This window comes from Bacillus sp. AP8, from assembly GCF_000321185.1.
Lineage (GTDB): Bacteria > Bacillota > Bacilli > Bacillales > DSM-1321 > Bacillus_AD > Bacillus_AD massilioanorexius.
This window is the reverse complement of the sequence record NZ_CAPG01000091.1, coordinates 1-57,671: the sequence shown is the minus strand read 5'-3', so window position 1 is coordinate 57,671 and position 57,671 is coordinate 1. Positions and strand designations below refer to the sequence as shown.

Sequence of the window (57,671 nt, the reverse complement as noted above, 5' to 3'; positions counted from 1 at the left end):
AATTTCGTCCAAAGTGTCGGCGTCTTTCCAAAATAATGGACGTTTAGTTTACTAGTAGCAGCAAGAGTAGTTATAGTAGAAATGGCTTGATATCCAGCTAATATGGTATCACCTGTGCTCATATGCTTGTTCATAGCGTCAAAAGGAGCGGTCAGCATTTGACCAATAGACATTAATTTGCTCTCAGCTAATTCATCATTCAACTTAGAAAAATTCGGTTTTTCCTTAAGCTGATCGACACTATACTTCTCAATACTAAACTCTCCACTTCTAAACATCCCTTGTATTTCATTAACGTAATCCTTCATTAACTGGATGTCTTGTTCTACAGTGTTTAGTTCATTTGTTAACGTTCTGTCAAAAGTATTTAGATCCTCAATCGTTTGGTCCATTTCTTTATTTGCTCTATGAATGTCGCTATGGAATTGTTGATCGTTAAGTCTTGGAAGAAAAACAATATCACTCACACTGTCTATCGTGTTGTTTGTTTCGTCTACAAGCTCAGTTGTGACAGATTTCACTTTACTTAATCCATTCGTTAACTCTCCTTCAATAAAGCTTTGACGAATAAACCCGTCTGAATCTGATTCTAAATCCTTAGAAGCATCTTTAAGCTTTATTAAAAATCGATTATAGTTTTTTAACGTATTCATATAGAACGTTAAGATTGATTCATGCCAGTCTGAATAAAAGGACCGTATCGCTTTTCCTCCTAAACCGTTAAAAGAATGATCAAGATTCGAAAAATATTCTATAGTGTTCTCCAATTCATGAAGCTGATCAATTTGTAAACTGGTTTTCTTTAGTAAGTCATCGATGCCATTATGTAAAGATTGAGAATCAAGTATCTTCATGGAATTTCCTTTGCCTCCTATCGTGCCATGATCGAGGATGAAAGGCTTTGATCTGCTGTTTCAATATTATGTATGGACCTTATCACAGATTGATTGTTTTCTTTTAACACTTTCTTATAAGCTAGACCTACTTCTTCTAACATGGAGTTCAATTCATTTAATTTTTTTACAACATCTAACTCATTTCCGCTAGCTATATCTTTAATTAAAGTTGTCTCAAATGCATCTGAGGCATTCTCTATTTTGGAGACCGCCGTTTCGACATCTCCATAATGAATTTTCATCTCCTGGGTCATACTCTTTCCACCCTTTCTTTTCTCTCTATTTCAATCCATACTCTTTCCGCAGCAACACCGTTCAGCAAAGTGAATTTCAGCAGTTCAACTAATTTTGATTTTCATTAAGCACTCTGTTTGCCAGCTACTTCTGACAAATAACTTTTCCATTATATGAACTGTCCATTTTTCTCCTTAAGCTATGATTCTAAAAAAGGATGAATAGGACATTCATTACTACCTGTTTTTTATGTATATATCCATATGGCAAAATAAAAAAGTATGCCTATCTATATATGGTATCAAATGGAAATACGTTTACAAATGAGTCTATTAGCTTAAATTAACACTCAAGCATTTCAAGATATACTACTTCTCTACTACTTAACATACCGCGCCCTATACAGCTATGCTAACAGATGCAAACACTAGTGCTAAGTTTTAATAAAGACCAGCTATTGTCAAAAAAGCACAAAAAAAGACCCCCGAACCAATGGTTCGAGAGTCTTCGAAACGATAATATAAAAATTAACGTTTTGAGAACTGAGGAGCACGACGAGCACCTTTAAGACCGTATTTTTTACGCTCTTTCATACGTGCATCACGAGTTAATAATCCTGCAGATTTAAGTGCTGGACGGAATTCAGGATCAGCTTGAAGTAACGCACGAGCGATACCGTGACGTACTGCACCAGCTTGACCAGTGAAACCTCCACCAGATACGTTTACAAGAACATCGTAGCTTCCAGTAGTTTCAGTAGCTACTAATGGTTGTTTTACAACTAAAATAAGTGTGTCGAATGGGAAATACTCATTGATTTCACGTCCGTTAATAACGATACGTCCTTCACCCGGTACTAAACGTACGCGTGCTACAGAACTTTTACGACGACCTGTGCCATAGTATTGAACCTGTGCCAAGATAGTAACCTCCTTTAAAAATTATCCGCGTAATTCGTATACTTCTGGTTTTTGAGCTTGTTGATTGTGCTCAGCGCCAGCATATACGTGTAATTTTTTAAACATTTGACGTCCAAGAGAGTTCTTTGGAAGCATGCCTTTGATAGCAAGTTCTAACATTCTCTCTGGGTAGTTTGTTCTCATTTCAAGAGCAGTTCTTTCTTTCAATCCACCTGGGTGCATTGTGTGACGACGATAAATTTTGTCAGTCAACTTTTTACCTGTTAAGTGAATTTCTGAAGCGTTGATAATAATTACATGATCACCAGTATCAACATGCGGTGTGAATGTTGGTTTATTTTTACCACGTAAAATAGAAGCTACTTCGCTAGCAAGACGACCAAGAGTTTGGCCTTTAGCGTCAATAACGTACCATTTACGATCGATTTCATTTGCTTTCGCCATGAATGTCGTACGCATTATTTTACCTCCTAATAATATGAAAAGAATTTAATTATTTATTTACAATCACGAAAAACTCTTCCGGGGCTCATCGTGGGATTAAATAAAATACATACCATATTATATTATCTGTATTTAACCCTAATGTCAAGTACATGTTATACAGATTTATAAGTAGTTTCTTAAGGATCATCTACACCTAGACTTCAAACTAGTAATACACTTCCCATAAATACAACCCTTGTGGTGGTGCTGTTTTCCCAGCAGCTGCTCGATTGTGACTAGCTATAATTTCTTTCATATCTTCTGGTTCTCTTCTACCTGCTCCAATTTCGATAAGTGTACCCGTTAAAATTCTCACCATATTGTATAAGAAGCCATTTCCAGAAAAACAAAGTGTAAGTTCTGTTCCTTCTTGTTTACAATCGATGCGATAAATGGTCCGAACCTTATCGACAACATCTGTTCTTGCTGAACTAAAGCTTGTAAAATCATGAGTCCCTAATAAATATGGTATAGCTTCTTCAATGCGTTCCTTATCGATGGGATAAGGATAGTGAAATGTATAATTTCTTTTCAACGGATCACGTATAGGGCTGAGATCTATTACATAGCGATATTCTTTTCCTTTTGCACCATATCTCGCATGAAAGGAACTTGAAACATATTCAGCCGATACAATCGCAATATCATCTGGAAGCATGGTATTTAACGCTTTCACCCAGTTTTCTGGTGGCATGGTTAAAGACGTATCAAAGTGAATAACTTGTCCATATGCATGAACTCCAGCGTCTGTTCGTCCAGATGCTGTAACTTTTACATCACGCTTATGCATAGTTGCAAGTACTTTTTCAATTTCTCTTTGAACCGTACGTTTATCTACCTGTACTTGGTATCCAGAAAATAATGTTCCATCATAAGAAACAATACATTTAACTCTTTGCATGCATATAACTCCTATGTTCTAAAATAAAATAAAATGACAGTTAGTATTACTAAAGAAAGGATCAGCAATGTATCAGCCATTCCCCAATGTAGTAATCTATATTTAGTGCGACCTTCTCCACCACGATACCCTCGGGCTTCCATTGCAATCGCTAATTCCTCTGCTCGTTTGAACGAACTAACAAACAACGGAACCAATAAAGGAACGATAGCCCCAACACGATCCTTAATAGGACCTGATGAAAAATCGACACCTCTAGCAGTTTGAGCTTTCATAATCTTGCTGGTCTCTTCCATTAACGTCGGAATAAAACGAAGAGCAATAGACATCATTAAGGCTAATTCATGTACGGGTAATTTCACTTTCTTGAATGGGTTTAATAATTTCTCTAAACCATCTGTTAATGAAATTGGTGTGGTTGATAAAGTAAGTAGAGTTGTAATAAGAATTAAATACGTAAAACGCAATGAGATAAATATCCCCTGTTTTAGCCCTCCCTCATATACTTTAAGCCAACCTAAATCAAATAGAATATCTCCTTCTTTCGTGAAGAAAATATGCAACAAAAACGTAAAGACAATGATAAAGAGAATCGGTTTTAAACCGTTAATTAAAAAACGAAGTTGAATTTTAGATAACATGATTAAAATCAGCGTATATACACCTAAAATTCCATAAGTAACAACGTTATTAGCTAAAAAGACAATACATACAAAAAAGAAAACGAGCATTAATTTTGAGCGAGGATCCATTTTATGAATAATGGAATCAGACGGCACATAACGACCAATAATCATACTTTCCATCATGAGCTCGTCCCCCTTTTCATAACGTCTGCTATATCTTTTGCTAAAGATTCAATTGATAAACAAGGCTGATCAAATCGATATCCTGCTTCCTTTTGAAGTGTTAACTGAAAACGAACTGTTTCAGGAACATCCAACCCTAATTCAATTAATTGCTCTGGCTGTGAAAAAATATCGTATGGTGTACCCTTTTTATATATGGTTCCTTTATGCATAATCACAATTTCATCTGCATATTTTGCGGCATCCTCCATACTATGTGTAACCAAGATGGTAGATAGTCCTCGTTCTTTGTGTAATGCTGCAAACATATCCATTATTTCTTTACGACCACGGGGATCCAAACCTGCAGTAGGTTCATCTAATACAATAACATCCGGTTCCATTGCTAAAACTCCTGCAATGGCTACTCTTCTCATCTGTCCTCCTGATAAATCAAAGGGAGATTTTTGAAGAATCTCTTCGGGTAAACCTACTAATTTTAGTGACTCTCTCGCTAATTTCTTCGCTTCATCCTCAGAAATCCCAAAGTTCATTGGTCCAAAAGCAATATCCTTTTCGACCGTTTCATCAAATAATTGATGCTCAGGGAATTGAAACACAATCCCTACACGCTTCCGGATAGATTTCAAATTCTTTTCTTTTTTCCCAGCTGATATAACTCTATCACCAATTTGTATTTCACCTTTAGTTGGTCGCAATAAACCATTTAAATGCTGAAGCAATGTTGATTTACCTGAACCTGTATGTCCAATAACAGCCAAATAGCTTCCTGGAGAAATATCGAGATTTATATCATGAATAGCCATTCTTTCAAAAGGTGTATCTACTTGGTAGCGGTATTCTACATCTCTTAATTCAATGCGCATAGCTCTTTCACCAACTGTTCATATGATAAATATTGATCGGAAATGGCGACATTATTATTGGCTAAAGCCTTAGAGAGTTTTATGGAAAAAGGAATGTCTAATCCAATATCCGTTAATTCTTGATCTAATTGAAAAATTTCATTAGGCGTTCCTTCTCGATATACCTGTCCACCATTCATAACGATTATACGATCTGCTTTTGAAGCCTCTTCTAAATCATGTGTGATAGACACAACTGTAAATGCTTTGTTTTCTTTTAATTTTCTAACTGTTTCAATCACTTCTGCTCTTCCACGTGGATCTAGCATAGAGGTAGCTTCGTCTAGTATTACAATACTTGGTTGCAAAGCTAATACTGAAGCAATGGCCACTCTTTGTTTTTGTCCACCAGAAAGATGGTGCGGCTCTTGATCAAGAAATGCATCCATTTTTACACTTTCTAAAGCCCATTTTACGCGTTCTACCATAACATCACGCGGTATCCCATTATTTTCTAAACCAAAAGCCACATCATCTTGTACTGTTGTTCCAACAAACTGATTATCGGGATTTTGAAAGACCATCCCAATTTCCTTGCGAACGTCCCAAACGGTGTCTTCTGATAATACTTGATCCTTTACGACAATTTGTCCCTCTACTGGAAATTGGAGACCATTTAACAACTTAGCTAATGTAGATTTCCCAGAACCATTATGTCCAACAATGGCAAGCCATTCTCCTTCATTTATAGAAAGAGTAACGTTATTTAGCGCACGTTGTTCCTGGCCTTCATATTTAAAGGAGACATTTTCAACTTTTACTAATTTATTGCTCATGCTAGTTCCCCCTAATCTCTGCTTTTCTATTCTAGTCTCAGCTAATCTCTTATATCTAGCTATTAAAAGTTTATAATGCTTTTGCAAATGAGTCTAGATGTAAGTCAAATTGAAATGTGTAATCTTTAAAAAACATTTCACTATAATGTTAGATATTATGTACAGTAACATACTTTATACTTTCTGTTCTATTAAAAGGAGCTAGAAGAGATGGTTTCTATACTAAATTATTTTTCTCTATAAAAAAACGCTGCACCCCTCCTAAAGGAAACAATCGTTCCTCAGTCGAATAGCAGCGTTACTCATTGCTTTTTCATAAAGTCAAATGCCTATATTCCTAATCAGGAGCTAGGAGGGGTGCGAGAGCTAGACGTGAAACATATTATAATATGTAGCCATCGTTACACTCTATTTGCGTATTTCTGAATGTACTGACTTTTACCCTTATAAGATAAAGCAGTACTGGTATAAAAAAAGGGTAAGAACTAGTTAGTTCTCAACTGTCCCTACCCTTTTTATAGTTATTATTATACTAACTCGATTACTACGATTGGTGCTCCATCTCCACGACGAGGACCCATTTTCATAATACGAGTGTATCCACCTTGACGATCTTCATAACGAGGTGCGATATCACTGAATAGTTTTTGAAGTGCATCTTGACCAGTTTCTTCGTTAGCAACTTCTTTACGGATAAATGCAGCAGCTTGACGACGAGCGTGTAAATCACCGCGCTTACCAAGCGTGATCATTTTTTCCACTACAGAGCGTAATTCTTTCGCTTTAGCTTCAGTAGTTTCGATACGTTCGAAAACGATTAGGTCAGTTGCTAAATCACGTAATAATGCCTTACGTTGAGAACTAGTACGTCCTAACTTTCTGTAACCCATTGAGAGATTCCCTCCTTTGTTGAAATTATTATCTATCTATGCTGGTTCATTAAATTACAAGAGTAAATAATTTCTTCTCTAGTATTAGTCGTCTTTACGAAGACCTAAACCTAGCTCATCTAGTTTCGCTTTCACTTCTTCAAGTGATTTACGTCCTAGATTACGTACTTTCATCATATCTTCTTCCGTTTTATGAGCAAGCTCTTGAACGGTATTGATACCAGCACGCTTCAAGCAGTTGTAAGAACGAACAGAAAGATCTAATTCTTCGATCGTCATCTCAAGAACTTTTTCTTTTTGATCTTCTTCTTTTTCAACCATAATTTCAGCATTTTGTGCTTCATCAGTAAGTCCAACGAAGATATTTAAGTGCTCTGTTAAAATCTTTGATCCAAGGGCAATTGCTTCCTTTGGACCTGTGCTTCCATCAGTCCATACATCAAGTGTAAGCTTATCGTAGTTTGTCATTTGCCCTACACGAGTATTCTCAACTTGATAAGATACACGTGCAACAGGAGTGTAAATAGAATCGATTGGAATCACACCAATTGGTTGATCATCTCTTTTATTTTGATCTGCAGGAGTATAACCACGTCCACGACGTGCAGTTAATCTCATACGCAAGTGACCGCCTTTGCCTACAGTCGCAATGTGTAAATCTGGATTTAGAATTTCCACATCACTATCATGCGTAATATCTGCTGCAGTGATCGCTCCTTCACTCTGTACATCAATTTCCAACGTTTTTTCTTCATCTGAATAAATTTTAAGAGCAATTTTTTTCACATTAAGAATAATAGAAGTTACATCTTCTACAACGCCTTCAATTGTTGAGAACTCATGCATCACACCGTCAATTTGAATAGATGTGACAGCAGCACCTGGGAGTGAGGATAAAAGAATACGACGCAAGGAGTTACCCAAAGTTGTTCCATACCCACGCTCAAGTGGCTCGACGACAAATTTACCATACTTGCTGTCATCGCTGATTTCAACCGTTTCGATTTTTGGTTTTTCTATTTCAATCATTTAATAAACCCTCCTTCAAAACGTCAAAACTTCGGCTAGCCTGTAAAAACATGTTCTAACCGTAATTCCCCATGTAATTGTTCCCGACTGTGCGCAACAACTAAATTAATGATTCTGTAATATTTCATTGATTGTATCATATCCCATTATAGACAGAGATACAAATTCTATACAGAAAAATTATACACGGCGACGTTTTGGTGGACGGCATCCGTTATGTGGAACTGGAGTTACGTCTTTGATAGCCGTAACGTCTAAACCAGCTGATTGAAGTGCACGAATTGCAGCTTCACGGCCAGAACCAGGTCCTTTAACTGTTACTTCTAAAGATTTTAAACCGTGTTCCATAGAAGCTTTAGCTGCTGTTTCAGCTGCCATTTGAGCTGCGAATGGAGTAGATTTACGAGATCCTCTGAATCCTAGTGCACCTGCGCTTGACCAAGCGATTGCGTTTCCGTGTGCGTCAGTGATTGTAACGATTGTGTTATTGAATGTTGAACGGATATGTGCAATACCGTTTTCAATATTCTTTTTCACACGACGTTTACGAGTGTTTGTCTTACGTGCCATGAATAGTAACCTCCTTTACAAATTAATTATTTTTTCTTGTTAGCTACTGTACGACGAGGTCCTTTACGTGTACGAGCATTATTTTTAGTATTTTGACCACGAACAGGTAGTCCACGACGGTGACGAAGACCGCGGTAGCAACCAATTTCCATTAAACGTTTGATGTTTAATGAAATTTCACGACGAAGGTCACCTTCTACTTTTAACTTATCGATCGCTTCACGGATTTTGTTTAATTCATCTTCCGTTAAGTCACGAGCGCGAGTATCTTCAGAGATACCAGTTTCAGCTAAGATTTTTTGAGCTGTAGCTTTACCAATACCGTAGATATATGTTAATGAAATGACAATACGTTTGTCACGTGGAATATCAACACCAGCAATACGTGCCATATGGTGTGCACCTCCTCTTTAATTAGCCTTGTTTTTGTTTATGTTTAGGGTTTTCACAAATAACCATTACTTTACCTTTTCTGCGAATAACTTTACACTTTTCGCAAATAGGTTTAACTGATGGTCTCACTTTCATTAGTACCTAACCTCCTTATATAGATCGGAGTGTAACTTAGATTATTTGAATCTGTAAGTGATTCGTCCGCGAGTTAAGTCATACGGTGAAAGCTCGACAGTTACCTTGTCGCCAGGTAGAATACGAATAAAGTGCATGCGGATTTTACCTGAAACGTGAGCTAATATAGTATGACCGTTTTCTAATTCTACCTTGAACATTGCGTTTGGCAAAGTCTCAGTGACAGTGCCTTCAATTTCAATTACATCATCTTTAGCCATTTAAGTTTTCTCCCTTCTTTAAGACCTTTCGTCTTATTGATTATAACCATACAAAATGTTGTTTTCGTACGAATAGGACTAAATCTTTGTTAATATTTCATAACCAGATTCAGTTATTGCTATCGTATGTTCGAAATGAGCACACATTTTTCCATCTTGAGTGACGACAGTCCAGTCATCTTCTAAAGTCTTAACATATCTGCTACCTGCATTTACCATAGGTTCTACAGCTAACACCATACCAGGCTTTAAACGAGGACCTTTGTTGGGTGGACCATAGTGAGGAATTTGAGGGTCCTCATGTAAGTCTTGACCAACACCGTGACCAACATACTCTCTAACAATGGAGAAATTGTTTGCCTCAGCAAAAGTTTGAATGGCATGGGAGATATTTGAAAGACGCACGCCTGGCTTAGCTTCTTCCAAACCTCTATATAATGACTCTTCGGTAACATCTAAGAGTCTTTGTGTTTCTTCGTCAATTTCACCTACAGCATATGTCCAAGCAGAATCACCGTGATAACCTTGATATTTAGCGCCAATATCGACACTAATTATATCACCATTTTTCAAGATGCGCTTGCCTGGGATTCCGTGAACAAGTTCTTCGTTTACAGAAGCACATATACTGCCGCGAAAACCATTATACCCTTTAAATGAAGGGATTGCATCATGTTTACGAATAAAGTTTTCTGCAATTGTATCCAACTCTTTCGTTGTTATGCCAGGTACAATATGTTTTTTTAACTCTTGATGAGTTAAAGCAACAATCTTTCCAGCATGACGCATAATTTCAATTTCGCGTGGGGTTTTACAAATGATCATGCTTGTAAGCCCCCAAGAAGTTTTTCAACATCTTGGAACACTACATTAATATCTTGTTGACCATTAATGTTGCGCAAAGTTCCTTTATCTTCATAGAAAGATAAAAGAGGCTTTGTTTGCTTCAAGTTAACGTCTAAACGATTTTGTACTGTTTCAGCATTATCGTCAGCACGTTGGTAAAGCTCTCCGCCACAGCGATCACATACACCCTCTTTAGTAGGAGGATTAAATACAAGATGATACGTAGCTCCACACTCTTTACAAATACGTCTTCCAGTTAATCTTTCCATTAAAATGTCTTTATCTACATCAACGTTAATTACGTAGTCAATAGGACGTTTTAAATCAGAAAGGATGTTTTCTAATGCGTCAGCTTGAGCAACTGTACGTGGGAATCCATCTAAAAGGAAGCCTTTTTTGCAATCGTCTTTGCCTAATCTTTCACGAACTATACCGATAGTTACTTCATCAGGAACTAATTCGCCTTTGTCCATGAATGATTTAGCTTGTAAGCCAAGTTCCGTTCCATCTTTAATAGCTGCACGGAACATATCTCCAGTTGAGATATGAGGGATATTATATTTTTCTACAATTTTTTCAGCTTGAGTACCTTTGCCTGCACCCGGAAGCCCCATAAGAACGAGATTCATTAATCTTCCCCCTCAAACTCTATAATGGGTATTGGGAACGTAAGTTGTTCCCAAACCAATTATTTAATAAATCCTTTGTAATGACGTTTTACCAGTTGAGCTTCTAAGCCTTTCATCGTTTCAAGGGCAACCCCTACCACGATTAGTAGACTTGTTCCACCAATTTGCACCGACTGTGGTAAACCAGCAAACTTAATGAAGAATACCGGTAATACTGCAACCAATGCTAGGAACCAAGCACCAACAAATGTAAGACGAGACAATACACGTTTTAAATATTCTTCTGTATTCTTACCAGGTCGGATACCAGGTACATAGCCACCTTGTTTCTTTAAATTCTCTGCTACTTGTTCAGGGTTAACTTGAACGAAAGCATAGAAATAAGAGAAAGCAATAATTAAAGCAACATACAAGACCATTCCAATTGGATGAGTATAGTCGAATATTTTATCTATCCAACGTGTTACATCGTTTTGCTCAAAGAAGCTAGCAATTGTACGAGGTGTAACGATAAACGACACTGCGAAAATTACAGGAATAACACCTGCAGCATTTACTTTTAATGGTAAATGTGTGGATTGTCCTCCAACTGGAGCACGACCAGCAGTACGCTTAGCATATTGGATAGGAATTTTACGTAAAGCTTGTTGGATGAAAATTACACCCACGATTATTGCGATAACAGCAATTACTATTAAGGCAACTGTTACAATTCGTAGGAATAGCTGATCTCCGGCATCTTCAAATTGTTGAGCATATATCTGGTTTGCAATAGTTGGTAGACCCGATACGATACCAGCAAAGATGATAATAGAGATTCCATTACCTACACCTTTTGCTGTGATTTGTTCTCCAAGCCACATTAAGAAGGCTGTTCCAGCTGTTAATACTAGTGCTATTAACAAGTACGTTGTAATTCCAGGATTAGTAATCATCATCCCGCCTGCCATATTGTTAAAACCATATGACATACCGAGTGCTTGAATGAATCCTAGTACAATCGTTCCATAGCGGGTAAACTGAGCTAATTTACGACGACCAACTTCACCCTGCTTAGACCATTCTGTAAATTTAGGTACAACATCCATTTGCAATAATGAAATGATAATGGATGCTGTAATATATGGCATTATACCCATAGCGAAAATAGAGAAGTTTTGAAGAGCTCCTCCGCCAAATGTGTTCAGAACCCCGAACACACTAACTTCATCTTGAGCTTGCAAAAATTCAGTATTAACATGTGGTACAGGTATAAATGTACCAATACGGAATACGATCAACATAAGTAAAGTGAAGATGATCTTGTTTCGTATTTCAGCCACGCGCATAAAATTGGAGATTGTCTGAAACATTAAATCACCTCAGTTTGACCGCCAGCAGCTTCAATCGCTTCTTTAGCAGCAGATGAGAATTTGTGAGCTTTAACAGTAAGTTTTTTCTCTAATTTACCGTTAGCAAGAATTTTGATTCCTGCTTTCTCTTTCTTCACAACACCCGCTTCAACTAGAAGAGCTGGAGTTACTTCTGTTCCGTCTTCGAAGCAATTTAAAGTATCTAGGTTTACAACTGCGAACTCTTTACGATTAATATTCGTAAATCCACGTTTTGGTAAACGTCTGAATAATGGTGTTTGACCACCTTCGAATCCTAAACGTACACCGCCACCAGAACGAGCGTTTTGCCCTTTATGTCCTTTACCAGCTGTTTTACCATTACCTGATCCGATACCACGACCTTTACGTTTACGTTCTTGGCGTGATCCTTCGGATGGTTTTAATTCATGAAGTTTCATATTGGCACCTCCTTGTTAAGAAAAAAATAGAATTATTGTTCTTTGACAGTAACAAGATGAGAAACCTTATTAATCATACCGCGAATAGCAGCATTATCATCTAGAACAACTGTTTGATGCATTTTACGTAATCCCAGTGTATTTACTGTCACGCGTTGATCGTTTGGACGACCAATTAAGCTACGAGTGAGGGTAATTTCTAATTTTTTAGCCATTATTTTTCCCTCCTTATCCTAACAGTTCTTCTACTGATTTACCACGTAATTTCGCTACGTCCTCAGCACGTTTTAATTGCTTTAATCCATCCACAGTTGCACGAACCATGTTAATAGGAGTGTTAGAGCCTAGTGATTTAGAAAGAATATCACTGATACCAGCTAATTCAAGTACCGCACGAACTGGACCACCAGCGATAACCCCAGTACCTGCTCCAGCTGGTTTCAATAAGATATTACCTGCACCAAAAGTTCCGACAACTTGGTGAGGAATACTTGTATCAACCATAGGTACTGTAATTAAGTTTTTCTTAGCATCATCAATTGCTTTACGGATTGCATCTGGTACTTCTTGTGCTTTACCAGTTCCGAAACCAACATGACCATTTTTGTCACCAACAACAACTAATGCAGTGAAACGGAAACGACGTCCACCTTTCACAACTTTAGCTACGCGGTTAACTGTAACTACGCGTTCTTCAAGTTCTAATTTATTAGGATCAATACGACGCATGTTTGTTTGTCCCTCCTTATCCATTAAAATTCTAAGCCGTTTTCGCGAGCAGCATCTGCTAATGCTTTTACACGACCATGGAAAAGGTATCCTCCGCGGTCAAATACCACAGATGCATATCCTTTTTCTACTGCGCGCTTAGCAATGATTTCGCCAACTTTTTGTGCTGCTTCGATGTTGCTAGTACTTTCAAGACCTAGGTCTTTTTCAATTGTAGAAGCACTTGCAAGAGTTACACCGTTCACATCGTCAATTAGTTGTGCATAAATGTGTTTGTTTGAACGGAACACATTTAAACGAGGACGACTTTCAGTACCAGAAAGTTTTGCACGTACACGCGCATGTCTTTTTTGGCGAACTGAATTTTTGTCAAGCTTCGTGATCATTTACGTCACTCCTTTCGTCAACCTATGCGGCTTACTTACCTGTTTTACCTTCTTTACGACGTACATATTCGCCTTCGTAACGAATACCTTTACCTTTATAAGGCTCTGGTGGACGAACGTCACGGATATTAGCAGCTAATGCACCAACACGTTCTTTGTTCGTACCTTTTACGATGATCTTTGTATTAGAAGGAACTTCAATTTCAATTCCTGCTTCTGGTTCGATTTCTACTGGGTGAGAGTATCCAACATTAAGAACTAATTTAGTTCCTTGTTTTTGAGCACGGTAACCAACACCGATAAGCTCTAGACCTCTTTCAAATCCTTTAGAAACACCTTCAACCATGTTAGCAAGTACAGCACGAGTAGTACCGTGAATTGTACGATGTTCTTTAGAATCAGAAGGACGTGTTAATGTAAGCACGTTCTCTTCTTGAGTAATAGTGATATCTGGACTGAAAGAACGAGTTAATTCGCCTTTAGGTCCCTTTACAGTAACGTGATTGTTAGCATCAACAGTAACTGTAACTCCAGCTGGAACCTCAATTGGTTTTTTACCTATACGAGACATTTAGTGCACCTCCATTCGTGAAAAAAATTATTACCAAACGTAAGCTAGTACTTCTCCACCAATTTTCTTAGCGCGAGCTTCTTTATCAGTTACTACGCCTTGAGAAGTTGAAACGATAGCGATACCTAATCCGTTAAGTACACGAGGTACTTCTCCAGCCTTAGCATATACACGTAAACCAGGTTTGCTAATACGTTTTAAACCAGTAATTACACGTTCATTATTTGAACCGTATTTTAAGAAGATACGGATGATACCTTGCTTGTTGTCTTCAATAAGTTCTACATCACGGATGAAGCCCTCACGTTTTAAGATTTCAGCAACGTCTGTTTTAATCTTAGAAGCAGGTAGCTCAAGCTTCTCGTGACGCACCATGTTAGCGTTACGGATGCGAGTAAGCATATCTGCAATTGGATCTGTCATGACCATTTATATTTACCTCCTTCCCAAAATCGGGTTTTACCAGCTAGCTTTCTTCACGCCAGGAATTTGTCCTTTATATGCAAGTTCACGGAAACAAATACGGCAAAGCTTAAATTTACGGTATACAGAGTGTGGACGACCACAGCGTTCACAACGAGTATATTCTTGTACTTTAAACTTTTGAGTGCGCTTTTGTTTCACGACCATTGATTTTTTAGCCATGTTTACGCCTCCCTATTTTTTTTGATTACTTTTGGAATGGCATTCCTAATTGAGTAAGTAATTCACGTGATTCTTCATCAGTGTTTGCCGTAGTAACGATTACGATGTCCATTCCACGAACTTTACTTACTTTATCGTAGTCAATTTCAGGGAAGATTAATTGTTCTTTTACACCAAGTGTGTAGTTTCCACGACCATCAAATGATTTTTTGGAAACACCACGGAAATCACGTACACGTGGTAAAGAAACTGAAACTAGTTTGTCTAGGAATTCGTACATACGCTCTCCACGAAGAGTAACTTTAGCACCGATTGGCATACCTTCACGTAGACGGAAACCAGCTATTGATTTTTTCGCTCTAGTTACAACAGGTTTTTGACCTGTAACTAGGCTTAATTCTTCCACTGCGTTGTCAAGAGCTTTAGCATTCGCTACAGCATCACCTACACCCATGTTGATAACGATTTTATCAACTTTAGGAGCTTGCATTACAGATGTATAATTAAACTTGCTCATAAGAGCAGGAACGATTTCTTTTGTATACTTTTCCTTTAGGCGGTTCATATAGAGTACCTCCCTTCATTTATTACTTATTTATCTAAGGATTCACCCGATTTTACAGAAACACGGACTTTTTTACCGTCAACTGTTTTGTAGCCAACACGTGTTGGAGCTCCTGTTTTAGGATCAATTGGCATTACGTTTGAACAGTGAATAGCAGCTTCTTGAGAAATAATTCCACCTTGTGGATTTACTTGAGAAGGTTTTGAATGCTTTTTCACGATATTAACACCTTCAACCAATACACGGTTTTTCTTCGGATAAGCTTCTAGGATAACACCTTGTTTTCCTTTGTCCTTACCAGAGATGACTACTACTTTGTCACCTTTTTTAACATGCATGCGTTTCGCACCTCCTTGAAAGGCCTTTACGAGTTTTTACTTTATAATACTTCTGGAGCCAATGAAACGATCTTCATGAAGTTGTTGTCACGAAGTTCACGTGCAACTGGTCCGAAGATACGAGTTCCACGAGGACCTTTATCGTCTTTGATAATTACACATGCGTTTTCGTCAAACTTGATGTAAGAACCATCAGCACGACGCATGCCTGATTTAGTACGTACAACTACAGCTTTGACTACATCACCTTTTTTAACAACGCCACCTGGTGTTGCTTGTTTTACAGTACATACGATGACATCACCGATGTTAGCTGTTTTACGGCCAGAACCACCAAGAACTTTAATAGTAAGAACTTCACGAGCACCTGAATTGTCAGCGACTTTTAGACGTGATTCTTGTTGAATCATGTACGAGACCTCCTTTCGGAATTTACTTTATCCGAACAGAATTGAATTAAATGATAACAGCTTTTTCTACTACTTCTACAAGACGGAAACGTTTAGTTGCAGAAAGCGGACGAGTTTCCATGATTTTAACTACGTCGCCCATTTTAGCTTCGTTGTTTTCATCATGAGCTTTGAACTTTTTAGTATATTTCACGCGTTTACCGTATAGAGAATGTGTCTTGTAAGTTTCTACTTGAACAGTAATTGTTTTATCCATTTTATCGGAAACAACTTTACCTTGGTAGACTTTACGTTGATTGCGTTCACTCATTCAGCAAACCTCCTCTCGAATATTAATTGTTGGCACTGATCTCTCTTTGACGAACAACTGTTTTCATACGAGCGATCGATTTGCGCACTTCACGGATGCGTGCAGTATTTTCAAGTTGTCCAGTAGCTAACTGGAAACGAAGATTAAATAATTCTTCTTTTAGTGATTTTACTTTTTGTTCAATTTCAGCAGTGGTAAGGTCTTTAATTTCATTAGCTTTCATTTGATTCACCACCATTTTCTTCTCGTTTCACAAACTTACATTTTACAGGAAGTTTGTGCATAGCAAGACGTAATGCTTCACGAGCGATCTCTTCAGATACACCTGAGATTTCAAACATTACTTTTCCTGGTTTAACAACAGCTACCCATCCTTCTGGAGCCCCTTTACCAGAACCCATTCGGACTTCTAAAGGTTTAGCAGTGTATGGCTTGCTTGGGAAAATTTTAATCCAAACTTTACCGCCACGTTTCATGTAACGAGTCATTGCAATACGAGCAGCTTCGATTTGACGGTTAGTGATCCATGAAGCTTCTAAAGCTTGAAGACCATATTCACCGAAATGAACCTCTTGGCCACCTTTTGCACGGCCTCTCATTTTACCGCGGTGTTCGCGACGATATTTAACGCGTTTAGGCATTAACATGATTATTTTCCTCCTTCCTCGGATTTCTTCTTAGTAGGAAGGACTTCTCCACGATAGATCCATACTTTAACACCAAGCTTACCGTAAGTAGTATCAGCTTCAGCGTGAGCATAGTCTATATCCGCGCGAAGTGTGTGAAGTGGAACAGTTCCTTCGCTGTATTGTTCTGAACGTGCGATATCAGCACCGCCAAGACGACCAGAAACCATTGTTTTGATACCTTTAGCACCAGCGCGCATTGTGCGTTGGATTGATTGTTTTTGAGCACGACGGAATGATACACGGTTTTCTAGTTGACGAGCGATATTCTCAGCAACTAGTTTTGCATCAAGGTCAGCTTTCTTAATTTCGATAATGTTGATGTGTACGCGTTTACCAGTTAATTGGTTTAACGCTTTGCGAAGTGCTTCAACTTCTGTACCACCTTTACCGATCACCATTCCTGGCTTTGCAGTGTGAACAGAAATGTTGATACGATTAGCAGCACGTTCAATTTCTACTTTAGAAACTGAAGCGTCATTTAAACGTTTCGCGATATATTCACGTACTTTTAAGTCTTCATGTAAAAGAGTTGCATAGTCTTTATCGTTAGCGAACCATTTTGATTCCCAGTCACGAATAATTCCGACACGCAAACCATTTGGATTTACCTTTTGACCCACAGTTTATCCCTCCTTCTTTTCTGATAACACGATAGTAATGTGACTTGTGCGTTTGTTAATTGCGCTAGCACGGCCTTGTGCACGAGGACGGAAACGTTTTAAAGTTGGTCCTTCGTTTACATAAGCTTCTTTCACTACTAAATTGTTTACATCCATTTCGTAGTTATGTTCAGCATTTGCCATAGCAGATTTTAATAACTTTTCTACTACTGGTGATGCAGATTTTGGAGTATGACGAAGAATTGCTACTGCTTCGCCAACTTGCTTTCCTCGGATTAGATCGATCACTAGACGAACTTTACGAGGAGCGATACGAACTGTATTAGCAACAGCTTTAGCTTGCATGAGATGCCCTCCTCTCGTTAACGTCTTGTTTTCTTATCGTCACTTGCGTGACCTTTGTAAGCTCGCGTCGGTGCGAACTCACCTAATTTGTGACCTACCATATCTTCTGTTACATATACAGGAACGTGTTTACGTCCATCATAAACAGCGATTGTATGACCAATGAATTGTGGGAAAATTGTTGAACGACGAGACCAAGTTTTAATTACTTGTTTCTTATCTGATTCATTCATTTTCTCAACTTTAACCATTAAGTGCTCATCAACGAATGGTCCTTTTTTTAGGCTGCGACCCATGAGTGTACCTCCTCTCGCGATTGTTCTACGGTCCGGTTTTTGAACCGTAGTTCAATCCCGTTATTTTTTACGACGACGTACAATGAACTTGTCGGATTTATTTTTCTTCTTACGAGTTTTAGCACCAAGAGTTGGTTTACCCCAAGGAGACATAGGTGATTTACGTCCGATTGGTGAACGTCCTTCACCACCACCGTGTGGGTGATCAACTGGGTTCATTACAGAACCACGTACAGTTGGGCGTTTGCCTAACCAACGGTTACGTCCAGCTTTACCGATGTTGATAAGTTCGTGTTGTTCATTACCAACTTGACCGATTGTAGCGCGGCAAGTAGCTAATACTAAGCGAACTTCACCAGAATTTAGACGTACAAGAACATAACGTCCTTCTTTACCAAGTAATTGTGCAGATGTACCAGCAGAGCGAACTAACTGACCACCTTTACCAGGTTTTAATTCGATGTTGTGGATAACTGTACCCACCGGAATGTTTTGTAATGGAAGAGCGTTACCTACTTTAATGTCAGCCTCAGCACCTGACATAATTTCCATACCAACTTCTAAATTCTTAGGAGCTAGAATGTAACGTTTTTCTCCATCCACGTAGTTAATTAATGCAATGTTAGCGGAACGGTTCGGATCGTATTCGATAGTAGCAACGCGTCCAGGTATACCATCTTTATTACGTTTGAAGTCAATAATACGGTATTGACGCTTGTGTCCACCACCTTGATGACGAACTGTTAACTTACCTTGATTGTTACGGCCGCCTTTTTTCTTTAAAGGAGCAAGTAATGATTTTTCTGGTGTGCTTGTTGTGATTTCAGCAAAATCAGAAGCAGTCATATTACGTCGACCGTTAGAGGTAGGTTTATACTTAATAATCGCCATGTGTAGTTCCCTCCTTCTCTAAAAATGTAAGCTTACGCTTCAAAAATTTCGATTTCTTTGCTGTCAGCTGTTAATGTTACTACAGCTTTGCGGCGCTTGTTAGTATATCCAGCATGTTTACCCATGCGTTTGAATTTACCTTTATAGTTCATGATGTTCACTTTTTCAACTTTAACGCCGAAAATTTCTTGAACAGCATCTTTAACTTCAGTTTTATTAGCTTTAACGTCTACTTCGAAAGTATACTTTTTGTCAGCCATGATTTCTGAAGAACGTTCTGTGATAACGGGGCGCTTAATGATATCGCGTGCATCCATTATGCAAGCACCTCCTCTACTTTTTCAACAGCTGCTTTAGTAATAATAAGCTTGTTGTGTCCTACTAAATCAAGAACATTTAAACCAGCTGCATCTAATACAGTAACACCAGGGATGTTACGAGCAGATAATGCAACATTATCATTTACTACATCTGTTACGATAAGAGCTTTAGAGTCTACTGAAAGACCATTTAAGAAAGCTACGAATTCTTTAGTTTTTGGAGCTTCGAAAGATAAGCTGTCAAGAACTAAGATGTTTTCCTCTTGTACTTTAGAAGCTAAAGCAGATTTAAGAGCTAAACGACGAACTTTCTTAGGTAATTTGTAGCTATAAGATCTTGGTTGTGGTCCGAATACAGTACCACCGCCACGCCATTGTGGTGAACGGATAGATCCTTGACGAGCACGACCAGTTCCTTTTTGGCGCCATGGTTTGCGTCCGCCGCCTGCTACTTCAGAACGATTTTTTACTTTGTGAGTTCCTTGACGTAAAGAAGCGCGTTGCATAACGATAGCTTCGAATAATACGTGTTGGTTAGGTTCGATACCAAAAATAGAATCGTTAAGCTCAATTTCGCCAACGCTTGCTCCTTTTTGGTCTAATAATGTAACTTTAGGCATTTTCTAATGCTCCTCCTTTCCTGTTATACTTATTTTGCTTTAATAGCAGTTTTAACTTTAACTAAAGATTTTTTCGCACCAGGTACGTTACCTTTAATTAATAGTAGGTTGCGTTCAACATCAACTTTAACAATAGTTAAGTTTTGAACAGTAACTTGATCTCCACCCATGCGACCAGGTAATAATTTACCTTTGAATACGCGGTTAGGTGCTACAGGACCCATTGAACCAGGGCGACGGTGGTAACGAGAACCGTGAGACATTGGTCCACGAGATTGTCCGTGGCGCTTGATAGAGCCTTGGAATCCTTTACCTTTAGATACACCTGTTACATCAACTACATCGCCTTCAGCGAAAATATTAACTTGGACTTCTTGACCAACCTCGTATTCATCAAGGTTTACTCCGCGGAATTCGCGAATGAAGCGCTTAGGTGCAGTGTTTGCTTTGCTAACGTGACCTTGTTCAGGTTTGTTTGAAAGCTTTTCGCGTTTGTCAGAGAAACCAATTTGGATCGCTTCGTAGCCATCATTTTCAATTGTTTTCTTTTGAAGAACAACGTTAGAAGCTGCTTCAACAACAGTTACTGGAATAAGTTCACCGTTTTCAGCAAATACTTGCGTCATACCAATTTTTCTTCCTAAGATTCCTTTGGTCATTAGTCACACCTCCTGAAAATATATATTTAATAATTATAATTTGATTTCGATATCTACACCTGATGGTAAGTCTAAACGCATTAATGAATCAACTGTTTGTGGTGTTGGGTTCACGATGTCGATTAAACGTTTATGTGTACGCATCTCGAATTGTTCACGAGAATCTTTGTATTTATGAACCGCACGAAGGATTGTGTATACAGATCTTTCAGTTGGTAATGGAATTGGACCAGATACAGCCGCACCAGAACGTTTTGCAGTTTCTACAATTTTCTCAGCAGATTGATCAAGGATTCTGTGATCATATGCTTTTAAACGAATACGAATTTTTTGTTTTGCCATTACTTTCCCTCCTTTTCGCCTATTTTTCTAAATAGACATTTACTCCGTGAAAATTTCCCACACACTCGCCATGGCAAAGCGGCCGGGTGTGTCAGCAACCTCTCACATCACCGCGGTCAAAGACCAACATTGTCTATTATACATAACACTAATAGAAAATGCAACATTTTCTTTTACCGTTATTGCTGTTAAACACTTTTCCTATTATACATAGGTTAGATGATTTTTTCAAGCGATTGTTTCGATGATTAAACTTATCGAATTGTGTCATTATTTATATAGAAGAAACTCGACATAATTAATGTAAAGTTCATCTGAATTTCTAAAGAACTTCATAACTTACAATCAAGTACTATGAAAATATAACTGTTTTTTTGTAAAAAGTCTAATGTTAAATTATGCATCTCATTCCTTTTCATTTTTTGACAGATTATCAAAGTCTATTCACTAAGTATCTCGAACAAGTCGTTTTCAGATTTCTACTTTTACCTAGCCTTAAAATAACGAAATAAAAAAAGCAGATGGATATCCATCTGCTTTTTATAAAATCTTTATTAAAGATTACTCAGTGATTGAAGCTACTACTCCAGCACCTACAGTACGTCCACCTTCACGGATAGAGAACTTAGTACCTTCTTCAATAGCTACAGGAGCGATAAGCTCAACTGACATTTCGATGTTATCCCCAGGCATAACCATTTCTACGCCTTCAGGAAGGTTACAAATACCAGTTACGTCAGTTGTACGGAAGTAGAACTGAGGACGGTAGTTAGAGAAGAATGGAGTGTGACGTCCACCTTCTTCTTTTGAAAGAACATAAACTTCAGCTTTGAATTTTTTGTGTGGGTTGATTGAACCTGGTTTAGCTAATACTTGACCACGTTGGATTTCTTCACGAGAAACACCACGAAGTAGAGCACCGATGTTGTCACCAGCTTCTGCATAGTCAAGAAGTTTACGGAACATTTCAACACCTGTTACAGTTGTTGATTTAGCTTCTTCAGAGATACCAACGATTTCAACTACGTCACCAACTTTAACTTGTCCACGTTCAACACGTCCAGTAGCAACTGTTCCACGACCTGTGATTGAGAATACATCCTCTACAGGCATCATGAATGGTTTGTCAGTGTCACGAGTTGGTGTTGGGATGTACTCATCAACAGCAGCCATAAGCTCGTTGATTTTTTCTTCCCACTCAGCTTCTCCTTCAAGAGCTTTAAGAGCAGAACCTTTGATTACTGGGATATCATCACCAGGGAATTCATATTCAGAAAGTAGATCACGGATTTCCATTTCTACTAATTCTAATAATTCTTCGTCGTCTACCATGTCACATTTGTTCATGAATACAACAAGGTAAGGTACACCTACTTGACGAGAAAGAAGGATGTGCTCACGAGTTTGTGGCATTGGGCCGTCAGCAGCAGATACAACTAGGATACCGCCGTCCATTTGAGCAGCACCAGTGATCATGTTTTTAACATAGTCAGCGTGACCTGGGCAGTCAACGTGTGCATAGTGACGGTTAGCAGTTTCATACTCAACGTGTGCAGTAGAGATTGTGATACCACGTTCTCTTTCTTCTGGAGCACCGTCGATTTGATCGTAAGCGCGAGCTTCAGCTCCACCAACTTTTGCAAGTACAGAAGTGATAGCTGCTGTTAGAGTAGTTTTACCATGGTCAACGTGACCAATTGTTCCGATGTTAACATGTGGTTTTGAGCGATCGAATTTAGCTTTAGCCATTAGGAATTTCCTCCTCGAATTTAAATAATTAGATTTATTAAAAACTTAAGTATGCCACTATAAAGGGAGAATATCCCCCTTCATAGCTTACATAGTAGTTATACTTGATTAAAAGATGAAAATCAATTATTCACCTTTATTTTTTTTGATGATGTCTTCAGAGATGTTTTTAGGTACTTCTTCATAGTGATCGAAGTGCATTGAGAATGTTCCACGACCTTGTGTAGCAGAACGTAATGTCGTTGCATATCCGAACATTTCAGATAGTGGAACGAACGCTTTAACAACTTGTGCATTACCGCGTGCTTCCATACCTTCAACGCGTCCACGACGAGAAGTAATGTTACCCATGATATCTCCAAGATATTCTTCAGGCATTACAACTTCAACTTTCATGACTGGCTCAAGGATTACTGGTTTACATTTTGAAGCTGCATTTTTAAGAGCTAAAGAAGCAGCAACTTTAAACGCCATTTCAGATGAGTCAACATCATGGTAAGATCCGTCGAATAATTTAGCTTTAACGTCTACCATTGGGAAACCAGCTAATACACCGCGCTCAAGAGCATCTTCTAAACCAGCTTGTACTGCTGGGATGTATTCACGTGGTACAACCCCACCGACGATAGCATTTTCAAATTCAAAACCTTTTCCTTCTTCGTTTGGTGCGAATTCAATCCAAACGTGTCCGTATTGTCCACGTCCACCTGATTGACGAGCAAATTTACCCTCAACTTGTGCTGATTGACGGAAAGTTTCACGGTATGCTACTTGAGGAGCACCAACGTTAGCTTCCACTTTAAATTCACGACGCATACGATCTACAAGGATATCAAGGTGAAGCTCACCCATACCAGCAATAATTACTTCACCAGTTTCTTGGTCAGTATGCGCACGGAATGTTGGATCTTCTTCTTGTAATTTTTGTAGAGCTGTTGACATTTTATCTAAGTCAGCCTTAGTTTTAGGCTCGATAGATAATGAGATAACTGGCTCTGGGAATTCCATAGATTCAAGAATAACAAGATTCTTTTCATCACATAGAGTGTCACCAGTAGTAGTATCTTTAAGACCTACAGCTGCAGCGATATCTCCAGCATGTACTTCTGAAATCTCTTCACGAGAGTTAGCGTGCATTTGAAGGATACGACCTACACGTTCACGCTTACCTTTTGTAGAGTTTTGTACATAAGAACCAGAGCTTAATGTACCAGAGTATACACGGAAGAATGTTAATTTACCAACGTAAGGGTCAGTCATAACTTTAAACGCTAGCGCAGCAAATGGCTCGTCGTCGCTTGAAGGACGAGTAACTTCTTCATCTGATTGAGGAACAGTACCTTTGATAGCAGGTACATCCAATGGAGATGGAAGATAATCGATAACAGCGTCAAGCATTGGTTGAACACCTTTGTTTTTGAATGCTGAACCACAGATAACTGGGTAGAATTCTACATTAACAGTACCTTTACGGATAGCAGCTTTTAGCTCATCCACAGTGATTTCTTCACCGCCAAGGTATTTCTCCATTAATTCTTCATCAAGTTCAGCTACCGCTTCTATTAATTTTTCACGGTATTCTTCAGCTTGATCTTGGTATTCTGCAGGAATCTCAGTTTCAGTAATATCTGTTCCTAAGTCATTTCCATACATAATAGCTTTCATTTCAACTAAATCAATGATACCAGTGAATTGATCTTCAGCACCGATTGGAAGTTGAATTGGGTGTGCATTCGCTTGAAGACGGTCATGTAGAGTTCCTACAGAGTATAGGAAGTCTGCACCGATTTTATCCATCTTGTTTACGAATACAACACGTGGTACACCGTAAGTTGTAGCTTGGCGCCAAACTGTTTCAGTTTGAGGCTCAACGCCTGATTGTGCATCAAGTACGGCAACCGCACCATCAAGTACACGAAGTGAACGTTCAACTTCAACAGTGAAGTCTACGTGTCCTGGTGTATCGATAATGTTAACGCGGTGTTCTTTCCACTGTGCTGTTGTAGCAGCAGAAGTGATTGTAATACCACGTTCTTGTTCTTGTTCCATCCAGTCCATTTGTGAAGCACCTTCATGTGTTTCACCAATTTTGTGGATACGACCTGTATAGTAAAGAACACGTTCAGTAGTGGTAGTTTTACCAGCATCGATATGTGCCATGATACCAATATTACGAGTCTTTGCTAAGGAGAACTCTCTTGCCATTTGGTATTTCTCCTTCCTTATTGAAGAATAGTATTAGGAATAAGTTGTGAATCTTACCAACGATAATGAGCAAACGCTTTGTTAGCTTCTGCCATTTTGTGTGTATCTTCACGTTTCTTAACTGATGCACCAGTGTTGTTAGCTGCATCTAAAATTTCGTTAGCTAAACGCTCTTCCATCGTTTTTTCTCCACGAAGACGAGTGTAGTTAACTAACCAACGAAGACCTAAAGTAGTACGACGCTCAGGACGCACCTCAACTGGTACTTGGTAGTTAGAACCCCCAACACGGCGAGCTTTAACTTCTAATACAGGCATGATGTTTTTAAGAGCTTGATCGAATACTTCCATTGGCTCTTTCCCTGTACGATCTTTAATGATTTCAAAAGAGGAATATAAAATTTGTTGAGCTGTACCTCTTTTACCGTCAATCATTAATTTATTGATTAAACGAGTGATTAATTTTGAATTATACAAAGGATCTGGTAATACATCTCTCTTTGCAACAGGACCTTTACGAGGCATGTTTTGTCCTCCTTTCAATAGTACTTATTGTATTTTTTAAACGATTACTTTTTAGCTGGTTTAGGACGCTTAGTACCGTATTTAGAACGGCTTTGCATACGGTTGTTAACACCAGCAGTATCAAGTGCACCACGAACGATGTGATAACGTACCCCTGGTAAGTCTTTTACACGTCCGCCACGGATAAGAACAACACTGTGCTCTTGTAGGTTGTGACCGATACCAGGAATATAAGCAGTTACCTCGATTCCGTTAGTTAAACGTACACGAGCATATTTACGTAACGCAGAGTTTGGTTTTTTAGGTGTCATTGTACCAACACGAGTACAAACACCGCGTTTTTGTGGAGATGATACGTTAGTTTGAGCTTTTTTGAAACTGTTATAGCCTTTGTTAAGAGCTGGAGATTTTGATTTAGTCTCCTTAGACTCACGGCCTTTGCGAACTAATTGATTAATAGTAGGCATTGAAATTTCCTCCTTTCACTAGTTGATTCTAGTACCACACATCCAGGTGGTTCATAAATGAGCAAAAACAAAGTTCTTGCAGAAACCCTACAAAAACAGTTTTACTTAAAAAAATAACATACATTGCTTCTATTGCTCAGTTCGTTAAGAACCTAGCTGCTTACACAATTAGTCTTGTTTATAAAGTTAAAGTAACTCTAAAAGCTAAGGGTAATGATAGAAGCACCTTTGATATAGTATCATCTTTACATATCGGGTGTCAACCATACTGATAAAATATTTTTAAACACAGAACACAAGCATAAGCGCCTTGGTCAGCCCTACCCAGTATAAGACGAGCTATCTAAAAGGTTGCTTTTGACCTTCTCGACGAATTGTCTTATGACCTTTAGGGGCTAGGCGCGCTGAAGCTAGACTTCAACTTTCTTTAAATAAATGATCCCTAAACAATAATAGAGCGATCAGTCACACAAACAACTGACCGCTCCACTGTTTATTCTACAACTGTTGTTTCTTTGTTTTGTTCTTCAGTAAAAACTGGTACAGCTTTTCTGTATCGAGGCATTCCAGTTCCAGCAGGAACTAGCTTACCAATGATAACATTTTCTTTAAGCCCTAATAATTCGTCTCGTTTTCCTTTAATCGCTGCGTCTGTAAGAACTCTTGTTGTTTCTTGGAATGATGCAGCAGATAAGAATGAGTCTGTTTCAAGGGACGCTTTTGTAATACCAAGTAATACTGGACGACCAGTTGCTGGAGTTTTACCATTAAGTAACGCTGATGTATTAGCATCAGTAAACTGATGAATATCAAGCAATGTTCCTGGTAACACATCTGTTTCACCCGCGTCAACAACACGGATTTTACGAAGCATTTGTCTAACCATAACTTCGATATGTTTATCTCCAATTTCAACACCTTGCATACGGTATACTTTTTGAACTTCTTTTAGCAAGTATTCTTGTACTGCAAGTGTATCTTTAACTTTAATAAGTTCTTTCGGATCGATAGAACCTTCAGTTAGCTCTTGACCACGTTTTACTTCAGAATCCACAGCTACTTTTAAGCGTGCTGTATAAGGAACTGTGTAAGAACGAGTTTCAACTTGACCTTGAACAACAATTTCTTGTTGGCGGTCTTTTGCTTCGTTGATTGCCACAACAATACCATCAATTTCAGAAATATGAGCCAAACCTTTAGGATTACGTGCTTCAAAAATTTCTTGGATACGAGGTAAACCTTGAGTGATGTCATCTCCGGCAACCCCACCAGTATGGAATGTACGCATTGTTAACTGTGTACCTGGTTCACCGATTGATTGTGCAGCAATAATACCAACTGCTTCACCGACTTCAACTTCTTGGCCAGTAGCAAGGTTACGTCCATAACATTTTTTACATACACCATGACGAGTATTACAAGTAAATGCCGAACGAATCCAAGCTTCTTGAATGCCAACACTTTCAATATATATAGCAAGATCTTCCGTAATTAGACCATTTTCAGGAACAATCACTTCTCCTGTTTCAGGGTGTTTGATTGTTTTTCTTGCGTAACGACCAATTAAACGTTCTTCTAGGCTTTCGATAATTTCCGTACCTTCTTTTAATGGTCCAACAAGTAATCCACGGTCTGTTCCACAATCATCATCACGAACAATGACATCTTGGGCTACGTCTACAAGACGACGAGTCAGGTAACCTGAATCGGCTGTCTTAAGGGCTGTATCCGCAAGACCTTTACGAGCACCGTGAGTAGAGATAAAGTACTCTAATACTGTTAAACCTTCACGGAAACTTGATTTAATTGGTAACTCAATAATACGCCCAGCCGGGTTGGCCATTAGACCACGCATACCTGCAAGCTGCGTAAAGTTAGACGCGTTACCACGGGCACCAGAGTCACTCATGATAAAGATTGGGTTAGAACGATTTAAGGATTTCATCAGTTTACCTTGAATAACATCCTTCGCAGAACTCCAAATTGAAATAACACGATCATAACGCTCATCTTCTGTAATAAGCCCACGTCTGAATTGTTTCATAACGTTGTCTACCTTAGCTTGAGCATCATGAATGATTTGTGTCTTCTCCTCTAATACTACGATATCGGCAACCCCAACAGTGATACCAGCTTTTGTAGAATATTTAAATCCAAGATCCTTCATTTTATCAAGCATCTTAGATGTTTCAGTAATTTTAAAACGTTTAAATACTTCAGCAATGATATTTCCAAGAATGCCTTTCTTGAATGGCTCATTTAATGGTTGAGCTTTAATAGCTTCAATAACATTTTGTCCTTTTTCAATGAAGAATCGCTCTGGTGTTTTCACTTCTAAATTTTCTTTAGTTGGTTCATTGATATAAGGGAAAGTCTTCGGAAGAATTTCATTGAATATCAGTTTACCAACTGTTGTCATTAGAAGTTTTTCATTTTGTTCTTCAGTAAACGTTAAATTCTTTAACGATGATGCACGTACTGCAACACGTGTATGAAGATGTACATAACCATTTTGATATGCTACAAGTGCTTCATTTGTATCGTTAAAAATCATACCTTCACCAACTGCATTTTCTCTTTCTAAAGTTAAGTAATAGTTACCTAATACCATATCTTGAGAAGGAGTAACAACTGGCTTACCATCTTTAGGATTCAAGATATTTTGTGCAGCCAGCATTAATAATCGCGCTTCAGCTTGTGCTTCAGCAGATAGAGGTACGTGGACAGCCATTTGGTCACCGTCAAAGTCAGCGTTATACGCTGTACATACTAATGGGTGAAGACGAATCGCACGACCTTCAACTAGAGTAGGTTCAAATGCTTGGATTCCTAGTCTGTGTAGCGTAGGGGCACGGTTAAGCAACACTGGGTGCTCCTTAATTACCGATTCCAATACATCCCATACTTCAGGTTGTAATCTTTCGATTTTACGTTTAGCTGACTTAATATTATGAGCTAAACCTTTACCAACAAGTTCTTTCATCACAAACGGCTTGAATAATTCAATTGCCATTTCTTTAGGAAGACCACATTGGTACATTTTTAAGTTAGGACCTACAACGATAACGGAACGACCAGAATAGTCAACACGTTTACCAAGTAAGTTTTGACGGAAACGACCTTGTTTCCCTTTTAGCATGTGTGATAATGATTTTAATGGACGGTTACCTGGTCCAGTTACCGGTCTACCACGACGACCATTATCAATTAAAGCATCAACAGCTTCTTGAAGCATACGCTTTTCGTTTTGAACGATAATACTTGGTGCACCTAAATCTAATAGTCGTTTTAGACGATTATTACGGTTAATTACACGACGGTATAAATCGTTTAAATCTGAAGTAGCAAAGCGTCCACCATCAAGCTGAACCATTGGACGAAGTTCTGGCGGAATTACCGGTAGAACTTCCAAAATCATCCATGATGGTTCGTTACCTGAATTACGGAATGCTTCTAATACTTCAAGACGTTTAATAGCACGAGTACGACGTTGACCTTGAGCAGTTTTTAACTCTTCTTTTAATGCTTCTGTTTCTTTTTCAGTATCAATATCTGAAAGAAGTTTACGGATTGCCTCAGCACCCATAGAAGCTTGGAATTTGTTACCATACTTTTCTCGGTATGTTCTGTACTCTTTTTCAGAAAGAAGTTGTTTCTTTTCTAAAGAAGTTGCGCCACTGTCAGTTACTACATATGAAGCAAAATAAATAACTTCTTCTAGAGCGCGTGGGGACATGTCTAAAACAAGTCCCATACGGCTCGGAATTCCTTTAAAGTACCAAATATGTGATACTGGTGCAGCTAGTTCAATATGACCCATACGTTCACGACGTACTTTAGCTCTTGTAACTTCAACACCACAGCGATCACATACTACGCCTTTATAACGTACTCTTTTATATTTGCCACAATGACATTCCCAGTCCTTTGTTGGCCCAAAGATTCTTTCGCAAAACAAACCGTCTTTTTCAGGTTTTAATGTACGATAGTTAATCGTTTCTGGTTTTTTGACTTCACCAAATGACCAAGAACGAATCTTGTCAGGCGAAGCAAGACCTATTTTCATATACTCAAAATTATTTACATCCAGCAAGGGGCCGACCTCCCTTTTAGATTCCAGGTATTACCCTTATTGCTCAGGCCTGTGGAATAATAGGTTACTTGGTTGTATTTACTTCTGTTTCTTCAACAGTTTCTTCTTTTGTTTCTGACTCTAATGATAATGCATCACTTTGATGAACGTCTTCGTCATCTTCTGTATCACGCATTTCTATTTCTTGATCATCGCTAGACATGATCTTAACATCTAAACCTAAGCTTTGAAGCTCTTTAATTAATACTTTAAATGATTCCGGAACACCTGGTTCTGGTACATTTTCACCTTTAACAATCGCTTCGTATGTTTTTACACGACCAACAACATCATCTGATTTAACAGTAAGAATTTCTTGAAGAGTATATGCTGCACCATAAGCTTCAAGTGCCCATACCTCCATCTCACCGAAACGTTGTCCACCGAACTGAGCTTTACCACCAAGTGGTTGCTGTGTTACTAGTGAGTATGGTCCAGTAGAACGAGCATGTAGTTTATCATCAACCATGTGGGCTAGTTTAATCATATACATGATACCAACAGATACACGGTTATCAAACGGTTCACCTGTACGTCCATCATAAAGAACTGTTTTAGCATCACGTGCCATACCAGCTTCTTCAATTGTGCTCCATACATCATCCTCGGTTGCTCCATCGAATACTGGCGATGCAACATGAATACCTAAGTAGCGAGCTGCCATACCTAAGTGTAATTCTAACACCTGTCCGATATTCATACGTGATGGTACACCCTGAGGGTTAAGCATAATATCAATCGGAGTACCGTCTGGTAAGTAAGGCATATCTTCTTCTGGTAAGATTCTTGAGATAACCCCTTTATTACCATGACGTCCAGCCATTTTATCTCCCTCGGAGATTTTACGTTTTTGAACAATATAAGCACGAACAAGTTGATTTACTCCTGGAGGAAGTTCATCTCCATCTTCGCGGTTAAATACTTTAACATCTAGAACGATACCGCCACCACCATGTGGTACACGTAGTGATGTATCACGTACTTCACGCGCCTTCTCACCGAAGATCGCATGTAGAAGACGTTCTTCAGCAGTAAGTTCTGTAACACCTTTAGGAGTTACTTTACCTACTAGTAAATCACCATCTTTTACTTCAGCACCAATACGAATAATTCCTCTTTCATCTAGGTTTCTTAAAGCATCTTCACCTACGTTTGGAATATCACGAGTGATTTCTTCAGGTCCTAGCTTTGTATCACGAGATTCTGATTCGTATTCTTCGATATGAATAGATGTATATACATCGTCTTTTACAAGACGCTCACTCATAATGATTGCATCTTCGTAGTTGTATCCATCCCATGTCATAAATCCTACTAACACGTTACGTCCAAGAGCTAATTCACCCTTTTCCATTGATGGACCATCAGCTAAAATTTCACCTTTTGTTACACGGTTTCCAACAGCTACGATTGGGCGTTGGTTGTAACATGTTCCTTGGTTAGAACGGATGAATTTTAACATGCGGTACTTATCAAGGTTACCCTTGACCTCTTGGCCATCTACCACTGAAATACGGCGAACCCATACTTCGCGTGATTCAACATGTTCTACGATTCCATCATGCTTACAGATTACTGCAGCCCCTGAATCCTTCGCAGATACATATTCCATTCCTGTTCCAACAATTGGTGATTCTGGTTGCATTAATGGTACAGCTTGACGTTGCATGTTCGCACCCATTAGTGCACGGTTAGAGTCATCATTTTCTAAGAAAGGAATACAAGCAGTCGCTGCTGATACAACCTGTTTAGGTGATACATCCATATAATCAACACGATCATGTGGTACGACTGTATTTTCTCCTCGGAAACGAGCAACAACTTCATTATCAAGGAAAGCTCCATCATCTGAAAGAAGTACATTTGCTTGTGCTACCACATAATTGTCTTCTTCATCTGCTGTTAAATAATCGATATGATTAGTTACTTTTCCTGTTTCCGGGTCAACTTTTCTATATGGAGTTTCAATAAACCCAAAACGATTTACCTTTGCGAAACTAGATAATGAGTTAATTAATCCGATATTTGGACCCTCAGGTGTTTCAATCGGACACATACGACCATAGTGAGAATAGTGAACGTCACGAACTTCAAATCCAGCACGTTCACGAGTTAAACCACCAGGCCCTAATGCTGAAAGACGACGTTTGTGTGTTAATTCAGCCAGTGGATTCGTTTGATCCATGAATTGCGATAATTGAGAGCTTCCGAAGAATTCTTTAATAGACGCAATAACTGGTCGAATATTAATCAGTTGCTGCGGTGTAATTGTGTTCGTATCTTGAATTGACATTCTTTCACGAACTACACGTTCCATACGAGATAAACCAATACGGAATTGGTTTTGTAGTAACTCACCAACAGAACGTAAACGACGATTTCCTAGATGATCGATATCATCTGTATCTCCAACTTGGTGTAACAAGTTAAAGAAGTAACTAATAGATGCAATAATATCTGCAGGTGTGATATTTTTAATCTCTTCTACGATATTTGCATTACCAATTATGTTTATCTCTTTTTCACCTTCAGTTTCAGCTGGTGAATAAATTTTAATAGATTGCAGTAAAACATCATCTTCTACCACGCCACCGAATGGTTTGAACGTTTTAAAACCAGTTCCTGCCTCTAAATAAGGTAGAATACGATCCAAATTACGGCGATCTAATAGCGTTCCTTTTTCCACAATGATTTCTCCAGTTTCTGAATCAACCAATGTTTCTGCAATACGCTGATTAAATAAGCGGTTTTTAATATGAAGTTTTTTATTTATTTTGTAACGTCCAACATTCGCTAAATCATAGCGTTTAGGATCAAAGAATCGAGAAACCAATAGGCTTTTCGCATTCTCCACTGTAGGTGGTTCACCTGGTCTTAGACGTTCATAAATTTCAATTAATGCTTTCTCAGTGCTTTCTGTGTTATCTTTTTCAAGAGTATTACGTAAGTATTCATTATCTCCTAATAAGTCGATAATCTCTTGATCAGAACCAAAACCAAGCGCACGTAAAAGTACAGTTACTGGAAGTTTTCGTGTACGATCAATTCTTACATAAACAACATCTTTAGCATCTGTTTCATATTCTAACCATGCTCCACGGTTAGGTATTACTGTTGCTGTGAAGCCATTTTTACCATTTTTGTCTACTTTATTACTAAAGTACACACTTGGAGAACGTACAAGCTGTGATACAATAACACGCTCTGCTCCATTTACAACAAATGTTCCTGTTTCCGTCATTAAAGGAAAGTCACCCATGAAAACATCTTGGTCTTTTACTTCCCCTGTTTCTTTATTAACTAGACGGACTTTCACACGTAGAGGAGCTGAGTACGTTACATCGCGCTCTTTTGATTCCTCTACAGAATACTTAGGATCGCCTAAGCTGTAATCAATAAATTCCAACGATAGGTTTCCAGTGAAATCCTCGATAGGAGAAATATCCTTGAACATCTCTCTTAAGCCTTCATCCAAGAAATTTTGGTATGATGCTGTTTGGATTTCAATAAGGTTTGGTAATTCCAGCACCTCGCTAATGCGCGCATAGCTTCTGCGTTGGCGGTGTCGTCCATACTGAACAAGTTGACCTGTCAACAGATTCACCCCTCAAATCAAGCGTTATAAGGATTTATTATCCAAAAGAACTATTATAAGTTCTCTTAGACAAAAAGAAAATGGTTTTATTTAAAAACCACAATACTCATAAAACGAACTATTATTTTATATATTTTTCCCACTAATTCTTAATTTATACGATTATTTAACATTTAAAATGAGCGGAAATAATATATATGCATTTTATAATACTATCATAGCCCTATTTTAGAGTCAAACTTTTTTAGAAACAAGTATATAATAACCCTTCTTTTTTACAAATACTTCAACATTGCCAAATAATTCTTCCATTTTAGCCATCGCTGATGGAGCACCTTGTTTCTTCTGGATTACAACCCATAGCTCTCCATTCGCAGATAAATGATTAAAACTATTTGTAAATATATCATGAACCACTTGCTTACCTGCCCTAATCGGCGGGTTAGTTAAAATAGCGGCGAAGGATTTATTTTTCACTTCCGAGAAAACATCACTCTCATAAATCGTTACATTGGTTACACCATTTAGTTCAGCGTTATCTATCGCTAATTGAACCGCACGAGCATTCACGTCAATCATTTCAACATGTACTTCTGGGTAATCATTCGCAACACTTAAACCAATTGGCCCATACCCGCAGCCTACATCCAAGATTCCTCCTTCTCCTCCATCAGGATAAGAGAAACTATCAATTAATAAACGCGAACCAAAATCCACTTCTTTTTTCGAGAAAACTCCGTTATCCGTTTTAAAACGAAATGTTTTTCCTCTCAACGTGAACTCCCAATACTTAGGATTACTTTCCACACCTGGATTTTTTGTATAATAATGATTTGTCAAAGGACATCCTCCTTTAGAAAGGATATTTTAGAAGTCTAGCTTTATTGAAGATAGTACAACGGAGAACCTAGTTTCTTATCTAGCCAAAAAAAGCTCGCTGTATTCAGCGAGCTCTTTTTTTAAGCAACATTACTTAACTTCAACGTTTGCTCCAACTTCTTCAAGTTTAGCTTTGATTTCTTCAGCTTCATCTTTAGAAACGCCTTCTTTAAGCGCTTTTGGAGTGTTGTCAACAAGTTCTTTTGCTTCTTTAAGTCCAAGACCTGTAACTTCACGTACCACTTTGATAACTTTGATTTTTTGATCTCCAGCACCAGCTAGTACTACGTCAAATTCAGTTTTTTCAGCAGCTGCATCTCCACCAGCAGCTCCGCCAACCATTGCTACAGGAGCAGCAGCAGTTACGCCAAATTCTTCTTCGATTGCTTTTACAAGGTCATTTAGTTCTAAAACAGTCATAGATTTAACTGCTTCAATGATTTGTTCTTTAGTCATTATATATTTCCTCCTTAATACTTTTCGATTAATATTTTAAGATTAGTTTTTACGAATATACGAGGCAACAATTATGCGCCTTGTTCTTCTTTTTGATCTGCAACTGCTTTAGTAGCAAGAGCAAGGTTGCGGATTGGAGCTTGAAGTACGCTAAGTAACATAGAAAGAAGACCTTCACGAGATGGAAGTTCAGCAAGAGCTTTAACTTCTTCTACTGTTGCAACGTTACCTTCAATTACACCAGCTTTAATTTCTAATGCTTCGTGTTTTTTTGCGAAATCGTTAAGGATTTTCGCAGGTGCAACTACATCTTCGTTAGAAAAAGCAATTGCGTTCGGACCAGTAAGAACTGAGTTTAACTCAGCAACTTCAGCTGATTCCGCAGCAAGACGAGTAAGCGTATTTTTGTACACTTTAAATTCGATACCCGCTTCACGTAGTTGCTTACGTAATTCTGTTACCTCAGCAACGTTCAATCCACGGTAATCAACAACGATTGTTGATTTGCTAGCTTTCATTTTGTCGGCAATTTCTTGCACGATTTGTTTTTTAGCCTCAATAGCGCTGCTCATCAATTACACCTCCTATTAGATTTGCTTAAAACACATTTATACCGTTCAAAAAGAAAACCCTCAGATCAACAATAATAGACTTGAGGGCAGTAAATTCCAGAAAATAGTCAATGACTAAATATATCGAAATTACCTCGGCAGGATATTAAGTTCCTAAAGTAGAACCCCTGCTGTCTACGGTACAAATGGTATTCATTTTTACAACAAGAAAAATTATATAACACTCATATGTCGAATGTCAATTATTTTTTTGTATTAGTTTTTTAAAGCGAAAGTAGAAGGATCTACTTTAATTCCAGGTCCCATTGTAGAAGTTACAGTTAAGTTCTTAATGTAAGTTCCTTTAGCAGCTGCTGGTTTAACTTTGATCATTTGATCATAGATAGCAGTGAAGTTTTCAGCTAATTTGTTATCTTCAAAAGAAACTTTTCCGATTGGTACATGGATGTTACCAGATTTATCTACACGGTATTCTACTTTACCAGCTTTGATTTCATTGATTGCTTTTGTTACGTCAAAAGTAACTGTACCTGTTTTAGGGTTTGGCATTAAACCTTTAGGTCCTAATACACGACCAAGTTTACCAACTTCACCCATCATATCAGGAGTAGCAACGATTACATCAAACTCAAACCAACCTTGTTGGATTTTGTTGATGTAGTCAGCATCGCCTACGAAGTCAGCTCCAGCAGCTTCTGCTTCTTTAGCTTTTTCACCTTTAGCGAATACTAATACACGTTGAGTTTTACCAGTTCCATTTGGAAGAACTAGAGCTCCACGGATTTGTTGGTCAGCTTTCTTAGGATCTACTCCAAGACGGAAAGCAACCTCTACTGTTGCATCAAACTTAGTGAAGTTTGTTTTTTTAACAAGCTCGATAGCTTCTGTTACTGAGTATGCTTTTGAAGCTTCTACAAGTTTAGCAGCTTCTACATATTTTTTACTTTTTTTAGCCATTTTTAAATCCTCCTAATAATGTGGTTTTAACGGTATAAGCCTCCCACGAAAAAGGTTGCGAAATTATATTATGAACTTCGCAACCCCGTAGAAACGTCTAACTTATTTGCAAGGATTAGTCTTCGATGACAATACCCATGCTACGTGCAGTACCTTCAACCATACGCATTGCAGACTCAACGTTTGCAGCGTTTAGATCAGGCATTTTAGTTTCAGCAATCTCACGCACTTTGTCGCGTTTAACTGTTGCCACTTTCTTACGATTTGGTTCACCAGAACCTGACTCGATACCAGCCGCTTTTTTAAGTAATACAGCAGCAGGTGGAGTTTTCGTAATGAATGTAAATGAACGGTCTTCGAAAACCGTAATTTCTACAGGAATGATAAGACCAGCTTGTTCTGCAGTACGAGCGTTAAACTCTTTACAGAAACCCATGATGTTAACACCCGCTTGACCAAGTGCTGGACCAACTGGTGGAGCTGGATTAGCTTTAGCTGCAGGAATCTGAAGTTTTACAATTTTAATTACTTTTTTAGCCACGAGACACACCTCCTTAAAGTCCGTGATGTGGTAATAGGGGCTCGTTCCCCTCCCACTCATAAGATTCTTTATATATCGAATAAAGAACTAAACAATTGTTCAGGCCTCTAATCATTGAGACATACTGACCTATGAAATTTTATCATCTATCAGGATGTATTTCAAGTTTTTTCGAATTATAATTTTTCAACTTGGGTAAAATCAAGCTCTACCTTCGTATCTCTACCAAACATATTTACAAGAACTTTTACTTTTGCTTTATCTGTATCAAGCTCTTCAATGATACCTGTATAAGTAGCAAAAGGTCCTTCTTTAATTTGTACTGACTCACCTAATTCAAAGTCAACTTCTACTCGTTTTTCTTCCATTCCCATTTGTTTCAGTAGAGCTACTACTTCTTCTGGTAAAAGAGGAGTTGGTTTTGAACCACCACCTGCAGATCCTACGAATCCAGTTACACCTGGCGTATTACGAACAACATACCAAGAGTCATCCGTCATAATAATTTCTACAAGCACATAACCAGGGAATACTTTTTTCTTTACGACTTTTTTCTTGCCGTTTTTAATTTCTGTTTCTTCCTCTTCAGGAACAACAACTCGGAAGATTTTATCTTGCATTCCCATTGATTCTACACGTTTTTCCAAGTTCGCTTTTACTTTATTCTCATATCCAGAATAAGTGTGAACAACATACCAATTCTTTTCCATTTTATCAGGACGTTATGTCCTTCCCTCCCTGCTTTTCATTCATCTTATAGGGTAACTTTTAAAATTTTGCTAAAATCAACTACATAATTTTCCCAAATTAAAAAAGCCACAAAAACGGGCTTTTTATATACTTATTATTCTATCACTATTATGCCTTTTTTACGAATATCTTATTCAATTAACAAAAAAGGGTTTATCTATTAATTTTTTGTTACTAATCGGATAACTTCAGAAATACCTAGATCAATAACTGTAAAGAATAAAGCCATAAAGATAACAGTTGTTAGAACAATGATTGTGTAGCTAGTAAGCTCTTTTCTTTTCGGCCAGCTTACTTTTTTCATTTCTCGAACTACGCCGCGAAAAAAATCGGTCATGCGTTGCATGTGTCTAACCTCCACCTTTTAAGTGTATATGTTATATATTATTTTGTTTCTTTATGAAGAGTATGAGCATTGCATATTTTACAAAATTTCTTGATTTCAAGGCGTTCTGATTTAGAAATTTTGCTGCTCTCAGTTGAATAATTTCTCGAACCACAATCTGCACATGCGAGAGTCACTTTACTTCTCATGAATTTTACACCTGCTTGTACGATTAAAATATTTCCTTAAAACCTTATCATGCATGCTGTATAATGTCAACGGACAAAAGGGTAATGAGTATTTGGAAGGAGTATGTTTTCAGAAAGGATTTTGTTAAAGGGAAATTTCACGGATTTCTAAATAACGCTCTAGTTTTCGCTTTACTCTTTGAAGCGCATTATCGATAGATTTCACATGTCTATTCAATTCCTCTGAAATTTCTTGATAGGACTGCCCATCTAAATAAAGAGCAAGTACTTTTCGTTCCAACTCACTTAATAATTCGCCCATCTGTAGTTCTATATCATCAAACTCTTCTTGGTTGATAATTAATTCTTCTGGGTTCATGGTTTTTGCACCCGTAATCACATCTAAAAGTGTTCGATCTGATTCTTCATCATAAATCGGTTTATCCAACGAAACATATGAATTCAATGGTATATGCTTTTGACGTGTTGCAGTTTTAATAGCTGTAATAATTTGTCTTGTAATGCATAATTCAGCAAAAGCTTTAAAAGAGGTAAGCTTGTCCTCTTTAAAATCTCGAATTGCTTTATATAAACCTATCATACCTTCTTGAACAATATCTTCTTTATCTGCCCCTATTAGAAAATACGTTCGAGCTTTCGCTCTGACAAAATTACGATACTTATGAATCAAAAAATCTAAAGCTTCACTTTCTCCCTTATGAACTAACTCTACTAGTATGTCGTCGTCTAAATGTAGAAATTTTTCGTTCACTTTGTGTCCATATTGTGCAACCATTATACCCCTCCCGACTGAAACATAAGTTAGAATTATTATACAGTAGGGAATTTTTAGACGTCAATATGTCAAAATTCTCCTCTCCTCCATTTTTCGAACTTTTCTGCCACTTCATCGCTAAGTTGAATTTTAGAGGATGGTTTTTTTTGCGTTTGTATCTGAACCTTTTTTTCTACTTCTTTTTCAATAAACTGACAGTCAATCAATAAATCACGGGCTGATTTTCGAAGCGCACCTTGTCCGAAAATCGCCCATTGCTCTGTGAAATCAGATGTTGCTACATGTACTTGTGTTTTTATATTATTCAACTCAATAGCTAGCTTTTCAATTCTTTCATCCGCTGTTTCATTTTCTTTAGTAAAAATAACATCGATTTTATAATTCTTATATTTTCTCTCTAGCCCTTGAACAAAATATGCATCGAAAACCACAATGACATGAAACCCCGTGTATGCCTTATATTCAGCCATAATCTCAATAAGACGATCACGGGCAGCCGATAAATCTCGATTCTTTAACACCCTAAGCTCCGGCCAAGCCCCAATAATATTATAGCCGTCTACTATAAGGATATTTTTCATAGCTTATCGCCCTACTGGATTTCGTTTTCGATATACTTCATACATCAGCAGTCCGGCAGCCACAGAGGCATTTAAAGAAGTAACTTTCCCAACCATTGGCATGTGAATAAGAAAATCACACTTTTCTTTTAATATGCGGCTCATTCCTTTACCTTCACTACCAATAATAATCCCGATTGACATCGTACCATCTAGATTTCGATAATCATCGCTTCCCTTAGCATCTGTACCGACAATCCAAAGACCTCTTTCCTTTAACTCCTCAATTGTTCGAGCTAAATTGGTCACACGAGCTACAGGAATATATTCAATTGCACCTGTTGATGCTTTTGCAACCGTAGCTGTCAACCCTACTGAACGTCTTTTAGGAATAATAATTCCATGCGCTCCTGTCGCGTCAGCCGTTCGCATGATAGAGCCTAGGTTATGTGGGTCTTCTAATTCATCTAATATCAAAAAGAAAGGTGCTTCATTTCTTTTTTTCGCAACTGCAAATAAATCATCCAATTCTGCATATTGATAGGCAGCAACCGCAGCTACTACTCCTTGATGAACGCCCACTCCCATTGCATCTATTTTCTTCTTCGGTACAATTTGTGTTAACACTTTTTTCTCTTTAGCTAATTCAATAATTTGGCCCATAGATCCCTTTTGTGAACCTTCTGCAATCCAAATTTTATTAATATCTCTCTTTGATTTTAATGCTTCTAATACAGGATTTCTTCCAATAATAAATTCTTCGCTCATAAAGTGTTCTCACCTCAATTCTTTCATTTCTTCTATATAAGTAATACTTTTAGCGATAAGTTCTTCCATTCGTTCTTTACGATTGCTTAAAAATAGGTATCCAATTACCGCTTCAAATGCTGTTGCGTAACGATACGTCTGAACGTCTGTGTTTTTAGGTACCGTTCCAGATTTAGCATTTCTTCCTCGACGAACGACCCCTTCTTCTTCTTCTGATAACAAATGTTCATCTAATAGAAAATGAATAGCCACACTTTGTGCCTTCGCCGAAACAAAACGTGTAGATTCTCTATGTAGACTATTTGGTTTCACTCCACCCTTTAGAAGAAGATGATGCCGTATATATGACTCATATACAGCATCTCCCATGTAAGCTAGCGCCAAACTATTAAGTTCCAAAGGATTAAGTTTGTTATTACCCGTTGTCATTATGACCCTCTTTTCCAGCGTGTTCCTTGAGGAGTATCTTCTAAAATAATATTTTTCGCCTTTAATTCATCTCGAATTTCGTCTGATCTTTGGAAATTACGATCTTTTCTTGCTTGAATTCTTTCTTGAATTAAACGTTCAATTTCTTCATCTAGTAATTCCTCATCATCCGCAAGAGATAACCCTAATACAGAGAATAATGTTTCAAATTGTCGAATGAAGGCTTCTATTACTTCCGTATCAGTATGTTTCTCCATCAAATAATAATTTGCTTGTTTTGATAGCTCGAATAATACAGAAATAGCATTTGCTGTATTAAAATCATCATCCATCTCCGTAATAAACTGTTCGTTAAGATCCTGTACTTTCTTTAACCATTCATCTTTGTTTTCTGTTAAATTAGTAGCTGTTTCTAGACGGTGTTGTAAATTATGATAAGACGTTTTTAAACGTTCAAGCGCCGTTTTCGCATTCTCTAGAAGTTCATCACTATAGTTAATCGGATGACGATAATGAACAGATAACATAAAAAAGCGTAGGACCTGTGGATCATGGCGTTTAATAATATCATGAACTAACACGAAATTTCCAAGAGACTTAGACATTTTTTCATTATCGATATTAATGTAACCGTTATGCATCCAATACTTCGCAAATGGTTTACCTGTTAAAGCTTCAGATTGTGCAATTTCATTCTCATGGTGAGGGAATGATAAATCTTGACCACCTGCATGTATATCTATGCTATCACCTAAATATTTTTTAGCCATCGCAGAGCATTCGATATGCCAACCTGGACGACCTTTACCCCAAGGACTTTCCCAGAAAATTTCTCCTTCTTTCGCCGCTTTCCAAAGAACGAAATCTAACGGATCTTTTTTCTTCTCTCCAACTTCTATACGAGCTCCTGAACGTAACTCATCAATCGACTGATGGGATAACTTACCGTAACTATCAAATTTACGAGTATGATAATATACGTCACCTTCAGACTCATAAGCATATCCCTTATCAATAAGTGTAGCGATAAATTCAATAATAATATCCATGCTCTCTGTAACACGTGGATGTACATCAGCCTTACTGCATCCTAATGAAAGAACGTCTTCAAAATAAGCATCGATAAATCGTTGAGCTACTGTTGGTACATCTGTGCCTAGTTCATTTGCAACTCGAATTAATTTATCATCAACATCTGTAAAATTTGAAACGTACTGAACATCATAACCACGATACTGCAAATATTTTCTCACTGTATCAAATACAATTGGTGGGCGAGCATTACCGATATGAATAAAGTTATAAACTGTAGGTCCGCACACATACATCTTAACTTTACCCTCTTCTAACGGTTGAAACTCCTCCTTTTCTCGAGTTAATGTATTATAAATTTTGATAGTCATTAATCTTACTCCTTTCTTTGCGAAGGGCTGCTAATTCTTTCTTCAATTCAACTAACTCTTTTTCAAGTCTTCTAAAGTCATCTCCAGCTGGATCTGGTAAATCCCCATGATTTAAATCTTGCTTCAAACGAACACCATCCTGAATAACGACTTTACCTGGTATTCCTACTACCGTGGAATTGGCTGGTACTTCTTTTAAAACCACTGAACCCGCTCCAATTTTAGAATTCTCTCCAACAGTGATAGAACCTAATACTTTTGCGCCAGTAGCAATCAAAACATTATCTTCAATCGTTGGATGACGTTTCCCTTTTTCTTTACCTGTTCCCCCTAGTGTTACCCCTTGAAACACCGTTACATTATCCCCAATTTCACAAGTTTCACCAATAACTACACCCATACCATGATCAATGAAAAATCTTCGACCGATTTTAGCACCTGGATGAATTTCGATCCCAGTGAAAAAGCGACTAATTTGCGAAATAGAGCGAGCTATGAAGTAAAGTTTTTTCTTATAAAAAGCATGAGCAATTCGATGAGACCAAATCGCATGTAATCCTGAATAAGTTAAGATTACCTCTACATAACTTCTAGCTGCTGGATCCTGATCAAATACAACTGAGATATCCTCTTTAAGTAATTTAAACACTTACGCCTTTTCCCCCTTAATCATACAATATCAGAATAGTAAAAACCTCTATGGACGTAGACTATCGATACGCTGATCAAATACTAATCCAAATAAAGCGAAATTTTGAAAAATGACCCTTTCTTTTTCACTAATAACTCATTGAACTGTTCAAATACCTAACCGTTTTTCTAAACTCATTCCATTCTAATGAACTTTGAAATGAACAGGTTAGCACCTAATAGATACGAATTAATTCAGGCAAACCATAGAACACTTCATACGATTACACTATTTTAATAAAATAAAAAAGCGTCTCTGTCGTAATGACAGAGACGCTTATAATAGCGCGGTTCCACTCTGTTTGGAAACTCGCTGAACCCCAAACAAGGCAGACAACGATTTCTATTTCCCAACTCTTCATGATAACGGTGTGATACCGCTCATACCTACTTTGATTTCATTTCAGTATAAGACTCCAGAGTGCATTTCAAAAAACATTGTCCATAAATCACTTTCAGCCAAGGTGATTCTCTCTGTAAAGTTCTGCTTTTTTACTTCTCTCCATCTACGCAACATATAGTAATCATTATTTAATTAATAATATATTATATTTTCACCTATTTGTTAATCTAAAATACTTTGGATACGTGCTTTTATTTTTTCTTTACCAATTAGTGCAATTGCTTGCGGAAGATCCGGACCATGTGTTTGACCTGTAGTCGCTACACGAATTGGCATAAATAATTTTTTCCCTTTTTGACCAGTCTTTTTCTGTACAGCCTTCATAGCCGCTTTAATGTCACTCGCCACGAATTCATCCAAAGTGTCTATTTCTTCAAGGAAAGCTTGTAATACTTCTGGTACTTGCTCTTCAGCCAAAACTTCTTTCCCCTCATCTTCTACTTCCATTTCTTCTTTAAAGATCACTTCTGATAACTCAACAATTTCTGCACCAAAACTCATTTTCTCTTGATATAGAGCGACTAAATCTTTAACCCACTGAGTCTTTTCAGCTGATAATGGTTCAGATACTTTTCCTGCCTTAATAAGATGAGGTAAAGCTAGTTCAGTAACGCGATCCACATCTAAGTTTTTCAAGTATTGGTTGTTCATCCACGTTAATTTTTGCTTATCAAATAAAGCCGGAGATTTAGAAAGTCTTTTTTCATCAAAAATTTCAATAAACTGTTCTTTCGTAAAGATTTCTTCTTCTCCACCAGGTGCCCAGCCTAATAACGTAATAAAATTGAATAAAGCCTCTGGTAAGTATCCTAGCTCTTCATACTGCTCAATAAACTGAATGATTGATTCATCACGCTTACTTAATTTTTTGCGACTTTCATTTACAATCAAAGTCATATGTCCAAACACTGGAGCTTCCCAACCTAATGCTTCATAAACCGCTAATTGTTTCGGCGTATTCGAAATATGATCGTCCCCACGCAACACATGTGAAATCTTCATCAGATAATCATCAATAGATACTGCAAAGTTATACGTTGGAGTACCATCCTTTTTAACGATTACATAATCGCCAATTCCGTCACTTTCAAATGATACTTCACCTTTTACCATATCATTAAATGTATATGTTTTCCCAGATGGAATAGCGATACGAATGGCCGCTTGTCTGCCTTCTGCTTCTAATTGATTACGTTCACTTTCAGATAAGTGACGACATTTACCTGAGTAATGTGGTGTTTCATTACGAGCAGACTGTGCTTCACGCTCTGCCTCTAATTCTTCTTCCGTACAATAACATTTATAAGCTAATCCTTTTTCAAGTAGCTCTGTATAATATTTCTCATAAATATCATTTCGCTCTGATTGACGGTATGGTCCGTATTCTCCAGGAACATCTACACTTTCATCCCAATCGATCCCTAACCACTTTAAATATTTTAATTGGCTTTCTTCGCCATCTGCAATATTACGTTTTTTATCTGTATCCTCAATTCGAATAATAAATTTTCCACCGTTATGACGGGCAAATAAGTAATTAAATAATGCTGTACGAGCATTCCCAATATGCAAATGACCTGTTGGGCTTGGAGCATAGCGGACTCTTATATCTTGGCTCATTCTAAAATGCCTCCCAAATTCATATTAAATATATATTTCTCTACAAGTATTTTTCCATTTTACCATTGTAACACTCATGAAAAAAGAGTGGTTTTGAAATGCTTACTTTTTTTAAAAAAACTGACACCAATCCTTTTGGATTTGGTAATTACCTTAAAGAATATGTACCGGCTAGTCGTTTGCTTTTTATTTATTTGCTCGACTTTAAGCTCTTAACACATTTGACCACTACAAGATTCAATTGTTCCCTGATTTTTTAAGCAGCACCGCTACTTGAGCAGCAATCCCTTCGCCTCTACCTGTAAATCCTAACTTCTCTGTGGTTGTTGCTTTCACGTTAACCGCGTCTTCCGATGCTTCCAAAAGCTCAGCAATTCTTGCACGCATTTGTCCAATATACGGTAACATCTTTGGTTTTTGGGCAATTATTGTACAATCTACATTTCCTAATTCGTAGCCTTTATCTTTCACTAATTGCCATACATGTTCTAATAACTTAGCTGAATCAGCATCTTTGAACTCTGGATCAGTATCTGGAAAGTGCTTGCCAATATCCCCTTCACCAATTGCTCCTAAACAAGCATCAGCAACTGTATGTAACAATACATCGGCATCTGAATGACCTAGTAAACCTTTTTCATACGGAATTGTGATTCCGCCAATAATAAGCGGTCTACCTTCCACTAGCTGATGTACATCAAACCCTTGTCCAATTCGAAACATAAATATATACTCTCCTTTATTTGAAAAAACATCACCTATTATTCTTCTGCTTCATAATTGCTTCTGCAATGTATAGGTCTTCAGGTGTTGTAATTTTTATATTATTATAGCTATCCTCTACCATATAAACCATTTCCCCTATCTCTTCTACGAGACTAGCGTCATCCGTTCCAAGAAAGCCTTTATTTACCGCTTTCTCATGGGCATCCTTCAAAATAGAAAGACGAAAAGCTTGTGGCGTATGAACAGCCCACAAGCTTGATCGTTCAACAGTGTCTAAAACCTGACTATCTTTCACTCGCTTAATTGTATCCTTAACCGGTACCCCCGGTATCGCACTACCATGAAGTTTAGAACTTTTTACAAGATCGTGAATGAGTTCCTGTGTCACAAATGGACGTGCTCCATCATGGACCAGAACAATAGCATCTCTTTCTTGCGAAGTTGATTTCAAACCATTATAAACACTGTTTTGGCGCTCTTTCCCACCTGCAACTAACTGAATTGGTTTAACAAAATGATATTGTTCAATTAGTTGTTCGAATATCGCTTTCTCTTCAAGATTGATAGGAAGAATAATCTTTTGGCAATGATTATCTTGATCAAATACTTTTATTGTTTGAACAATAAGAGGAACACCTGCTAACTCTAGAAAAACTTTATTTTTTCCTGCTTTCATCCTCTTCCCTTGTCCAGCAGCAAGTATAATGACTTCATAATTCATAGTCAAATATTCTCCTAACTCTTTCTATAATGCTTTTTCTAATAGTTTCGGTTTAGCAAATATCATGCGACCAGCTGAAGTTTGTAAAACACTTGTCACGATAACATCAATTTGCTTTCCAATATAATCTCTGCCTTCTTCAACTACAATCATCGTTCCGTCATCTAAATAGGCCACACCCTGATTGTGCTCTTTACCATCTTTAATAACGAGGACTTTCATTTCCTCACCTGGAATGACAACAGGTTTTATTGCATTCGCTAAATCGTTTATATTTAGAACCGGTACATTTTGAAATTCACATACTTTATTTAAATTAAAGTCGTTTGTGACTAATACGCCTTCCATCACTTTAGCAAGCTTCACAAGCTTACTATCAACTTCCTGAATATCTTCAAAATCGCCTTCATAAAATTCTACTTTTACAGCAAGCTCTTTTTGGATGCGATTAAGAATATCTAGACCTCTACGGCCTCGATTACGTTTAAGAGCATCAGAAGAATCAGCGATATGCTGAAGCTCTGCTAATACGAACTGTGGAATAACCAATATCCCTTCAACAAAACCAGTTTGACAAATATCAGCAATCCTACCATCAATGATAACACTTGTATCTAATATTTTATAAGGAGACGTACTCTCTTTTACTTTTTCTTCTTCAACTTCAGCGATTTTCTTTTTACCACTTCTAAATAAGCCTAATAATTCATCCCGCTTCTTAAATCCAACTTGAAAGCCTAGGTAACCAAATAACAAAGTTATAACTATTGGAGCAATCGTATTCACAATAGGAACATTAATAGATGAAATAGCAAAACCAATTAAAAAGGCTACGAATAACCCAACTATTAAACCTAAACTACCAAATATAAGATCAGTTATTGGTGCTTTCACCAATCGTTCTTCTATCCATTTAATGAAATGTACAATATGATCGATAGACCAAAAAGTAAAAATATAAAATATAAGTGCACCTAAAATAGCTGTGACATAAGGATTGTTAATATAACTAATATCATTAGCATCTAATAAAATTAATAATTTTGGTATTAAAAACATACCTAACGTTCCACCAATTATTAAAAAACATGCTTGTATAATACGTTTTAACATCCTTTCACCTCCCTTTATTCATCATTATAAACACAATTATTATTTTGAAACCTTAATTCTCGGTACTTTTAATATTTGTCATCAAAATGTAAAGACTTTTTATGCATATTTATTAAAATACTGTAGTGCGTGAAAGAAAATACAATATCTCTTTAATTTAAGGCTAGCACTCCCAAAAATGAGTGTCAATTTAGAACCTAAACTTAAATTGTTCTTTCCGTTACCAAATAAGATCTTAATAAGCGAAGACCTTCTCTTATCTTTTTCGCTCTAACTTCTCCAATTCCTTCCACATCATCTAATTCTTCCACACTCGCATTCATAATGACTTTAAAGTTATCAAATGTTTGAACTAAATTATCTATTATGAGAGCAGGAAGTCGAGGTATTTTATGTAGCATTCTATAACCTCTTGGTATGATTAATTCATCTAACGGAACATAACCGTTATAGCCAAGTGCTTTTAAAATCGCACTATCTTCTAAGAATTGTTGATGTGACAGCTCATGAAGTTTCTGTAATATTTCTTTTGTATCACATTCACTAGAACACATATAATCCTGAATTAAAAGCTTACCTTCATCTTCAAGTGAGGATGTAATTTCATTCATTTGCAATCGAATGAGTCTTCCTTCATCTCCTAATTCAGTTAAATACGCCAATAACTCATTTTTTATTCGAATAAACATAATGTATCTGTGAAGGACTCGTAATAAGTCATTATAAGTAACGATATCTTCAAACTCCATTAAACCTAGACCACTGATACTTTGATTCAATACTGTCTTATACTTTTCTAATGTTTGTACAGCCTGGTTTGCCTTAGTTAAAATCATACCAATATCTTTTAACGCATAGCGGAAATTGCCCTGATAGACCGTTATAATATTTCTTCGTTGAGAAATGGCAATGACTAATGCTTTTGTTTCTTTGGCTACTCTTTCAGCTGTACGATGGCGCATACCTGTTTCATTAGAAGAAAACATTGTATCTGGCACAAGTTGAGCATTAGCTAATAGAATTTTATCGATTGATTCATTTAAAACAATAGCACCATCCATTTTAGCTAACTCATACAAAGCACTAGGGGTAAATGGGCAGGCAATCTTGAAACCACCTTCTACGATAGCCTTTACTTTTTCATTGTATCCTACAACAATTAAGCCACCCGTATTTGCTCTTAACACATTATCAATACCATCGCGTAATGGGGTACCGGGAGACACTAGTTGTAGTATTTCTGATTTGGTTTTGTCTGCCTTTTTCTCACTCATATTTATCCTCCTAATGCCTGTCTCAATGCTTCTGAAACCGTCGATACCCCTACTATTTCTATTCCTCTTGGCGGATTCCAGCCCCCGATATTATTTTCTGGTATAATTACTCGTTCAAATCCTAATTTTGCTGCTTCTTGAACCCTTTGTTCAATTCTTGAAACTCTTCTCACTTCACCTGTTAAACCTACTTCGCCTATAATACAATCTGTCTGCTTAGTCGGCTGATCGCGGAAGCTCGAAGCAATACTCACGGCAATAGCTAAATCAATTGCTGGCTCATCAAGCTTAACACCACCCGCTACCTTCAAGTATGCATCTTGATTTTGCAGAAGCAAACCTACTCTTTTTTCCAATACCGCCATCAATAATGATACGCGGTTATAATCAATTCCCGTCGCCATTCTTCGTGGATTACCAAAACTAGTAGGTGAAATTAGTGCTTGGATTTCGACTAAAACTGGTCTTGTTCCTTCCATGGAAGCACACACTGTAGAACCAGAAGCGCCTTGTGAGCGTTCTTCTAGAAAAATTTCAGATGGATTTTCCACTTCTTCTAAGCCATGCTCTTTCATTTCAAAAATACCCATTTCATTTGTCGAACCAAAACGATTTTTTACAGCCCTTACGATTCGATACGTGTGATGTCTTTCTCCTTCAAAATAGAGAACTGTATCCACCATATGCTCTAATAATCTTGGTCCAGCAATATTTCCTTCCTTTGTAACATGGCCGACGATAAATATAGCAATTCCTCTTGTCTTGGCAATTCTCATGAGAGAAGCTGTACATTCTCTTACTTGTGATACACTACCAGGCGCTGATGTTACTTCTGGCTGAAAGACTGTCTGTATAGAATCAATAATGACTAAATTAGGTTGAACTTCTTCTATTGTTTGTTCAATATAATCCATATCTGTTTCTGAAAAAACAAACAAATGGTCCGAAACAGTGCCTAGACGATCTGCTCTTAGCTTCGTTTGTTTAACCGACTCTTCTCCAGATACATACAAGACTTTTTGTCCTTTTTGTGCCAGTTGGGCAGAAACCTGTAGAAGTAGAGTCGATTTACCAATCCCTGGATCGCCTCCAATTAACACTAACGATCCTTGAACGATTCCTCCTCCAAGCGCACGATTTAATTCCCTTAAATCTGTTTGTATACGAGATTCAATGGAAGTTTCAATACTTGTAATAGGAGCTGCCTTCACACGTACTCCTGCGCTTCCTGGAGCATCGCTATGGGTGAAAGCACCTTTTCTAAGTGGTTTCACAAATTCAACTTCTTCAATCATCTTGTTCCACTCTGAACAACCAGGGCACTTCCCCATCCATTTTGGTGATTCATAACCACATGATTGACATATAAATTTTGTTTTCTTTTTTGCCAACGATCTTCCCCCTTCATTTTATTTAGTATTATCCCTCAAATATGCTTATTTTAAATGAATAATCACGTGTATATAAAACAATTTCAGTTCAAGTAAGTATATTTTCTATAACTTATCATTATTATAAAAAAGTTTTCTTAAAAATTGATTAAAAAATGCACAGAGCGTACAAAGCCCTGTGCATTTCTAAGATGACTATTTACCGATGGAAACTTTTTCTACAGGCTTTACTAAAAACTCTCCGTTCTCTACATCAACTAGGATTCGTTGGCCTTTTTTAATAGTACCTTTTAATAATTCTTCAGATAATTGATCCTCTACGTGTTTTTGAATAGCTCTGCGAAGTGGTCGAGCACCATATTCTGGATCGTAGCCTTCTTTAGCAATCTTTTCAATAGCTGGTTCAGATAATTCTACATGTATGTCTTGTTCGTCTAATCGTTTCACAAGCTGATTTATCATTAAATGAACAATTTCTTCGATATGCTTTTTCTCTAGTGCATGGAATACAATCATTTCATCAATTCGGTTAAGGAACTCTGGACGAAATGCCTTTTTCAATTCTTCCAACACTTTTGATTTCATGTCTTTATAATCTGAACCTTCATCTTGAATATTGAAGCCCACATATTTGTTACGTTTAAGTGCTGAAGCACCTACATTAGATGTCATAATAACGATGGTATTTCTAAAATCAACAGTACGACCTTTAGAATCCGTTAATCTACCATCATCAAGAACCTGTAGTAAAATATTAAACACATCTGGATGTGCTTTTTCGATTTCATCAAGTAGGATAACGGAATAAGGTTTTCTTCGAACCTTTTCTGTTAATTGACCACCTTCATCAAATCCTACATACCCTGGAGGTGAACCGACTAAGCGTGAAGTCGAATGTTTTTCCATAAATTCGGACATATCTACTCGAATCATGGCATCTTCATCGCCAAAAATAGCTTCTGCTAAAGCTCTAGCAAGTTCTGTTTTCCCTACCCCTGTAGGTCCTAAGAAAATAAATGAACCAACTGGTCGTTTTGGATCCTTTAAGCCAGCTCTTGCACGACGAACTGCTTTTGAAACAGCTTTTACTGCCTCTTCTTGACCAATTACTCGCTTATGAAGAAGCTCTTCCATTTTCAGAAGTTTTTCAGTTTCTGTTTGAGCTAATTTAGTAACAGGAACTCCAGTCCAATTCGATACTACTGTAGCAATATCATCAACTGTTACTTCACTATTCTCTTTTCCTTGCTGCTCTTTCCATGTCTTTTTCGTTTCTTCTAGTTTTTCTCTTAATCGTTGTTCTGAATCACGTAAAGATGCGGCTTTCTCAAATTCTTGACTTTGAACAGCTGCGTCTTTTTCTTTACGAACTTCCTCTAATTTAACTTCCAATTCTTTTAAATTTGGAGGAGTTGTATAAGATCTTAATCGAACCTTTGATCCAGCTTCATCAATTAAATCAATCGCTTTATCTGGTAAGAAACGATCAGAAATATATCTATCTGAAAGTTTAACCGCTGCCTCAATTGCATCATCTGTAATAGATACTCTGTGGTGTGCCTCATATCGATCTCTTAGCCCTTTTAGGATTTGAATAGACTCATCGATTGATGGTTCATCCACTTGAATCGGTTGAAAACGTCTTTCAAGAGCTGCGTCTTTTTCAATATATTTACGATATTCATCAAGCGTTGTAGCTCCAATACATTGTAACTCTCCACGAGCTAATGAAGGTTTTAGTATATTGGAAGCATCAATTGCACCTTCAGCACCCCCTGCACCAATTAACGTGTGCAATTCATCGATAAATAAAATGATATTCCCTGCTGCTCTAATTTCATCCATTACCTTTTTCAATCTATCTTCAAACTCACCACGGTATTTCGTTCCTGCTACAACAGTACCCATATCAAGCGTCATAACACGCTTATCTCTTAATATTTCAGGAACTTCATTATTTACAATTTGCTGTGCTAATCCTTCAGCAATTGCTGTTTTACCTACACCGGGTTCACCGATTAATACAGGGTTATTTTTTGTACGACGACTAAGCACTTCAATAACACGCTGAATTTCTTTGCTTCTACCAATCACAGGATCTAAGCTACCTTCACGAGCAATCACAGTTAGATCTCTCGCTAAACTATCTAATGTAGGCGTACTTGCCGCTGACGATGTATTACCTTGATGTCCTGCTGATTCATTACTGCCGAGTAGCTGTAATACTTGCTGACGAGCCTTATTTAAGCTAACTCCAACATTGTTTAACACTCTAGCAGCAACGCCTTCTCCTTCACGAATCAAACCTAATAAAATATGTTCTGTACCTACATAGGAATGACCAAGTTTTCTAGCTTCATCCATTGAAAGTTCAATAACTTTTTTAGCTCTAGGTGTATAGTGAATAGTTTGCGCACTATCTTGACCTCGACCAATTAAGTTTTCAACTTCTTTTTGAATTTTTTCAGCTCCTAAACCTAATGCATAAAGTGCTTTTGCAGCTATCCCATCGCCTTCACGAACTAGACCAAGTAAAATATGCTCCGTTCCAATATTATTATGACCTAATCGAATAGCCTCTTCTTGTGCAAGTGCTAAAACCTTTTGGGCTCTCTCCGTAAACCTTCCAAACATCATAAGTAATGCCTCCTCACTCTTTATGTTTTTCCATATTTATACGCTCTCTAATAAAAGCAGCTCTTCTTTGATCTCTTTCAGATGACTTTAACAGTCCCTGTGCATATTGCTGTAAAAATCCTGGTTGAGTTAAAATCATCAGCTCATTAAGAATGGATTTAGAGATATTTTTTATATACCCCAAATCGATTCCTAATCTAACATCAGATAGACATTTTGCTGCTTCTTTTGATTCTAAAATTCTTGCGTAAGAAAGAGTTCCAAGCGAACGAAATATTCTATCTTCTAATTGTATGTTAGAGGTTTTGACTAATGCTTCACGAGCCATTCTTTCTTGAGCGATGATTTGCAGAACCACACTAGTTAAATCTTCAACAATTTCTTTTTCTGATTTACCTAGCGTTATTTGATTCGAGATTTGAAAAATGTTTCCTAACGCTTCGCTACCTTCACCGTATATTCCTCTAACAACGAGCCCTAATTGATTAATGGCTGGTATGATACGATTCATTCTTTGAGAAAGGACTAATCCGGGTAAGTGCATCATTACAGATGCTCGCAAACCAGTTCCTACATTTGTTGGGCAACTAGTTAGATACCCCTTTTTTTCATCAAAGGCATAATCTACACGCTCTTCTATCTCATTATCAATATCATCCGCAAGCTGTAGTGCTTCGGTTAACTGTAATCCCGATAAAAGACATTGTATTCGGATATGATCTTCTTCATTAATCATAATACTAACTTTTTCATCATCAGAAAGAAAACATGCTCCTAATGGAGACTCTTGGGCTAGATGAGGACTAATTAAATGTTTCTCTACTAACATTCTTTTTTCTAATGGTTGAATCGCAGACATCTTAATTAGTTCTAGTTTTTTTTCTTCTTTTAAAGTCGTAAATTTTTCTTCAATTAACTCAATTAGCTCATTGGCCTCTTCATTTTGAAGAAGTGTCGAGAAAGTAAAATCCTGCAGATTCCTTGCTAAACGCACTCGACTACTTAAAACAATATCAGATTCAGGTCCTTCTTCATTCATCCAAGGACTTAGAGCCTGTTGTATAAAATGTTCTAAACTCAATCAAGGTCACTCCTTTTCTCAGAGTTACCTGATCTTTTTTCAAGTGCTCGAATTTCATCTCTAATCTCAGCAGCCTTCTCAAATTCTTCATGAATAATACTAATTGTAAGTTCTTGCTTTAAATCTTCTATTTTTTTTCGAAGTGAAATATTGCCACCAATTCTTTTGGGGATCTTTCCCGTATGAGTAGAATTTCCACTATGAAGTCGCTTTAATATAGGCTCGAGCTGATTTTGAAAAGACTTATAACAATTAGAACAGCCAAATCTTCCAAGACGAGCGAATTGTGGGTAACTCATATGACAATGTTCACAATGAATATCATCAGGATGCGAAAATGCATTTTGTTGCTTTGGAGTAAAGTTTTGATCTATATTTAATAAGCCGGCTAATAAGCTATTAATGGAAAAGCTAGGACCACCATTTAGCATTAACAATTCACTTTTTTCCTGCGAACACTTTTCACACAAATGAACTTCTGTTTTTTCCCCATTAACAATCTTTGTAAAATGAAGAGTAGCCGGGTTCTGTTTGCACTCTTGGCAAATCATCACAACACCTCTTCTAAAATCTATTGGTATTTAAGACTAGTAAGCATTGCCTTCATCATTCGAGCTCTAAGCTCATCTCGATAAGGTAATTCAATCATTAAAACCGAGCTGCTAATAACGCTTAGCATAATTTTCGCTTCACGTTCACTAATGATTTTCTCTTCTACAAGTCTAAAAATCATATTTTCTGCCATTTGTTGAGGAAGTTTTGTGTCAATGAGGTTGAGTAGCTGATCAACAATCTGAGCATAATCATACAATTGTACTTTGGCAATACGGATAAAACCACCACCACCACGTTTACTTTCGACTACATATCCCTTTTCAGTTGTAAAACGAGTATTAATGACATAATTGATTTGAGAAGGCACACATTGAAATTTATCCGCTATTTCGCTTCTTTTTATTATTACAATGTCCTTCTCACTATTACTAAGCACATTCTTTAAGTAAGTTTCAATTATGTCAGATATATTTTTCATCTTACCCCCTCCAATCTGCGTTAACATCTTGATTGCTCAGCATAAATAACATTCCTCTTGACTTTGACTATATTTGACTATAATTATATTGGAAAGAACACCTTTTTGCAACTCAGGTGTCTTTACTATATACTCTATATTCGCCAAACTCTCCCCTTATTTATACCTCATTTTCTCATAATCTTAACGTAAAAAATGCTCTTTTTAATTATTCTTTTCTTCATGGAAGAGATTTATTATCTCGTTTTCTATTTCATATTTTATTATATTCACTTTTTATTTTTGTTCTCCTGCTTTTTTGTAACATAATTATACACACCTTCTTATAGACAACAAAAAAAGACCAACATCTCAGTTGGTCTTTTGCTTTGCCTGGCAACGTCCTACTCTCATAGGGGGAGACCCCCAACTACCATCGGCGCTAACTTCCGTGTTCGAATGCCGACGAACGATAAGCAGCGAATCTCTTCGTCCATTTCACTCGTTCCGTCCTCATGTACATTGTACATTCCGGGCGTCACTCCTTCATGTCCTCGACCTTCTTGCTTCTCCTTCGTCGGTTTACTATTTGGCTGACCTTTTTGTTGTTTAATCATTCGGATTTTTCTTTTACAATCGAGTAGAGGGAAAATAAAATGATTTATTTTCGCCCCTCTCCCAACACCGTACGTACGGTTCGCGTATACGGCGTTTCAATTTATATTACAGTGTGTACTTTCAGATAGTGTTCTAAAGCAGAGGGTATTCCCCTCTGCTTTAGTCTTTGATTCGAAAGTGCTCTTTGAACAACTTTCGATAATCCTATATATCGGTAGCCTTTTCGACAGAAGGCCAATCCTTTCGCTTCTTCCTTCGGAATCCCTAGTTGAATGAGCGATTTAATTTGTTTCCTAAGTACCTTCCATTGCTTCCAAATGATTACCCTAATTCTTGAGCGTAACTTCGTATCTATTCGTTCTGTTACTTTCTTCATGTTTGCTATTCTGAAGTAATTGACCCATCCGAATATAACTTGTTTTAATTTCACTATTCGATTGTCTAACGAAATACTCCAATTTCGCTTAGTCAGTCGGCGAAGCTTTCTTTGAAATTTCTGTATGGAAGTGAGATGTGGCTTCACTTGATATTTCTTATTTTTAAAATCATAGTAATATCCAAACCCTAAGAATTTCAAATCTTCTGGGCGAGATACCTTACTCTTTTCTACATTGACTTTCAATCCTAATTTCTTTTCTATAAATCTCACGATTGATGTCATCACTCTATTCGCTGCTTTCTCGCTCTTAACAAAGATAAGAGCGTCATCAGCGTATCTCACGAATGGAAGTTCTCTACCTTCTAGTTCCTTATCCAGTTCGTTCAACATAATATTGCTCAATAGTGGACTGAGGTTCCCTCCTTGCGGAGTTCCAATTGGTGTTTCTTCATAATTTCCGTTCACCATAACTCCACTGACTAAGTACTTTCTTATTAAAGAAATCACATCTCCATCCTTAATTGTGTTAGATATGATTCGCATGAGTTTATCGTGATGAACTGTATCGAAGAATCTTTCAAGGTCAATATCCACTACCCAATCATATCCATCATTCAGAAATTCCAAGCTCTTTATGATAGCCATCTCACAACTTCTTTTTGGTCTAAAACCGTAACTGAATTCACTGAACTGCTCTTCAAATATCGGACTGAGAACTTGATGGATGGCTTGTTGAACGACTCGATCCACTACTGTTGGTATTCCCAATTTGCGCATCTTACCATTTTCTTTTGGAATCTCCACTCTTAAGGCAGCTTGTGGTTGGTATTTTCTTGTTCTGATGCGCTTACGCAGCTCATCCTTATTCTCTTTCAGATATTGCTTTAGTTCATCGACTGTTACTCCATCGACTCCACTTGCACCTTTATTTTTATAAACGCGTAAGTAAGCTTCATTCATATTTTGATTGCTTAGAATCTTTTCTAAAAGTTCCACACTCGTTTCTCCTTTCCTCTCACGTAGTAAGTGATAGCTCCTTTTTGGTTATCCTCTGAGATACGCTCATACTTTCCCCATTAACACATTCGGAGTACGTCACTTACGCATTCGTGGCGTTGAAACACTATAAATTGTTCAGCCCTTCATGAAAAAAATTTTTTTTTTTTTTCACTATTATGGCTTCTGCTGACTTCTTGCGATTAACCTTTTTCGACTGTACGACTGTACATTCGCAAGACCTCCCAGGGTAAGCCAACTATCTTTCCTCTTTTACTCGCCTGATTTACTCTATAAAGTTACGCACATCTTTTGGACTTTGACTTGTTTAGGAGCCTCATCCCTTTACAGAGCCTTGGTATCAGATTTCTGTTCGTCGAGCCAAGATTTTATTCCACGCTTCCTTTAGCCCTTACCTCACGATAAGTACCTTGCGCTTCCTTAGTGGTTGGTCGATGTGTACCCCCACAGTGGACTTTCACCACCTAGATAGTTGCCATGCCTGGC

The 57,671-nt window shown here is 37.5% G+C and carries 69 protein-coding genes and 2 other annotated features (1 of these 71 running past the window's edge); all 69 genes read right to left on the bottom strand.

The window, feature by feature from the left end:
- Positions 1-854, bottom strand: partial view of an LXG domain-containing protein gene (locus BN349_RS25140; RefSeq protein WP_019244411.1) — the 5' portion only. Its footprint begins 694 nt before the window's first position; 854 of the gene's 1,548 nt are visible here — the first part of the coding sequence; the start codon lies at positions 852-854; its stop codon lies beyond the left edge, outside the window.
- 17 nt (positions 855-871) lie between these two features.
- Complete coding sequence (locus tag BN349_RS21655; protein ID WP_019244410.1) at positions 872-1,150, bottom strand: DUF5344 family protein; 279 nt, start codon at positions 1,148-1,150, stop codon at positions 872-874.
- Positions 1,151-1,657: 507 nt separating this feature from the next.
- Complete coding sequence (rpsI, locus tag BN349_RS21650) at positions 1,658-2,050, bottom strand: 30S ribosomal protein S9 (protein ID WP_019244409.1); 393 nt, start codon at positions 2,048-2,050, stop codon at positions 1,658-1,660.
- 21 nt (positions 2,051-2,071) lie between these two features.
- Positions 2,072-2,509 carry a 50S ribosomal protein L13 gene (gene rplM / locus BN349_RS21645; protein ID WP_019244408.1) on the bottom strand — a complete coding sequence of 146 codons (438 nt, stop codon included), beginning with the start codon at positions 2,507-2,509 and terminating at the stop codon, positions 2,072-2,074.
- Positions 2,510-2,702: 193 nt separating this feature from the next.
- Positions 2,703-3,437, bottom strand: coding sequence for a tRNA pseudouridine(38-40) synthase TruA (gene truA, locus BN349_RS21640; protein WP_019244407.1), 735 nt, complete (start codon positions 3,435-3,437; stop codon positions 2,703-2,705).
- An 11-nt stretch (positions 3,438-3,448) separates the two neighbouring features.
- Complete coding sequence (locus BN349_RS21635; RefSeq protein WP_019244406.1) at positions 3,449-4,246, bottom strand: energy-coupling factor transporter transmembrane component T family protein; 798 nt, start codon at positions 4,244-4,246, stop codon at positions 3,449-3,451.
- Complete coding sequence (locus BN349_RS21630; protein WP_019244405.1) at positions 4,243-5,112, bottom strand: energy-coupling factor ABC transporter ATP-binding protein; 870 nt, start codon at positions 5,110-5,112, stop codon at positions 4,243-4,245. Before BN349_RS21630 ends, BN349_RS21635 begins: the two co-directional genes overlap by 4 nt.
- Entirely contained in the window at positions 5,097-5,927 is an 831-nt protein-coding gene (locus BN349_RS21625; RefSeq protein WP_019244404.1) for an energy-coupling factor ABC transporter ATP-binding protein, read from the bottom strand. The genes BN349_RS21630 and BN349_RS21625 overlap by 16 nt, the downstream gene beginning before the upstream one ends.
- 527 nt (positions 5,928-6,454) lie before the next feature.
- Complete coding sequence (gene rplQ, locus BN349_RS21620; RefSeq protein WP_019244403.1) at positions 6,455-6,817, bottom strand: 50S ribosomal protein L17; 363 nt, start codon at positions 6,815-6,817, stop codon at positions 6,455-6,457.
- Between the two features lie 84 nt (positions 6,818-6,901).
- Entirely contained in the window at positions 6,902-7,846 is a 945-nt protein-coding gene (locus tag BN349_RS21615; protein WP_019244402.1) for a DNA-directed RNA polymerase subunit alpha, read from the bottom strand.
- A 180-nt stretch (positions 7,847-8,026) separates the two neighbouring features.
- Complete coding sequence (rpsK, locus tag BN349_RS21610; RefSeq protein WP_019244401.1) at positions 8,027-8,416, bottom strand: 30S ribosomal protein S11; 390 nt, start codon at positions 8,414-8,416, stop codon at positions 8,027-8,029.
- Positions 8,417-8,442: 26 nt separating this feature from the next.
- Complete coding sequence (gene rpsM / locus BN349_RS21605; protein ID WP_019244400.1) at positions 8,443-8,808, bottom strand: 30S ribosomal protein S13; 366 nt, start codon at positions 8,806-8,808, stop codon at positions 8,443-8,445.
- Between the two features lie 22 nt (positions 8,809-8,830).
- Positions 8,831-8,944 carry a 50S ribosomal protein L36 gene (rpmJ, locus tag BN349_RS21600; protein ID WP_003156543.1) on the bottom strand — a complete coding sequence of 38 codons (114 nt, stop codon included), beginning with the start codon at positions 8,942-8,944 and terminating at the stop codon, positions 8,831-8,833.
- 41 nt (positions 8,945-8,985) lie between these two features.
- Complete coding sequence (gene infA / locus BN349_RS21595; RefSeq protein WP_019244399.1) at positions 8,986-9,204, bottom strand: translation initiation factor IF-1; 219 nt, start codon at positions 9,202-9,204, stop codon at positions 8,986-8,988.
- A 78-nt stretch (positions 9,205-9,282) separates the two neighbouring features.
- Positions 9,283-10,029, bottom strand: coding sequence for a type I methionyl aminopeptidase (map, locus tag BN349_RS21590; protein WP_019244398.1), 747 nt, complete (start codon positions 10,027-10,029; stop codon positions 9,283-9,285).
- Positions 10,026-10,679: an adenylate kinase gene (locus BN349_RS21585; protein WP_019244397.1), complete on the bottom strand. Its 654-nt coding sequence runs from the start codon at positions 10,677-10,679 to the stop codon at positions 10,026-10,028. The genes map and BN349_RS21585 overlap by 4 nt, the downstream gene beginning before the upstream one ends.
- 59 nt (positions 10,680-10,738) lie before the next feature.
- Positions 10,739-12,031: a preprotein translocase subunit SecY gene (secY, locus tag BN349_RS21580; protein WP_019244396.1), complete on the bottom strand. Its 1,293-nt coding sequence runs from the start codon at positions 12,029-12,031 to the stop codon at positions 10,739-10,741.
- The gene (gene rplO / locus BN349_RS21575) at positions 12,031-12,471 is read right to left on the bottom strand and encodes a 50S ribosomal protein L15 (RefSeq protein WP_019244395.1); all 441 of its coding nucleotides are present in this window, start codon (positions 12,469-12,471) and stop codon (positions 12,031-12,033) included. The genes secY and rplO overlap by 1 nt, the downstream gene beginning before the upstream one ends.
- Positions 12,472-12,503: 32 nt before the next feature.
- Positions 12,504-12,686, bottom strand: a complete 183-nt coding sequence (rpmD, locus tag BN349_RS21570) for a 50S ribosomal protein L30 (protein ID WP_019244394.1) — start codon at positions 12,684-12,686, stop codon at positions 12,504-12,506.
- A 13-nt stretch (positions 12,687-12,699) separates the two neighbouring features.
- Positions 12,700-13,200: a 30S ribosomal protein S5 gene (gene rpsE / locus BN349_RS21565; RefSeq protein ID WP_019244393.1), complete on the bottom strand. Its 501-nt coding sequence runs from the start codon at positions 13,198-13,200 to the stop codon at positions 12,700-12,702.
- 23 nt (positions 13,201-13,223) lie between these two features.
- A complete protein-coding gene (gene rplR / locus BN349_RS21560; RefSeq protein WP_019244392.1) occupies positions 13,224-13,586 on the bottom strand; it encodes a 50S ribosomal protein L18 in 363 nt (120 codons plus the stop codon).
- A gap of 31 nt (positions 13,587-13,617) precedes the next feature.
- Positions 13,618-14,157, bottom strand: coding sequence for a 50S ribosomal protein L6 (gene rplF, locus BN349_RS21555; RefSeq protein WP_019244391.1), 540 nt, complete (start codon positions 14,155-14,157; stop codon positions 13,618-13,620).
- 30 nt (positions 14,158-14,187) lie between these two features.
- Positions 14,188-14,586, bottom strand: coding sequence for a 30S ribosomal protein S8 (gene rpsH / locus BN349_RS21550; RefSeq protein WP_019244390.1), 399 nt, complete (start codon positions 14,584-14,586; stop codon positions 14,188-14,190).
- Between the two features lie 30 nt (positions 14,587-14,616).
- The gene (locus BN349_RS21545) at positions 14,617-14,802 is read right to left on the bottom strand and encodes a type Z 30S ribosomal protein S14 (protein WP_019244389.1); all 186 of its coding nucleotides are present in this window, start codon (positions 14,800-14,802) and stop codon (positions 14,617-14,619) included.
- A gap of 25 nt (positions 14,803-14,827) precedes the next feature.
- Positions 14,828-15,367, bottom strand: a complete 540-nt coding sequence (gene rplE, locus BN349_RS21540) for a 50S ribosomal protein L5 (RefSeq protein ID WP_019244388.1) — start codon at positions 15,365-15,367, stop codon at positions 14,828-14,830.
- Positions 15,368-15,393: 26 nt separating this feature from the next.
- Complete coding sequence (gene rplX / locus BN349_RS21535; protein WP_019244387.1) at positions 15,394-15,705, bottom strand: 50S ribosomal protein L24; 312 nt, start codon at positions 15,703-15,705, stop codon at positions 15,394-15,396.
- A gap of 41 nt (positions 15,706-15,746) precedes the next feature.
- Positions 15,747-16,115, bottom strand: a complete 369-nt coding sequence (rplN, locus tag BN349_RS21530; RefSeq protein WP_019244386.1) for a 50S ribosomal protein L14 — start codon at positions 16,113-16,115, stop codon at positions 15,747-15,749.
- A 46-nt stretch (positions 16,116-16,161) separates the two neighbouring features.
- Positions 16,162-16,425: a 30S ribosomal protein S17 gene (gene rpsQ, locus BN349_RS21525; protein ID WP_019244385.1), complete on the bottom strand. Its 264-nt coding sequence runs from the start codon at positions 16,423-16,425 to the stop codon at positions 16,162-16,164.
- A 22-nt stretch (positions 16,426-16,447) separates the two neighbouring features.
- Entirely contained in the window at positions 16,448-16,648 is a 201-nt protein-coding gene (gene rpmC / locus BN349_RS21520; protein ID WP_019244384.1) for a 50S ribosomal protein L29, read from the bottom strand.
- The gene (gene rplP, locus BN349_RS21515) at positions 16,638-17,072 is read right to left on the bottom strand and encodes a 50S ribosomal protein L16 (protein WP_019244383.1); all 435 of its coding nucleotides are present in this window, start codon (positions 17,070-17,072) and stop codon (positions 16,638-16,640) included. The genes rpmC and rplP overlap by 11 nt, the downstream gene beginning before the upstream one ends.
- A gap of 2 nt (positions 17,073-17,074) precedes the next feature.
- Complete coding sequence (rpsC, locus tag BN349_RS21510) at positions 17,075-17,734, bottom strand: 30S ribosomal protein S3 (RefSeq protein WP_019244382.1); 660 nt, start codon at positions 17,732-17,734, stop codon at positions 17,075-17,077.
- Positions 17,735-17,737: 3 nt separating this feature from the next.
- The gene (gene rplV / locus BN349_RS21505; RefSeq protein ID WP_019244381.1) at positions 17,738-18,079 is read right to left on the bottom strand and encodes a 50S ribosomal protein L22; all 342 of its coding nucleotides are present in this window, start codon (positions 18,077-18,079) and stop codon (positions 17,738-17,740) included.
- A 17-nt stretch (positions 18,080-18,096) separates the two neighbouring features.
- Positions 18,097-18,375 (bottom strand): 30S ribosomal protein S19, encoded by a 279-nt coding sequence (gene rpsS / locus BN349_RS21500; protein ID WP_019244380.1) that lies wholly within the window; start codon positions 18,373-18,375, stop codon positions 18,097-18,099.
- 60 nt (positions 18,376-18,435) lie between these two features.
- Entirely contained in the window at positions 18,436-19,266 is an 831-nt protein-coding gene (rplB, locus tag BN349_RS21495; RefSeq protein WP_019244379.1) for a 50S ribosomal protein L2, read from the bottom strand.
- Positions 19,267-19,298: 32 nt separating this feature from the next.
- Positions 19,299-19,586, bottom strand: a complete 288-nt coding sequence (rplW, locus tag BN349_RS21490) for a 50S ribosomal protein L23 (protein ID WP_026089434.1) — start codon at positions 19,584-19,586, stop codon at positions 19,299-19,301.
- Entirely contained in the window at positions 19,583-20,206 is a 624-nt protein-coding gene (gene rplD, locus BN349_RS21485; RefSeq protein WP_019244377.1) for a 50S ribosomal protein L4, read from the bottom strand. The genes rplW and rplD overlap by 4 nt, the downstream gene beginning before the upstream one ends.
- 29 nt (positions 20,207-20,235) lie before the next feature.
- Positions 20,236-20,865, bottom strand: a complete 630-nt coding sequence (gene rplC, locus BN349_RS21480; RefSeq protein WP_019244376.1) for a 50S ribosomal protein L3 — start codon at positions 20,863-20,865, stop codon at positions 20,236-20,238.
- Positions 20,866-20,898: 33 nt separating this feature from the next.
- Entirely contained in the window at positions 20,899-21,207 is a 309-nt protein-coding gene (gene rpsJ, locus BN349_RS21475; RefSeq protein ID WP_019244375.1) for a 30S ribosomal protein S10, read from the bottom strand.
- Between the two features lie 561 nt (positions 21,208-21,768).
- Complete coding sequence (tuf, locus tag BN349_RS21470; protein ID WP_019244374.1) at positions 21,769-22,956, bottom strand: elongation factor Tu; 1,188 nt, start codon at positions 22,954-22,956, stop codon at positions 21,769-21,771.
- Positions 22,957-23,082: 126 nt separating this feature from the next.
- Entirely contained in the window at positions 23,083-25,161 is a 2,079-nt protein-coding gene (gene fusA, locus BN349_RS21465; protein ID WP_019244373.1) for an elongation factor G, read from the bottom strand.
- A 53-nt stretch (positions 25,162-25,214) separates the two neighbouring features.
- Positions 25,215-25,685 carry a 30S ribosomal protein S7 gene (gene rpsG / locus BN349_RS21460; protein ID WP_019244372.1) on the bottom strand — a complete coding sequence of 157 codons (471 nt, stop codon included), beginning with the start codon at positions 25,683-25,685 and terminating at the stop codon, positions 25,215-25,217.
- Positions 25,686-25,729: 44 nt separating this feature from the next.
- Positions 25,730-26,152: a 30S ribosomal protein S12 gene (rpsL, locus tag BN349_RS21455; protein ID WP_019244371.1), complete on the bottom strand. Its 423-nt coding sequence runs from the start codon at positions 26,150-26,152 to the stop codon at positions 25,730-25,732.
- A gap of 493 nt (positions 26,153-26,645) precedes the next feature.
- Positions 26,646-30,245, bottom strand: a complete 3,600-nt coding sequence (gene rpoC / locus BN349_RS21450; RefSeq protein WP_019244370.1) for a DNA-directed RNA polymerase subunit beta' — start codon at positions 30,243-30,245, stop codon at positions 26,646-26,648.
- Between the two features lie 64 nt (positions 30,246-30,309).
- Entirely contained in the window at positions 30,310-33,879 is a 3,570-nt protein-coding gene (gene rpoB / locus BN349_RS21445) for a DNA-directed RNA polymerase subunit beta (protein WP_019244369.1), read from the bottom strand.
- Positions 33,880-34,113: 234 nt separating this feature from the next.
- Positions 34,114-34,719 carry a class I SAM-dependent methyltransferase gene (locus BN349_RS21440; RefSeq protein WP_019244368.1) on the bottom strand — a complete coding sequence of 202 codons (606 nt, stop codon included), beginning with the start codon at positions 34,717-34,719 and terminating at the stop codon, positions 34,114-34,116.
- A 129-nt stretch (positions 34,720-34,848) separates the two neighbouring features.
- Complete coding sequence (rplL, locus tag BN349_RS21435) at positions 34,849-35,214, bottom strand: 50S ribosomal protein L7/L12 (RefSeq protein WP_019244367.1); 366 nt, start codon at positions 35,212-35,214, stop codon at positions 34,849-34,851.
- A gap of 71 nt (positions 35,215-35,285) precedes the next feature.
- Complete coding sequence (rplJ, locus tag BN349_RS21430; protein WP_019244366.1) at positions 35,286-35,786, bottom strand: 50S ribosomal protein L10; 501 nt, start codon at positions 35,784-35,786, stop codon at positions 35,286-35,288.
- 42 nt (positions 35,787-35,828) lie between these two features.
- Positions 35,829-35,984: a sequence feature (ribosomal protein L10 leader region), on the bottom strand.
- A 57-nt stretch (positions 35,985-36,041) separates the two neighbouring features.
- A complete protein-coding gene (gene rplA / locus BN349_RS21425) occupies positions 36,042-36,743 on the bottom strand; it encodes a 50S ribosomal protein L1 (RefSeq protein WP_019244365.1) in 702 nt (233 codons plus the stop codon).
- A gap of 115 nt (positions 36,744-36,858) precedes the next feature.
- Positions 36,859-37,284, bottom strand: coding sequence for a 50S ribosomal protein L11 (rplK, locus tag BN349_RS21420; RefSeq protein ID WP_026089433.1), 426 nt, complete (start codon positions 37,282-37,284; stop codon positions 36,859-36,861).
- Positions 37,285-37,460: 176 nt separating this feature from the next.
- Positions 37,461-37,994, bottom strand: coding sequence for a transcription termination/antitermination protein NusG (nusG, locus tag BN349_RS21415; RefSeq protein ID WP_019244363.1), 534 nt, complete (start codon positions 37,992-37,994; stop codon positions 37,461-37,463).
- Between the two features lie 200 nt (positions 37,995-38,194).
- Entirely contained in the window at positions 38,195-38,380 is a 186-nt protein-coding gene (gene secE / locus BN349_RS21410; RefSeq protein WP_019244362.1) for a preprotein translocase subunit SecE, read from the bottom strand.
- Between the two features lie 38 nt (positions 38,381-38,418).
- Positions 38,419-38,568, bottom strand: coding sequence for a 50S ribosomal protein L33 (gene rpmG, locus BN349_RS25575; protein ID WP_081591305.1), 150 nt, complete (start codon positions 38,566-38,568; stop codon positions 38,419-38,421).
- 124 nt (positions 38,569-38,692) lie between these two features.
- Positions 38,693-39,343, bottom strand: coding sequence for an RNA polymerase sporulation sigma factor SigH (gene sigH / locus BN349_RS21405; RefSeq protein ID WP_019244361.1), 651 nt, complete (start codon positions 39,341-39,343; stop codon positions 38,693-38,695).
- 68 nt (positions 39,344-39,411) lie between these two features.
- Entirely contained in the window at positions 39,412-39,924 is a 513-nt protein-coding gene (locus tag BN349_RS21400) for an NYN domain-containing protein (RefSeq protein ID WP_019244360.1), read from the bottom strand.
- 3 nt (positions 39,925-39,927) lie between these two features.
- Complete coding sequence (rlmB, locus tag BN349_RS21395) at positions 39,928-40,671, bottom strand: 23S rRNA (guanosine(2251)-2'-O)-methyltransferase RlmB (protein WP_019244359.1); 744 nt, start codon at positions 40,669-40,671, stop codon at positions 39,928-39,930.
- 9 nt (positions 40,672-40,680) lie between these two features.
- Positions 40,681-41,100: a Mini-ribonuclease 3 gene (locus tag BN349_RS21390; RefSeq protein ID WP_019244358.1), complete on the bottom strand. Its 420-nt coding sequence runs from the start codon at positions 41,098-41,100 to the stop codon at positions 40,681-40,683.
- The gene (gene cysS / locus BN349_RS21385) at positions 41,100-42,503 is read right to left on the bottom strand and encodes a cysteine--tRNA ligase (protein WP_019244357.1); all 1,404 of its coding nucleotides are present in this window, start codon (positions 42,501-42,503) and stop codon (positions 41,100-41,102) included. The genes BN349_RS21390 and cysS overlap by 1 nt, the downstream gene beginning before the upstream one ends.
- A complete protein-coding gene (gene cysE / locus BN349_RS21380; protein ID WP_019244356.1) occupies positions 42,484-43,152 on the bottom strand; it encodes a serine O-acetyltransferase in 669 nt (222 codons plus the stop codon). The genes cysS and cysE overlap by 20 nt, the downstream gene beginning before the upstream one ends.
- 307 nt (positions 43,153-43,459) lie before the next feature.
- Positions 43,460-43,711, bottom strand: a binding site (T-box leader).
- 47 nt (positions 43,712-43,758) lie between these two features.
- Positions 43,759-45,216, bottom strand: a complete 1,458-nt coding sequence (gene gltX / locus BN349_RS21375) for a glutamate--tRNA ligase (RefSeq protein ID WP_019244355.1) — start codon at positions 45,214-45,216, stop codon at positions 43,759-43,761.
- A 237-nt stretch (positions 45,217-45,453) separates the two neighbouring features.
- On the bottom strand, positions 45,454-45,939 hold the full coding sequence (ispF, locus tag BN349_RS21370; RefSeq protein ID WP_019244354.1) for a 2-C-methyl-D-erythritol 2,4-cyclodiphosphate synthase: 486 nt from the start codon (positions 45,937-45,939) through the stop codon (positions 45,454-45,456).
- 31 nt (positions 45,940-45,970) lie between these two features.
- Positions 45,971-46,663: a 2-C-methyl-D-erythritol 4-phosphate cytidylyltransferase gene (ispD, locus tag BN349_RS21365; RefSeq protein WP_019244353.1), complete on the bottom strand. Its 693-nt coding sequence runs from the start codon at positions 46,661-46,663 to the stop codon at positions 45,971-45,973.
- A gap of 24 nt (positions 46,664-46,687) precedes the next feature.
- Positions 46,688-47,776, bottom strand: a complete 1,089-nt coding sequence (locus BN349_RS21360) for a PIN/TRAM domain-containing protein (protein ID WP_019244352.1) — start codon at positions 47,774-47,776, stop codon at positions 46,688-46,690.
- 203 nt (positions 47,777-47,979) lie between these two features.
- Positions 47,980-49,050, bottom strand: coding sequence for a DNA integrity scanning diadenylate cyclase DisA (gene disA / locus BN349_RS21355; RefSeq protein WP_019244351.1), 1,071 nt, complete (start codon positions 49,048-49,050; stop codon positions 47,980-47,982).
- A gap of 2 nt (positions 49,051-49,052) precedes the next feature.
- Positions 49,053-50,441, bottom strand: a complete 1,389-nt coding sequence (gene radA / locus BN349_RS21350; protein ID WP_019244350.1) for a DNA repair protein RadA — start codon at positions 50,439-50,441, stop codon at positions 49,053-49,055.
- 195 nt (positions 50,442-50,636) lie between these two features.
- Positions 50,637-53,078, bottom strand: coding sequence for an ATP-dependent protease ATP-binding subunit ClpC (clpC, locus tag BN349_RS21345; RefSeq protein ID WP_019244349.1), 2,442 nt, complete (start codon positions 53,076-53,078; stop codon positions 50,637-50,639).
- Positions 53,079-53,091: 13 nt separating this feature from the next.
- The gene (locus tag BN349_RS21340) at positions 53,092-54,159 is read right to left on the bottom strand and encodes a protein arginine kinase (RefSeq protein ID WP_019244348.1); all 1,068 of its coding nucleotides are present in this window, start codon (positions 54,157-54,159) and stop codon (positions 53,092-53,094) included.
- Positions 54,156-54,710 (bottom strand): UvrB/UvrC motif-containing protein, encoded by a 555-nt coding sequence (locus BN349_RS21335; RefSeq protein WP_019244347.1) that lies wholly within the window; start codon positions 54,708-54,710, stop codon positions 54,156-54,158. The genes BN349_RS21340 and BN349_RS21335 overlap by 4 nt, the downstream gene beginning before the upstream one ends.
- 20 nt (positions 54,711-54,730) lie before the next feature.
- Positions 54,731-55,192, bottom strand: coding sequence for a CtsR family transcriptional regulator (locus tag BN349_RS21330; RefSeq protein WP_019244346.1), 462 nt, complete (start codon positions 55,190-55,192; stop codon positions 54,731-54,733).
- A gap of 697 nt (positions 55,193-55,889) precedes the next feature.
- On the bottom strand, positions 55,890-57,164 hold the full coding sequence (gene ltrA / locus BN349_RS21320; protein ID WP_019244344.1) for a group II intron reverse transcriptase/maturase: 1,275 nt from the start codon (positions 57,162-57,164) through the stop codon (positions 55,890-55,892).
- Positions 57,165-57,671 lie beyond the last annotated feature (507 nt).

Bases quoted from the DNA above. Each gene is read 5' to 3' on its own strand.
- rpsL (WP_019244371.1), bottom strand. From the start codon at position 26,152: ATGCCTACTATTAATCAATTAGTTCGCAAAGGCCGTGAGTCTAAGGAG.
- tuf (WP_019244374.1), bottom strand. From the start codon at position 22,956: ATGGCTAAAGCTAAATTCGATCGCTCAAAACCACATGTTAACATCGGA.
- rpsM (WP_019244400.1), bottom strand. From the start codon at position 8,808: ATGGCACGTATTGCTGGTGTTGATATTCCACGTGACAAACGTATTGTC.
- gltX (WP_019244355.1), bottom strand. From the start codon at position 45,216: ATGAGCCAAGATATAAGAGTCCGCTATGCTCCAAGCCCAACAGGTCAT.
- rplR (WP_019244392.1), bottom strand. From the start codon at position 13,586: ATGATCACGAAGCTTGACAAAAATTCAGTTCGCCAAAAAAGACATGCG.
- BN349_RS21585 (WP_019244397.1), bottom strand. From the start codon at position 10,679: ATGAATCTCGTTCTTATGGGGCTTCCGGGTGCAGGCAAAGGTACTCAA.
- rpsS (WP_019244380.1), bottom strand. From the start codon at position 18,375: ATGGGTCGCAGCCTAAAAAAAGGACCATTCGTTGATGAGCACTTAATG.
- rpsQ (WP_019244385.1), bottom strand. From the start codon at position 16,425: ATGAGTGAACGCAATCAACGTAAAGTCTACCAAGGTAAAGTTGTTTCC.
- BN349_RS21545 (WP_019244389.1), bottom strand. From the start codon at position 14,802: ATGGCTAAAAAATCAATGGTCGTGAAACAAAAGCGCACTCAAAAGTTT.
- cysS (WP_019244357.1), bottom strand. From the start codon at position 42,503: ATGACTATCAAAATTTATAATACATTAACTCGAGAAAAGGAGGAGTTT.
- BN349_RS21390 (WP_019244358.1), bottom strand. From the start codon at position 41,100: ATGACAACGGGTAATAACAAACTTAATCCTTTGGAACTTAATAGTTTG.
- rplO (WP_019244395.1), bottom strand. From the start codon at position 12,471: ATGAAACTTCATGAATTAAAACCATCCGAAGGATCACGCCAAGAACGT.
- BN349_RS21625 (WP_019244404.1), bottom strand. From the start codon at position 5,927: ATGAGCAATAAATTAGTAAAAGTTGAAAATGTCTCCTTTAAATATGAA.
- rplQ (WP_019244403.1), bottom strand. From the start codon at position 6,817: ATGGGTTACAGAAAGTTAGGACGTACTAGTTCTCAACGTAAGGCATTA.
- BN349_RS21330 (WP_019244346.1), bottom strand. From the start codon at position 55,192: ATGAAAAATATATCTGACATAATTGAAACTTACTTAAAGAATGTGCTT.
- sigH (WP_019244361.1), bottom strand. From the start codon at position 39,343: ATGGTTGCACAATATGGACACAAAGTGAACGAAAAATTTCTACATTTA.
- rpsE (WP_019244393.1), bottom strand. From the start codon at position 13,200: ATGCGTCGTATTGATCCTAATAAATTAGAACTTGAAGAACGCGTAGTT.
- disA (WP_019244351.1), bottom strand. From the start codon at position 49,050: ATGAGTGAGAAAAAGGCAGACAAAACCAAATCAGAAATACTACAACTA.
- BN349_RS21400 (WP_019244360.1), bottom strand. From the start codon at position 39,924: ATGAAAAATATCCTTATAGTAGACGGCTATAATATTATTGGGGCTTGG.
- BN349_RS21655 (WP_019244410.1), bottom strand. From the start codon at position 1,150: ATGACCCAGGAGATGAAAATTCATTATGGAGATGTCGAAACGGCGGTC.
- fusA (WP_019244373.1), bottom strand. From the start codon at position 25,161: ATGGCAAGAGAGTTCTCCTTAGCAAAGACTCGTAATATTGGTATCATG.
- rplN (WP_019244386.1), bottom strand. From the start codon at position 16,115: ATGATTCAACAAGAATCACGTCTAAAAGTCGCTGACAATTCAGGTGCT.
- ispF (WP_019244354.1), bottom strand. From the start codon at position 45,939: ATGTTTCGAATTGGACAAGGGTTTGATGTACATCAGCTAGTGGAAGGT.
- rplM (WP_019244408.1), bottom strand. From the start codon at position 2,509: ATGCGTACGACATTCATGGCGAAAGCAAATGAAATCGATCGTAAATGG.
- secY (WP_019244396.1), bottom strand. From the start codon at position 12,031: ATGTTTCAGACAATCTCCAATTTTATGCGCGTGGCTGAAATACGAAAC.
- infA (WP_019244399.1), bottom strand. From the start codon at position 9,204: ATGGCTAAAGATGATGTAATTGAAATTGAAGGCACTGTCACTGAGACT.
- BN349_RS21360 (WP_019244352.1), bottom strand. From the start codon at position 47,776: ATGTTAAAACGTATTATACAAGCATGTTTTTTAATAATTGGTGGAACG.
- rplP (WP_019244383.1), bottom strand. From the start codon at position 17,072: ATGTTAATGCCTAAACGCGTTAAATATCGTCGCGAACACCGCGGTAAA.
- rlmB (WP_019244359.1), bottom strand. From the start codon at position 40,671: ATGAGCGAAGAATTTATTATTGGAAGAAATCCTGTATTAGAAGCATTA.
- rpmD (WP_019244394.1), bottom strand. From the start codon at position 12,686: ATGGCTAAAAAATTAGAAATTACCCTCACTCGTAGCTTAATTGGTCGT.
- BN349_RS21615 (WP_019244402.1), bottom strand. From the start codon at position 7,846: ATGATTGAAATAGAAAAACCAAAAATCGAAACGGTTGAAATCAGCGAT.
- rplV (WP_019244381.1), bottom strand. From the start codon at position 18,079: ATGCAAGCTAAAGCTGTTGCTAATACAGTTCGTATCGCTCCTCGTAAA.
- ispD (WP_019244353.1), bottom strand. From the start codon at position 46,663: ATGAATTATGAAGTCATTATACTTGCTGCTGGACAAGGGAAGAGGATG.
- rplD (WP_019244377.1), bottom strand. From the start codon at position 20,206: ATGCCTAAAGTTACATTATTAGACCAAAAAGGAGCAAGCGTTGGCGAA.
- rplJ (WP_019244366.1), bottom strand. From the start codon at position 35,786: ATGAGCAGCGCTATTGAGGCTAAAAAACAAATCGTGCAAGAAATTGCC.
- rpsK (WP_019244401.1), bottom strand. From the start codon at position 8,416: ATGGCACGTAAGACAAACACTCGTAAACGTCGTGTGAAAAAGAATATT.
- BN349_RS21630 (WP_019244405.1), bottom strand. From the start codon at position 5,112: ATGCGCATTGAATTAAGAGATGTAGAATACCGCTACCAAGTAGATACA.
- BN349_RS21335 (WP_019244347.1), bottom strand. From the start codon at position 54,710: ATGATTTGCCAAGAGTGCAAACAGAACCCGGCTACTCTTCATTTTACA.
- rpsJ (WP_019244375.1), bottom strand. From the start codon at position 21,207: ATGGCAAAACAAAAAATTCGTATTCGTTTAAAAGCATATGATCACAGA.
- clpC (WP_019244349.1), bottom strand. From the start codon at position 53,078: ATGATGTTTGGAAGGTTTACGGAGAGAGCCCAAAAGGTTTTAGCACTT.
- nusG (WP_019244363.1), bottom strand. From the start codon at position 37,994: ATGGAAAAGAATTGGTATGTTGTTCACACTTATTCTGGATATGAGAAT.
- rpmG (WP_081591305.1), bottom strand. From the start codon at position 38,568: ATGAGAAGTAAAGTGACTCTCGCATGTGCAGATTGTGGTTCGAGAAAT.
- map (WP_019244398.1), bottom strand. From the start codon at position 10,029: ATGATCATTTGTAAAACCCCACGCGAAATTGAAATTATGCGTCATGCT.
- truA (WP_019244407.1), bottom strand. From the start codon at position 3,437: ATGCAAAGAGTTAAATGTATTGTTTCTTATGATGGAACATTATTTTCT.
- rplA (WP_019244365.1), bottom strand. From the start codon at position 36,743: ATGGCTAAAAAAAGTAAAAAATATGTAGAAGCTGCTAAACTTGTAGAA.
- rplF (WP_019244391.1), bottom strand. From the start codon at position 14,157: ATGTCTCGTATAGGTAAAAAACCAATTGAGGTTCCAGCTGGAGTTACA.
- BN349_RS21635 (WP_019244406.1), bottom strand. From the start codon at position 4,246: ATGATGGAAAGTATGATTATTGGTCGTTATGTGCCGTCTGATTCCATT.
- rpmC (WP_019244384.1), bottom strand. From the start codon at position 16,648: ATGAAAGCTAATGAAATTAAAGACCTTACCACTGCTGAAATTGAACAA.
- rpsG (WP_019244372.1), bottom strand. From the start codon at position 25,685: ATGCCTCGTAAAGGTCCTGTTGCAAAGAGAGATGTATTACCAGATCCT.
- rplB (WP_019244379.1), bottom strand. From the start codon at position 19,266: ATGGCGATTATTAAGTATAAACCTACCTCTAACGGTCGACGTAATATG.
- rplX (WP_019244387.1), bottom strand. From the start codon at position 15,705: ATGCATGTTAAAAAAGGTGACAAAGTAGTAGTCATCTCTGGTAAGGAC.
- rplE (WP_019244388.1), bottom strand. From the start codon at position 15,367: ATGAACCGCCTAAAGGAAAAGTATACAAAAGAAATCGTTCCTGCTCTT.
- rpmJ (WP_003156543.1), bottom strand. From the start codon at position 8,944: ATGAAAGTGAGACCATCAGTTAAACCTATTTGCGAAAAGTGTAAAGTT.
- rpsH (WP_019244390.1), bottom strand. From the start codon at position 14,586: ATGGTCATGACAGATCCAATTGCAGATATGCTTACTCGCATCCGTAAC.
- secE (WP_019244362.1), bottom strand. From the start codon at position 38,380: ATGCAACGCATGACCGATTTTTTTCGCGGCGTAGTTCGAGAAATGAAA.
- rplC (WP_019244376.1), bottom strand. From the start codon at position 20,865: ATGACCAAAGGAATCTTAGGAAGAAAAATTGGTATGACGCAAGTATTT.
- rplL (WP_019244367.1), bottom strand. From the start codon at position 35,214: ATGACTAAAGAACAAATCATTGAAGCAGTTAAATCTATGACTGTTTTA.